The organism is Acinetobacter sp. Ag2, from assembly GCF_001005515.1.
Lineage (GTDB): Bacteria > Pseudomonadota > Gammaproteobacteria > Pseudomonadales > Moraxellaceae > Acinetobacter > Acinetobacter bereziniae.
The window spans coordinates 1-56,987 of record NZ_LBNA01000036.1; the positions used below are offsets into that span (position 1 = coordinate 1).

At 36.3% G+C, this 56,987-nt stretch carries 70 protein-coding genes (1 of these 70 running past the window's edge); 22 read left to right on the top strand and 48 right to left on the bottom strand.

Going from position 1 to position 56,987, the window contains the following annotated elements:
- Nucleotides 1-254: 254 nt before the first annotated feature.
- Nucleotides 255-719 (bottom strand): hypothetical protein, encoded by a 465-nt coding sequence (locus AAV97_RS04820; protein ID WP_046759959.1) that lies wholly within the window; start codon nt 717-719, stop codon nt 255-257.
- 400 nt (nt 720-1,119) lie between these two features.
- Here AAV97_RS04820 and AAV97_RS04825 point away from each other — a divergent pair, with 400 nt between their 5' ends.
- Nucleotides 1,120-1,563, top strand: a complete 444-nt coding sequence (locus tag AAV97_RS04825; RefSeq protein WP_004830862.1) for a BLUF domain-containing protein — start codon at nt 1,120-1,122, stop codon at nt 1,561-1,563.
- A 63-nt stretch (nt 1,564-1,626) separates the two neighbouring features.
- Here the strand turns inward: AAV97_RS04825 and AAV97_RS04830 are convergent, their stop codons facing one another.
- Nucleotides 1,627-1,908: a hypothetical protein gene (locus tag AAV97_RS04830; RefSeq protein WP_046759960.1), complete on the bottom strand. Its 282-nt coding sequence runs from the start codon at nt 1,906-1,908 to the stop codon at nt 1,627-1,629.
- Nucleotides 1,909-2,143: 235 nt separating this feature from the next.
- Between AAV97_RS04830 and AAV97_RS21180 the strand changes: the two genes are divergently transcribed.
- Nucleotides 2,144-2,290: a hypothetical protein gene (locus AAV97_RS21180; protein WP_004830864.1), complete on the top strand. Its 147-nt coding sequence runs from the start codon at nt 2,144-2,146 to the stop codon at nt 2,288-2,290.
- Nucleotides 2,291-2,413: 123 nt separating this feature from the next.
- On the opposite strand, the gene fumC is transcribed toward AAV97_RS21180, so the two are convergent.
- Together fumC and AAV97_RS04840 are read right to left on the bottom strand one after the other, a co-directional pair.
- The gene (gene fumC, locus AAV97_RS04835; RefSeq protein WP_046759961.1) at nt 2,414-3,808 is read right to left on the bottom strand and encodes a class II fumarate hydratase; all 1,395 of its coding nucleotides are present in this window, start codon (nt 3,806-3,808) and stop codon (nt 2,414-2,416) included.
- A 162-nt stretch (nt 3,809-3,970) separates the two neighbouring features.
- Complete coding sequence (locus AAV97_RS04840; protein ID WP_005028938.1) at nt 3,971-4,975, bottom strand: NAD-dependent epimerase/dehydratase family protein; 1,005 nt, start codon at nt 4,973-4,975, stop codon at nt 3,971-3,973.
- A 476-nt stretch (nt 4,976-5,451) separates the two neighbouring features.
- Between AAV97_RS04840 and AAV97_RS04845 the strand changes: the two genes are divergently transcribed.
- The 3 genes from AAV97_RS04845 to AAV97_RS04855 all read left to right on the top strand — a co-directional run bounded on the left by AAV97_RS04845 (nt 5,452) and on the right by AAV97_RS04855 (nt 8,098).
- Nucleotides 5,452-6,096, top strand: a complete 645-nt coding sequence (locus AAV97_RS04845; RefSeq protein WP_046759962.1) for an SOS response-associated peptidase — start codon at nt 5,452-5,454, stop codon at nt 6,094-6,096.
- A 92-nt stretch (nt 6,097-6,188) separates the two neighbouring features.
- Nucleotides 6,189-6,806: a LexA family protein gene (locus AAV97_RS04850; RefSeq protein WP_046759963.1), complete on the top strand. Its 618-nt coding sequence runs from the start codon at nt 6,189-6,191 to the stop codon at nt 6,804-6,806.
- The gene (locus tag AAV97_RS04855; protein ID WP_046759964.1) at nt 6,803-8,098 is read left to right on the top strand and encodes a Y-family DNA polymerase; all 1,296 of its coding nucleotides are present in this window, start codon (nt 6,803-6,805) and stop codon (nt 8,096-8,098) included. Before AAV97_RS04850 ends, AAV97_RS04855 begins: the two co-directional genes overlap by 4 nt.
- A 65-nt stretch (nt 8,099-8,163) precedes the next feature.
- Here AAV97_RS04855 and AAV97_RS04860 read toward each other — a convergent pair whose 3' ends face one another.
- A complete protein-coding gene (locus AAV97_RS04860; RefSeq protein WP_046759965.1) occupies nt 8,164-8,694 on the bottom strand; it encodes a hypothetical protein in 531 nt (176 codons plus the stop codon).
- A gap of 610 nt (nt 8,695-9,304) precedes the next feature.
- Here AAV97_RS04860 and AAV97_RS04865 point away from each other — a divergent pair.
- From AAV97_RS04865 to AAV97_RS04875, 3 genes are all read left to right on the top strand, one after another.
- Nucleotides 9,305-9,544: a DUF2171 domain-containing protein gene (locus tag AAV97_RS04865; protein WP_046759966.1), complete on the top strand. Its 240-nt coding sequence runs from the start codon at nt 9,305-9,307 to the stop codon at nt 9,542-9,544.
- Between the two features lie 480 nt (nt 9,545-10,024).
- Complete coding sequence (locus AAV97_RS04870; protein ID WP_046759967.1) at nt 10,025-10,468, top strand: BLUF domain-containing protein; 444 nt, start codon at nt 10,025-10,027, stop codon at nt 10,466-10,468.
- Between the two features lie 211 nt (nt 10,469-10,679).
- Nucleotides 10,680-11,090: a hypothetical protein gene (locus AAV97_RS04875; protein WP_046759968.1), complete on the top strand. Its 411-nt coding sequence runs from the start codon at nt 10,680-10,682 to the stop codon at nt 11,088-11,090.
- On the opposite strand, the gene AAV97_RS04880 is transcribed toward AAV97_RS04875, so the two are convergent.
- Nucleotides 11,087-11,431 carry a hypothetical protein gene (locus AAV97_RS04880; protein WP_155769246.1) on the bottom strand — a complete coding sequence of 115 codons (345 nt, stop codon included), beginning with the start codon at nt 11,429-11,431 and terminating at the stop codon, nt 11,087-11,089. The two genes, AAV97_RS04875 and AAV97_RS04880, sit on opposite strands and share 4 nt — an antisense overlap.
- A 351-nt stretch (nt 11,432-11,782) precedes the next feature.
- Between AAV97_RS04880 and AAV97_RS04885 the strand changes: the two genes are divergently transcribed.
- Nucleotides 11,783-12,262 (top strand): hypothetical protein, encoded by a 480-nt coding sequence (locus AAV97_RS04885; protein ID WP_005028955.1) that lies wholly within the window; start codon nt 11,783-11,785, stop codon nt 12,260-12,262.
- A gap of 130 nt (nt 12,263-12,392) precedes the next feature.
- Here the strand turns inward: AAV97_RS04885 and AAV97_RS04890 are convergent, their stop codons facing one another.
- The 34 genes from AAV97_RS04890 to AAV97_RS05065 all read right to left on the bottom strand — a co-directional run bounded on the left by AAV97_RS04890 (nt 12,393) and on the right by AAV97_RS05065 (nt 43,762).
- A complete protein-coding gene (locus tag AAV97_RS04890; protein WP_046759970.1) occupies nt 12,393-13,184 on the bottom strand; it encodes a TIGR02594 family protein in 792 nt (263 codons plus the stop codon).
- Entirely contained in the window at nt 13,181-13,552 is a 372-nt protein-coding gene (locus AAV97_RS04895) for a hypothetical protein (RefSeq protein WP_004831593.1), read from the bottom strand. The genes AAV97_RS04890 and AAV97_RS04895 overlap by 4 nt, the downstream gene beginning before the upstream one ends.
- A 44-nt stretch (nt 13,553-13,596) precedes the next feature.
- Nucleotides 13,597-14,136: a DUF4376 domain-containing protein gene (locus AAV97_RS04900; RefSeq protein WP_004831594.1), complete on the bottom strand. Its 540-nt coding sequence runs from the start codon at nt 14,134-14,136 to the stop codon at nt 13,597-13,599.
- Entirely contained in the window at nt 14,133-19,832 is a 5,700-nt protein-coding gene (locus AAV97_RS04905; protein WP_046759971.1) for a phage tail protein, read from the bottom strand. Before AAV97_RS04905 ends, AAV97_RS04900 begins: the two co-directional genes overlap by 4 nt.
- Before the next feature lie 53 nt (nt 19,833-19,885).
- Entirely contained in the window at nt 19,886-20,515 is a 630-nt protein-coding gene (locus AAV97_RS04910) for a tail assembly protein (RefSeq protein ID WP_004831596.1), read from the bottom strand.
- Nucleotides 20,508-21,251: a C40 family peptidase gene (locus tag AAV97_RS04915; RefSeq protein ID WP_046759972.1), complete on the bottom strand. Its 744-nt coding sequence runs from the start codon at nt 21,249-21,251 to the stop codon at nt 20,508-20,510. Before AAV97_RS04915 ends, AAV97_RS04910 begins: the two co-directional genes overlap by 8 nt.
- Nucleotides 21,252-21,253: 2 nt before the next feature.
- Nucleotides 21,254-22,012 carry a phage minor tail protein L gene (locus AAV97_RS04920; RefSeq protein ID WP_416202212.1) on the bottom strand — a complete coding sequence of 253 codons (759 nt, stop codon included), beginning with the start codon at nt 22,010-22,012 and terminating at the stop codon, nt 21,254-21,256.
- Entirely contained in the window at nt 21,999-22,331 is a 333-nt protein-coding gene (locus AAV97_RS04925; RefSeq protein WP_046759974.1) for a hypothetical protein, read from the bottom strand. The genes AAV97_RS04920 and AAV97_RS04925 overlap by 14 nt, the downstream gene beginning before the upstream one ends.
- A 57-nt stretch (nt 22,332-22,388) precedes the next feature.
- Nucleotides 22,389-22,733 carry a phage tail protein gene (locus AAV97_RS04930; RefSeq protein WP_046759975.1) on the bottom strand — a complete coding sequence of 115 codons (345 nt, stop codon included), beginning with the start codon at nt 22,731-22,733 and terminating at the stop codon, nt 22,389-22,391.
- 81 nt (nt 22,734-22,814) lie between these two features.
- Nucleotides 22,815-23,270: a hypothetical protein gene (locus AAV97_RS04935; protein ID WP_046759976.1), complete on the bottom strand. Its 456-nt coding sequence runs from the start codon at nt 23,268-23,270 to the stop codon at nt 22,815-22,817.
- 152 nt (nt 23,271-23,422) lie between these two features.
- Nucleotides 23,423-27,355 carry a tape measure protein gene (locus AAV97_RS04940; protein ID WP_046759977.1) on the bottom strand — a complete coding sequence of 1,311 codons (3,933 nt, stop codon included), beginning with the start codon at nt 27,353-27,355 and terminating at the stop codon, nt 23,423-23,425.
- Nucleotides 27,356-27,959: 604 nt separating this feature from the next.
- On the bottom strand, nt 27,960-28,439 hold the full coding sequence (locus AAV97_RS04950) for a hypothetical protein (protein WP_046759979.1): 480 nt from the start codon (nt 28,437-28,439) through the stop codon (nt 27,960-27,962).
- 2 nt (nt 28,440-28,441) lie between these two features.
- Complete coding sequence (locus AAV97_RS04955; protein ID WP_046759980.1) at nt 28,442-29,356, bottom strand: phage tail tube protein; 915 nt, start codon at nt 29,354-29,356, stop codon at nt 28,442-28,444.
- Between the two features lie 63 nt (nt 29,357-29,419).
- Nucleotides 29,420-29,833 (bottom strand): phage tail terminator-like protein, encoded by a 414-nt coding sequence (locus AAV97_RS04960; RefSeq protein WP_046759981.1) that lies wholly within the window; start codon nt 29,831-29,833, stop codon nt 29,420-29,422.
- A complete protein-coding gene (locus AAV97_RS04965) occupies nt 29,830-30,267 on the bottom strand; it encodes a hypothetical protein (protein ID WP_046759982.1) in 438 nt (145 codons plus the stop codon). Before AAV97_RS04965 ends, AAV97_RS04960 begins: the two co-directional genes overlap by 4 nt.
- Nucleotides 30,264-30,641 (bottom strand): hypothetical protein, encoded by a 378-nt coding sequence (locus AAV97_RS04970; protein ID WP_171249349.1) that lies wholly within the window; start codon nt 30,639-30,641, stop codon nt 30,264-30,266. The genes AAV97_RS04965 and AAV97_RS04970 overlap by 4 nt, the downstream gene beginning before the upstream one ends.
- Nucleotides 30,638-31,012: a hypothetical protein gene (locus AAV97_RS04975; protein ID WP_046759983.1), complete on the bottom strand. Its 375-nt coding sequence runs from the start codon at nt 31,010-31,012 to the stop codon at nt 30,638-30,640. Before AAV97_RS04975 ends, AAV97_RS04970 begins: the two co-directional genes overlap by 4 nt.
- A gap of 3 nt (nt 31,013-31,015) precedes the next feature.
- Nucleotides 31,016-31,630, bottom strand: a complete 615-nt coding sequence (locus AAV97_RS04980; protein ID WP_046759984.1) for a HeH/LEM domain-containing protein — start codon at nt 31,628-31,630, stop codon at nt 31,016-31,018.
- Between the two features lie 39 nt (nt 31,631-31,669).
- On the bottom strand, nt 31,670-32,617 hold the full coding sequence (locus AAV97_RS04985; protein WP_046759985.1) for a major capsid protein: 948 nt from the start codon (nt 32,615-32,617) through the stop codon (nt 31,670-31,672).
- Between the two features lie 9 nt (nt 32,618-32,626).
- Nucleotides 32,627-33,391, bottom strand: coding sequence for a DUF6651 domain-containing protein (locus AAV97_RS04990; protein ID WP_046759986.1), 765 nt, complete (start codon nt 33,389-33,391; stop codon nt 32,627-32,629).
- Nucleotides 33,392-33,499: 108 nt separating this feature from the next.
- Complete coding sequence (locus AAV97_RS04995) at nt 33,500-33,769, bottom strand: hypothetical protein (RefSeq protein WP_046759987.1); 270 nt, start codon at nt 33,767-33,769, stop codon at nt 33,500-33,502.
- The gene (locus AAV97_RS05000; RefSeq protein ID WP_046759988.1) at nt 33,766-34,839 is read right to left on the bottom strand and encodes a minor capsid protein; all 1,074 of its coding nucleotides are present in this window, start codon (nt 34,837-34,839) and stop codon (nt 33,766-33,768) included. The genes AAV97_RS04995 and AAV97_RS05000 overlap by 4 nt, the downstream gene beginning before the upstream one ends.
- Nucleotides 34,832-36,247 (bottom strand): DUF4055 domain-containing protein, encoded by a 1,416-nt coding sequence (locus AAV97_RS05005; RefSeq protein ID WP_046759989.1) that lies wholly within the window; start codon nt 36,245-36,247, stop codon nt 34,832-34,834. The genes AAV97_RS05000 and AAV97_RS05005 overlap by 8 nt, the downstream gene beginning before the upstream one ends.
- 3 nt (nt 36,248-36,250) lie before the next feature.
- Nucleotides 36,251-37,540 carry a terminase large subunit domain-containing protein gene (locus AAV97_RS05010; RefSeq protein WP_046759990.1) on the bottom strand — a complete coding sequence of 430 codons (1,290 nt, stop codon included), beginning with the start codon at nt 37,538-37,540 and terminating at the stop codon, nt 36,251-36,253.
- Nucleotides 37,479-38,021, bottom strand: a complete 543-nt coding sequence (locus AAV97_RS05015) for a DUF2280 domain-containing protein (protein ID WP_046759991.1) — start codon at nt 38,019-38,021, stop codon at nt 37,479-37,481. Before AAV97_RS05015 ends, AAV97_RS05010 begins: the two co-directional genes overlap by 62 nt.
- Nucleotides 38,022-38,079: 58 nt before the next feature.
- Nucleotides 38,080-38,721 (bottom strand): putative metallopeptidase, encoded by a 642-nt coding sequence (locus AAV97_RS05020; protein WP_046759992.1) that lies wholly within the window; start codon nt 38,719-38,721, stop codon nt 38,080-38,082.
- Nucleotides 38,690-39,124, bottom strand: coding sequence for a hypothetical protein (locus AAV97_RS05025; RefSeq protein WP_046759993.1), 435 nt, complete (start codon nt 39,122-39,124; stop codon nt 38,690-38,692). Before AAV97_RS05025 ends, AAV97_RS05020 begins: the two co-directional genes overlap by 32 nt.
- Nucleotides 39,125-39,203: 79 nt before the next feature.
- Nucleotides 39,204-40,733: a P-loop ATPase, Sll1717 family gene (locus AAV97_RS05030; RefSeq protein WP_046759994.1), complete on the bottom strand. Its 1,530-nt coding sequence runs from the start codon at nt 40,731-40,733 to the stop codon at nt 39,204-39,206.
- A 562-nt stretch (nt 40,734-41,295) separates the two neighbouring features.
- Nucleotides 41,296-41,526, bottom strand: coding sequence for a hypothetical protein (locus tag AAV97_RS05035; RefSeq protein WP_046759995.1), 231 nt, complete (start codon nt 41,524-41,526; stop codon nt 41,296-41,298).
- Between the two features lie 50 nt (nt 41,527-41,576).
- Complete coding sequence (locus tag AAV97_RS05040; RefSeq protein ID WP_155769245.1) at nt 41,577-41,930, bottom strand: hypothetical protein; 354 nt, start codon at nt 41,928-41,930, stop codon at nt 41,577-41,579.
- A 325-nt stretch (nt 41,931-42,255) separates the two neighbouring features.
- Nucleotides 42,256-42,453: a hypothetical protein gene (locus AAV97_RS21355; RefSeq protein WP_046759998.1), complete on the bottom strand. Its 198-nt coding sequence runs from the start codon at nt 42,451-42,453 to the stop codon at nt 42,256-42,258.
- 170 nt (nt 42,454-42,623) lie between these two features.
- Nucleotides 42,624-42,875, bottom strand: coding sequence for a hypothetical protein (locus AAV97_RS05055; RefSeq protein WP_046759999.1), 252 nt, complete (start codon nt 42,873-42,875; stop codon nt 42,624-42,626).
- 434 nt (nt 42,876-43,309) lie between these two features.
- A complete protein-coding gene (locus AAV97_RS05060; RefSeq protein ID WP_009586283.1) occupies nt 43,310-43,519 on the bottom strand; it encodes a cold-shock protein in 210 nt (69 codons plus the stop codon).
- Nucleotides 43,520-43,549: 30 nt separating this feature from the next.
- Nucleotides 43,550-43,762: a hypothetical protein gene (locus tag AAV97_RS05065; RefSeq protein WP_046760000.1), complete on the bottom strand. Its 213-nt coding sequence runs from the start codon at nt 43,760-43,762 to the stop codon at nt 43,550-43,552.
- A 383-nt stretch (nt 43,763-44,145) separates the two neighbouring features.
- Between AAV97_RS05065 and xseA the strand changes: the two genes are divergently transcribed.
- Nucleotides 44,146-45,408 carry an exodeoxyribonuclease VII large subunit gene (xseA, locus tag AAV97_RS05070; RefSeq protein WP_046760001.1) on the top strand — a complete coding sequence of 421 codons (1,263 nt, stop codon included), beginning with the start codon at nt 44,146-44,148 and terminating at the stop codon, nt 45,406-45,408.
- Entirely contained in the window at nt 45,401-45,595 is a 195-nt protein-coding gene (xseB, locus tag AAV97_RS05075) for an exodeoxyribonuclease VII small subunit (RefSeq protein WP_009586282.1), read from the top strand. Before xseA ends, xseB begins: the two co-directional genes overlap by 8 nt.
- Nucleotides 45,596-45,796: 201 nt before the next feature.
- Here xseB and AAV97_RS05080 read toward each other — a convergent pair whose 3' ends face one another.
- Nucleotides 45,797-46,378 carry a hypothetical protein gene (locus AAV97_RS05080; protein WP_046760002.1) on the bottom strand — a complete coding sequence of 194 codons (582 nt, stop codon included), beginning with the start codon at nt 46,376-46,378 and terminating at the stop codon, nt 45,797-45,799.
- A gap of 104 nt (nt 46,379-46,482) precedes the next feature.
- Here AAV97_RS05080 and AAV97_RS05085 point away from each other — a divergent pair, with 104 nt between their 5' ends.
- Nucleotides 46,483-47,193 (top strand): hypothetical protein, encoded by a 711-nt coding sequence (locus tag AAV97_RS05085; protein WP_046760003.1) that lies wholly within the window; start codon nt 46,483-46,485, stop codon nt 47,191-47,193.
- A gap of 12 nt (nt 47,194-47,205) precedes the next feature.
- Nucleotides 47,206-48,312: an ImmA/IrrE family metallo-endopeptidase gene (locus AAV97_RS05090; protein WP_046760004.1), complete on the top strand. Its 1,107-nt coding sequence runs from the start codon at nt 47,206-47,208 to the stop codon at nt 48,310-48,312.
- A gap of 70 nt (nt 48,313-48,382) precedes the next feature.
- Here AAV97_RS05090 and AAV97_RS05095 read toward each other — a convergent pair whose 3' ends face one another.
- The 7 genes from AAV97_RS05095 to AAV97_RS21360 form a co-directional block, all read right to left on the bottom strand.
- Nucleotides 48,383-48,880: a hypothetical protein gene (locus tag AAV97_RS05095; RefSeq protein ID WP_046760005.1), complete on the bottom strand. Its 498-nt coding sequence runs from the start codon at nt 48,878-48,880 to the stop codon at nt 48,383-48,385.
- A 2-nt stretch (nt 48,881-48,882) separates the two neighbouring features.
- Complete coding sequence (locus tag AAV97_RS05100; protein WP_046760006.1) at nt 48,883-49,296, bottom strand: DUF559 domain-containing protein; 414 nt, start codon at nt 49,294-49,296, stop codon at nt 48,883-48,885.
- Nucleotides 49,297-50,217, bottom strand: a complete 921-nt coding sequence (locus AAV97_RS05105; protein WP_046760007.1) for a helix-turn-helix domain-containing protein — start codon at nt 50,215-50,217, stop codon at nt 49,297-49,299.
- The gene (locus AAV97_RS05110; RefSeq protein ID WP_046760008.1) at nt 50,214-50,510 is read right to left on the bottom strand and encodes a hypothetical protein; all 297 of its coding nucleotides are present in this window, start codon (nt 50,508-50,510) and stop codon (nt 50,214-50,216) included. The genes AAV97_RS05105 and AAV97_RS05110 overlap by 4 nt, the downstream gene beginning before the upstream one ends.
- Nucleotides 50,507-50,752: a hypothetical protein gene (locus AAV97_RS05115; protein WP_046760009.1), complete on the bottom strand. Its 246-nt coding sequence runs from the start codon at nt 50,750-50,752 to the stop codon at nt 50,507-50,509. The genes AAV97_RS05110 and AAV97_RS05115 overlap by 4 nt, the downstream gene beginning before the upstream one ends.
- A gap of 67 nt (nt 50,753-50,819) precedes the next feature.
- A complete protein-coding gene (locus tag AAV97_RS05120; RefSeq protein ID WP_046760010.1) occupies nt 50,820-51,317 on the bottom strand; it encodes a phage regulatory CII family protein in 498 nt (165 codons plus the stop codon).
- Nucleotides 51,318-51,387: 70 nt separating this feature from the next.
- Complete coding sequence (locus tag AAV97_RS21360) at nt 51,388-51,576, bottom strand: hypothetical protein (RefSeq protein WP_046760011.1); 189 nt, start codon at nt 51,574-51,576, stop codon at nt 51,388-51,390.
- 103 nt (nt 51,577-51,679) lie between these two features.
- Here AAV97_RS21360 and AAV97_RS05130 point away from each other — a divergent pair, with 103 nt between their 5' ends.
- The 9 genes from AAV97_RS05130 to AAV97_RS05170 form a co-directional block, all read left to right on the top strand.
- Nucleotides 51,680-52,348, top strand: coding sequence for a LexA family protein (locus AAV97_RS05130; protein ID WP_046760012.1), 669 nt, complete (start codon nt 51,680-51,682; stop codon nt 52,346-52,348).
- 44 nt (nt 52,349-52,392) lie between these two features.
- A complete protein-coding gene (locus AAV97_RS05135) occupies nt 52,393-52,617 on the top strand; it encodes a hypothetical protein (RefSeq protein WP_046760013.1) in 225 nt (74 codons plus the stop codon).
- Nucleotides 52,618-52,938: 321 nt separating this feature from the next.
- Entirely contained in the window at nt 52,939-53,406 is a 468-nt protein-coding gene (locus AAV97_RS05140; RefSeq protein ID WP_046760014.1) for a hypothetical protein, read from the top strand.
- Complete coding sequence (locus AAV97_RS05145) at nt 53,406-53,708, top strand: hypothetical protein (protein WP_005029076.1); 303 nt, start codon at nt 53,406-53,408, stop codon at nt 53,706-53,708. Before AAV97_RS05140 ends, AAV97_RS05145 begins: the two co-directional genes overlap by 1 nt.
- 2 nt (nt 53,709-53,710) lie before the next feature.
- Nucleotides 53,711-54,493 (top strand): hypothetical protein, encoded by a 783-nt coding sequence (locus tag AAV97_RS05150; RefSeq protein WP_046760015.1) that lies wholly within the window; start codon nt 53,711-53,713, stop codon nt 54,491-54,493.
- Between the two features lie 12 nt (nt 54,494-54,505).
- Nucleotides 54,506-55,825, top strand: coding sequence for a hypothetical protein (locus AAV97_RS05155; RefSeq protein ID WP_046760016.1), 1,320 nt, complete (start codon nt 54,506-54,508; stop codon nt 55,823-55,825).
- The gene (locus AAV97_RS05160) at nt 55,825-56,064 is read left to right on the top strand and encodes a hypothetical protein (protein WP_046760017.1); all 240 of its coding nucleotides are present in this window, start codon (nt 55,825-55,827) and stop codon (nt 56,062-56,064) included. Before AAV97_RS05155 ends, AAV97_RS05160 begins: the two co-directional genes overlap by 1 nt.
- Nucleotides 56,065-56,067: 3 nt before the next feature.
- Entirely contained in the window at nt 56,068-56,670 is a 603-nt protein-coding gene (locus AAV97_RS05165; RefSeq protein ID WP_005029084.1) for an HNH endonuclease signature motif containing protein, read from the top strand.
- A gap of 78 nt (nt 56,671-56,748) precedes the next feature.
- Nucleotides 56,749-56,987 carry the 5' portion of an HTH domain-containing protein gene (locus tag AAV97_RS05170; RefSeq protein ID WP_046760018.1) on the top strand. It continues 49 nt past the right edge of the window, so the window shows 239 of its 288 coding nt (coding positions 1-239); its start codon is at nt 56,749-56,751; its stop codon lies off the right edge, out of view.

The following is a 56,987-nucleotide window of genomic DNA, read 5'->3' on the forward strand; positions in this document are numbered from 1 at the left end:
GATCAGATCTGAACTAATACAGATAAATCAGTCATTAAATGAGAATGAACAATGTGATTAGATCTATGATGAAAAAAAGCTGAATTAACCAATCGAGTATTCAGTCCATTCATCATCAGTACAAATTAAACCAAGCAGTTTTTGATTTGATCGTTTTAATATATCAAACTAATGCTTAAATCATAAAATCTCATGGATGCTAAATCGCTAAATAAATCGCTGTGATCAAATTACTCACATTAAATATCACAATCTTACAAACACTCCCTATAATTTATTGTAAATCTTTTTAAAAAATCACCATCGGCATTGTTGAGTTGATAAATAAAATTGCCACGTGTCGTTTTTTTAAAAACTTCTGACTCAAGTAAGTCATCTTTTTTACACATATTTTGCTTAATCAAACGCTGATATTTTTGTTCATCAAATTTTTTTGTTAAATCTTCTGTAGACTTAATATCTTTCATATCAGATTCAATCCACAATCCATCGCTAATCAACATAATTCGAGAAACAACAAAGTCACGTTCTGATTGATCCGTGGCAATGTTCTTAAAATTGTGATTAATTGCTTTGACCAACATGTTGTAAACATTGAGATCAATGATATTAAATTGCTCATCGACTGCCCCACTTTGCAAAAAAGGTTGGTCTAATGGGCTTTGAGCATTTAATTCAGCACTTATTGATAGGCTGAGTAAGAAAAATAAATAACGCATTGTTTGTTCTCATTATTTAAGTCGTTGTTTAAACCATTATTCTATTCATATAGAGTTCATCTATAGAATATTTATAACACATGCTAAAGACATGATGAATCTATTTGTATCAAACTGCCATCATGAATTTTGGCTCAGTCTTAGCCCACTATTCCAACTAATTTACTGCGTTTTTTTTATTAAAGAACATCTGTATAGTGTCCCTGACCATTGAAGAGAGTGGTCAACACGACAATAAAGAAAGTGGATACTGACCTGCAGGAAGCAGGTCTATTTTTTCCATTTACAAGAAAATTAACATTAATTTCATCTGAAAACTCCTTGATATTTACATAAAAATATATGATTAAGCGTGTTTTGTGTAACAATCAAAGCTCCCTCCTTAAAAAGAGAATCAAAGATGGAGTCTGTTCGACTTTTATATGTTAGTAAAATTGCTAGAGTAGATTCAGGTTTAAAGCAAAATTTAATCAATATCTTAGACGAAGCAATTGATTTTAATTATCGTAATGGAGTTACTGGTGTGCTCTATTATGGACATGGATATTTCGTCCAATGTTTAGAGGGAAATAAAAACATCATTGATGATTTATTTTATAATCGAATTGTCAAAGATGAACGGCATATCAATTGTGAAATCTTATATTATGCAGAAAATCAGACATGCTTATTTTCACAATGGACGATGAAATTTTCCCCAATCAATAAAAAGATTTCAGAATTTTTTATGCAGTATCATTTAGAAGCGTTCAATCCTTACTTACTCACTGACGAAACAACAGAAAAATTTATATCTATTTTGGCTTGTGAACCTGAATATCATGTCAACGAGTTTGTTGCATAAGCCTCCTTTGTAACAGAACCACCACATGATTTTTAATCATAGAGGTGGTTTTTCAGACTGAACTTAAATTGTTTTCTTTTGATCTATTCGAAGTTGCCGCTGTCTTTCCTCTTCATTAATTCGTTCAAGACGCTTTGCCCAATATTGGAAGGCATATTGATATTTGGCAAAAAAAGCAAAAAACATAAAGGTTAAAGCAGGTTTTAAAACAATTTGTTCTGCTTCACCCGTTACCCTGTCATAAATACTTTGACCTAGAGATAAAAAAGTTAGAACCATAAACATAAAAAAGCTTAATTTTAAAAAATTATCGAAACTTTTTCCTTTAAACATTTTATCAAACATAATTAAGAATACATCTCATTATCATATAAATTATAAGTATAAAATATTTAAGGACTTTTACAAGCTCTATAGATGTACGGCGTAGGATTTCTCAAAATTTTCTTTAAATTTAACTTGCTACGTAAAGTTTCATATACTTACGTGCCTCACGCTTCAACTACATTTTTTCACACAACAAATAGAATAATGCTTCATGATAAAAAATAAGCACTTAATTAATTTGAGGTTAATGAATATGTCAATCGATAACAATCATTCTCCAACTGAAGAAAGAATTGAGAAAGCACAAGAAAAGCGTCGTATTCCGAAATATATTTTATTTATAGTTGCATTATTTTTAATCGCAATTATTGTCTATATGCTCTCTACATGGCGAGGTTAAGCGGATAAGCATTGTTTTTAAATTTCTAAACGAGCAACTCAACATAGTCATACGCTATTCAACATTGATATTTATTGTATAAAAAAGGGCTAAAAATTTTTAGCCCTTTTTTAAATTTTTCAGCTACTTAACGTTTGGATGTACCATTTTTTCAGGTTGAACCACTTCGTCAAATTGTTCTGGAGTGACAAAGCCTAGCTCTACAGCGACTTCTTTTAAGGTTTTATCTTCTTTATAAGCAGTTTTCGCTACTTTTGCTGCATTTTCATAACCTATTACAGGATTCAGTGCAGTCACCAACATCAACGAGTTATGTAAAAAATAATCAATTTTTTCACGATTTGGTTCAATGCCTACTGCACAATGCTCATCAAAACTATTACAAGCATCACCAAGCAACTGCACAGATTGAACAAGATTATATGCAATAACAGGCATATACACATTTAACTCAAAATTACCTGCCGCACCTGCCAAATTGATCGTTGTATCATTCCCCATCACTTGTGCAACCACCATCGTCATTGCTTCACACTGCGTAGGATTCACTTTGCCTGGCATGATACTTGAGCCTGGTTCATTTTCAGGAATACGCAGCTCACCTAAACCACAACGAGGACCACTCGCCAACCAGCGGATATCATTGGCAATTTTATTAAGACTCGCAGCTAAAGTTTTTAAAGCGCCTGACGCGAATACAGCTGCATCACGCCCTGCAAGTGCTTCAAACTTATTGGGGTTGGTAATAAATGGAAGACCAGTTAATTTAGCTAATTCTTCAGCAGCTTTTTCGGCATAGTCAGGATGAGCATTTAAACCTGTTCCCACGGCAGTACCACCTAAAGGCAACTCATACAACCAAATCAAAGCTTGCTGTAAGCGCTTTAGTCCATGATCCAGTTGCGACACATAACCACTGAACTCCTGTCCAAGTGTCAGTGGTGTAGCATCTTGTAAGTGTGTACGACCAATCTTGACAATATCATTAAATTCTTCAGATTTACGATGTAATGTGTCACGTAAACGTTTGACTGCTGGAATGAGTAATTCATTGATTTGTAATGCAGCAGCCACGTGGATCGCTGTTGGAAATGAATCATTGGTAGATTGGGCACGATTGACATGATCGTTAGGATGAACAGGTTTTTGTGAACCTAAAGGATTACCGAGTTTTTGATTGGCAATATTGGCAATCACCTCATTACAGTTCATATTGCTTTGTGTACCAGAACCCGTTTGCCAAACCACTAAAGGAAATTGACTATCCCAATTTCCAGCAATCACTTCGTCAGCTGCTTCTACGATATATTGGGATAATTCTTGCGGAATTTGATTGAGGCTCGCATTGGTAATCGCTGCAGCTTTTTTAACAAGTCCCATTGCTTTAATCATAGGACGAGGCATATGTTCGGTGCCGATCTTAAAGTTTTCTACACTGCGTTGAGTTTGTGCTCCCCACATCGCCTCACTAGGAACTTCAACTTCACCCATTGTGTCGTGCTCAATACGTGTCTGCATTTTCAACCTCTTAATCGTCCGAATTTAATTTTCAAGTGACAGCTTATAATGTGATCATCTTTATGCAATGAATACAAGCCATTACCCCAGCGAAATCCTATGCTAAACAAATAGGCAATCAATGTAAATGATAATTATTTACAACTATGCATTTTCTACACATCAACAATTATTCAAGGTATTTTGGTAAAAACGCCATTCATCTTGAATCATTTGTTTAAGTGAGCGCTTTGCCTCCCACTTTAAAACATCTAACGCTTTATGGCTATTCGAAGCCACTTGATCAAGTTCATGTATTTGGTAAACCGCATCAATTTGATGAATTTGCTGTGCAGTTACATCCTCGATCGTATTGATTAAATCTTGAATCGAACTTACAGTCCCTGAAATATCAAAACTTTCACAGACATTGTTCTGCTCTTGTAGCCAATAGATACTGGACTGGATCGCATCACAAACATCAAGTACATGTACAAAACTACGCTCAGTGGTTTTATCTTGGGTATTGGCGTGACGGTGAACTTCAATCAAATCTCGCTGTTGTGCAGCGACCTGCAATGCTAATGGCACAATATTTTTCGGTAGTGGAGTAACAAACTCCCCCAATACACCATGTTCAAAAGCACCAACCACGTTGGATACCCTAAGCGTTGCAATTTTCCATTCCTGATCCGTTCTAAAGGTGTCCTTGATGATTTCTTCAATCATCTGTTGAGATTTAATATAAGGATTCGGATAAGAATAATTAAAAGCAATTTCTTCGTTTAAATCTAAACTCGATTGTGCATAAACCATAAGGCTAGAAAGATGAACCAGACTTCTGACCCCTGTGCGTTGCATTGCTCGCAATAAACTCATAATACAACTGACATTGTCATTATAATATTCAAGAGGTTTCAGATTAGATTCTTCAATGGATTTGAACCCTGCACAATGTACAACGGTATCTATTGAATATTGTTCAAATACTTTATTTAGTGCAGGAGTATTACGAATATCAATTTTGACAAATGGGATATACATTCCTGTAATAAATTCTAAACGCTCTAAACACTGCAGATTTGCATTGGCTAGATTATCAACAATGACGACCTCTTGCCTTTGAGCTAGCAAACTTAAAACTACATGCGAGCCTATAAAGCCTAAACCACCAGTCACTAAAATCATTGTATAGATACTCCTTTTAAAAATCAATTACTTGCATAATTTCGGTGTTTATTTGGTGCGTTCATTAATTCATCCACTAGCCAGAAAAACTAAAACCAACTTAAATATCCTTAACTTATTAACCTATATGATCATTAATTTAATCTTACCGCCTTACAAATATAGTGTGTGTTGCAGTTCAGTTATGGTTGGAAATATAAAATCCACATTTCATCCACTTTTATAAAAAATACCTTATTATTGGAAAAATAGCCCTAGATCAATACTTTTATTTTTGTAATAGTTCGCCCTTTAGATTAAATAAAAAAACAAATAAAAACAAAAGTTTATTAAATTTTAATAAGTTTAGTAAAACTTGATATCAAGTTTGACCAAAATAATATTTTGCAAATTAAACAAATCCCCAGTGAATTCTATAGATATAAGAGATATTGTATTTATACATAGCATTCCGTTTTTCATATCGAGAATAAAAAATGTGCTCTAACTATGAAATTCCTAAACGAAGTGCCCTCACCCGACTTGATGTCGAGGTTGGTCCGTTAGATTTGGAATTAAAACCGCATGTTTACCCGGGGCATCATGCACCAATTATCATGAAAGGTTTTGATTTGGATTTCGGTAAGTTTGGGCTTTTGCCTGCTTGGGCTAAAGATTTTAAATTCAGTTCTTATACTTATAACGCAAGAAGTGAAACTGTAGCCGAAAAGCCAAGTTTTCGACGCGCATGGAAGTACAGTAAATTTTGCTTGGTCCCTGTTCAAGAATTTTATGAGCCAAAATATATAGACGGAAAAGCTCATTGGTACACAATCAAACGTGAAGATGATCAACCTTTTACTGTCGCAGCAATCTATGACGATGCCATAATCAAAGACTCAAAAGTCAGATCGTTTTCGATGCTTACGATCAATGCAGATTATCACCCATTCATGAAGCAGTTTCACGCTCCGACAGATGAAAAGCGTTCAATCATTGTCATCCCAGAAAAATATCGCAGAGATTGGCTTAATGCAGATCATGAACATGCACACGAATATTTCTTTGAGCTTACAGACGAATATGTGACATTTTCACGTGACCATTCATCGGATGAGGCAAAACAAAGTGATCTATTTTAAATCGGCTATGATTATCCACAGCTTTTAAATTTGAAATTTTAAAACATACAAACTAAAATCTTGATTGTGTAACGTAATCAAGTGGTGTTTCTATGAATATTAAATTAGATGATAGCTCATCAAAAGCTAAGTTGTTAAAGCTAAATGAAGCAAGTCTAGCCCACTTGAAGAACTCTAAAGTTATTGATATCAGGGAACATTCTCTTAAACATAAATGTATATCTGAAATATCTAGAATTTCCTCGTTTCAAGCAATCACAAAGTATTCTATTCCACTTGTTTTGAACAAGATTGCTGCTGGTTTCCCCTCTCCTGCAGAAGATTACATCGATAAAACTGTCGATATGAATGACCTACTTATTTCCAATAAAGAAGCGACTTTCATTGTCCAGGTTGAATCTCTTTCAATGAAAGATGTGGGAATTGATATCAATGATTATTTGATAGTTGACAGAAGTATTCGCTCACAACATTATGATGTTGTCGTTGCATTCATTGATAATGAATTTACTGTTAAAAGAATGATGATTACCCAACGAATGTCTCATCAAGAATTGTTTGATATTTTTCAGAAGCAATATGATTTTAAAGATTTACCATCAGTTTGGTTAAAACCTGAAAACACTGAGTACCAACCTATTCTACCCCGCTCAGAACAAGAATTAGTAATTTGGGGCGTTGTCACAAAAGTTATTAAGAACTTCAAATGAAACATGAAGAAAAGATATTTGCACTTATTGATATCAATAATTGCTATGTATCGTGTGAACGTTTCTTTAACCCCAAGCTAAACAATGTCCCTGTCATAGTTTTATCAAATAATGATGGGTGTGCAGTTGCTCGAAGTAATGAAGCAAAAGCAATGGGAATTAAAATGGGTGTTCCATTATTCCAGATTAAAGATGTCGTTCAAAAAAATCATGTTCAAGTACTTTCAAGCAATTACGCAATATATGCTGAAATGTCGCGTCGATTTCACTCAATCTTAGCTGGTTATGTTGCTCCACACGAACAAGAAATCTATTCAATTGATGAATGTTTTCTCGATCTCACAAGCTTTAAGAATAACTATGATCTTGTGGAGTATTGCCAGGGAATGCGCTCTCGCATTCAGGAATGGATTGGCTTACCAGTCTCAATTGGAATTGGCCGCAGTAAAACCGAGGCTAAAATCGGCAACCATATGGCTAAGAAAGGTAAACGCTTTAATGGAGTGTGCGATCTAGCAACTATGAACCCAAGGCACCGTGACTATTTTTGGTCACTGGTTGATGTGGGCGAAGTTTGGGGCGTGGGCAGAAAGCAGAACAAGAAACTTAATGAAATGGGGATTAAAACTGTTTTAGATCTATCGAAAGCTAATCCACCCATAATGGGGAAAATGTTCACTGTCTGCATGCAAAGAACTGTACTTGAGCTTCAAGGCATCTCATGTATGCCAATTGATGACCAGCCAAAACCGAAACAGCAAATTGTGGCCAGTCGTTCTTTTGGTGTGAAAATCACTGAGCTGCAAGACTTAAAAGAAGCAATGTCGAAGTATGTGCAAGACGCTGTTGGGCGCTTGAGAAAAGAAAAACTTTTATGTGGTGTGATCACGGCTTTTGTTCAATCTAATCCTTTTGATGCTTCTGTGCCGTATTACAGCAAAGCTCAAACATACAAATTTGCAGAACCTACTGATTGTGTTTTAGATCTGGTTGAAGTCGCTTACTTGTTATTAGAGAAAATTTATAAGCCTGGCATCAAGTATAAGAAATGTGGTGTTTTTTATTCAGAGTTAATTCTGAAATCAAATCATATCCCCGACCTTCTTTCAGATCATCAAACTAGAATTACGAATGAAAGCTTAATGAAAGCTTATGAAGAAATACAAACAAAGTTTGGCAAAACCAAAATTTCAGTTGGTCCATGCTATTTTAAAGATAGAAAATGGTCTATGAGTCGAGATATGCTTTCAAAAAACTATTTTACAAAAAACGGATTAATTAAAGTTAAGTAGCATTAAAAAATTTATTTAAATTTATTAGCAAAAAATAGCCCTTATAGGGCTATTTTTGTTCATGGTTATCGAGTTACTCTATCCCAAGCATCTTTAACCGCATGTTTTGCTTCTTCCCATTTCAAACGAGACTCTCTTTTGGTTTTTTCCCATTGAAGTTTTAAATCCGCTTCGACTTCTTCAAACTTTGTTTCATAAGGGTAATTGCTTCTAGAGATGTACCCTAATTGATATGCATCACGATAATCACGATCGTAGTCAACATGATCATATAAGTTAATTGTATCTTTGTAGTAAGGTCGAGTGTTGTAAGTTTCGCGCCAATAAACGTCTTCATCTGTTGGATTTACAGCTTCAGAAATGCTTTTTCCAGCTAATCCTCCAACAACTGCGCCTACTACTCCACCGACTGCAGCACCTACCGGTCCACCAACAGCTCCAATAGCTGCTCCACTAACCGCACCACCAGTTGCTCCTACACCAGTACCAACCGGGTGTGCACCTGGTTCACCAGAAATAGGATCGGCATTTAATTGCTTACGTTGCTCTTTAGTCATATTCTGAACAACTTCATTATCAATATTAGAATTTGACATGTTTAATCCTCTATTTTGTTAAAGTTTTTAAATCCAACTAACTCATTCAACGAAGATAATCGTAGAGTAAATATTTATTATAAATATTAATATTTGTTATATTCTTAAGATAGGTTTGTTTAAAATAATAGTTCTATGAAAAATTAAAAATTATTAAAACCCTTATATCCATTGATTGACAACAATTATCTAAAAAATTCATAAATAATATAAAATTACAATACAACAAATTTAAACATCATTCTTCATCAATCAAATACAAATAACAATAAAACATGCACTTAAAGTGACAACTACTAACAATTAGATATAAATTACACAAAAATTGAGTAATAATTTAATTATCATTAAAACATTTAAATTAGATCTACCTCACAAATAAAGCAGAAAAATTATTTAAGAAAAAATATTTATCGAGAACAAATTCACATTAAAAACAATTTCAATATACAAATCCATATTAACACTTATTTAATTCTTACAAATTAAAAAATCTTTTAATCTTACATTCTTAACCTAATACAACTTAAACATTGAAAATAATTACATCATTCATTCTATTTGTCTCATAGACTGACATCTCAACTTAAACAATAAACAGGCAAACATTATGACTAACGTTAATGCAAATGATATTAAAGAACATGCTTCAGTGATTGCTTCATGTGGTACAGAGATCGGAAAAGTTGATCATCTTGAAGGACAAGATTCGATCAAATTGACTCGTAGTGATGATGAACATAATGAGCATCACTTAATTCCATTAAGTTGGGTAAGTGAAATTAAAGACGGTAATGTCATTTTGAATAAAAATTCGGAAGAAGCAAGAAATGAATGGCAAACATTATAGGTTTCAACTTAGGTAATTTGCTATTTCAGAAATGCCAATCATTTTGATTGGCATTTTTTTCATCTATTTATCAGTATGTTACTGATTTTCCATCAATTGGTTTTAATTGTAATTACTTTTTATGTTTTACAATCTGAGAATTCAAAGATTGACTGTAAAGATAACAATTTAGGGTATGATCATGACTTTCGTATTCGTATCATTCAAAGCACTCACTTCTGACAAAGGCATTATGTCCCAATTAGGATAGATGATTGTAGCAATACAATGATTAGCATATAACCCAACCATTTCGCTGCGTTTTTAATCAAATTTAAACGGGATATACTAAATTTGACCATTGGAGAGAGTGGTCAATTACAATAAAGAAATACAAGATTTGCCTATATCCTACAGGCTTTTTTTTTAATAATTTTAGTCATATACAAATTCTTAAATTGCCTGTATAAAGAAATTTCTTTATTTAAGCTGAGCTTCCTAATGGAATCTGTAAGACTGTTATATGTCAGTAAGTTAGTTAATCAAGATTCCAACCTAAAAAATATTTTAATGAGTATTCTTAACGAGGCAATTGATTTCAATTACAAACATGACATAAAAGGTGTTTTGTATTATGGTCATGGCTACTTTGTTCAATGCTTGGAAGGTAAAAAATCGGCTATTGATAACTTGTTCTACAATAAGATTTTGAAAGATAGTCGTCATTTGAATTGTGAAATTCTTTATTATATTAATTGTGATATTAACTTTTTTAGTCAGTGGACCATGAAGTTTTTACCTGTTAATAAGAAAATTACAGAATTTTTTATGACTAATCATTTAGATGAATTTAATCCATATCTCTTGACTGCTGAAACTACTGTAGATTTTGTTTCGTTGTTAGCTGGTGAACCTGAAATAGATGTAAATGAGTATTCAGAATAATTTTTGATCTGTATTAGCCCTCACCCTATAGCCTTTTTTTAATAAGCCCTCAATCAATACACTACATTCATTGTATTTTGCAACAGTATCAATGATCCATAGTGTGATTTCTTTGCCCTGCCCTGACTCAAGTTTTAAGAGTTTGGGGCAAGGTTCCATTAAATTAGATTTTTGTATATTCTAAATAGTTGAGTAATTACAAGGAAACAACATGAGTCTCTATGATCCATTTTCAAGAATGAATTTAAATGAGAATGAACATTTCATAGTGGTAAATTGCTTAATTCATATGCTTGATGAAAAATCCATACATATAGATGATTTTGAGAGATTTATAATGAATGATGGTATAGCTGGTGATATTGATTGGGGAATTGAAAAATGGAATATATATTCCGAACAAGATCATGGAATAAAAGACAGATTTGATGGTTATCTATTTTTTATAGGGGCTGATGAACATGGTGACATTAGAAAAGGTGAGTTACAAATAATATTAACTATTGAAGAAATCAAGCCCTATATTGAAGATATTGTGGGCTGGTATAAAAATATTCCGAACAGCAATGTGGATGCCTTTGTAAAAATAGCTCAAAAGAATGGTTTTTATGATCAATTTTAAGTAGATTTAAAAAAAATATCTAAGCCTAACGTTGATTCCCTAAAGGGATCAAAGAGAATTTTTTCATTGCACTCAACAGCTTTTTCTAAAAATTTTATTATTTTTGAAATTTCATTTACGGAAACTGGATAAATTTCGATTAGCCTCTTAAACTCATTGATTAATTGATTTAGCTGTCTGTCACTAAATAAATCGTAGTCTACATAAGAAAGTTCAGAAATAAGTGGGAGTGTTTCTTCATCAGAAATTGAAACTAAAATATCTGCAAAATTTTTTGGAATCTGATAGGCGGATAGAGACTGTTGACCGTCTTTAACTGGATTAATTGTCCAAATATGAATTAAATACATAGTTAGAATTTTGCCTATAGCTTTTAATTTTCATGCTTTTATATCAATATTTTATTTTGTATACAACATAATGATGATTATGCAAATTTACCCTCACTTAGAGGGCCACGCCTCACTCAATCTTTCTGCATCAGCTGCGTGTCCATCAGTTGATAGTGCTTTAGCTTAACTTCTCCCTTTCTTTAGGAATCATAAAAACGCGGGGAGGAAATTCCTTAAAATCATGATTTTTCAACTTATCAATACAATATTCCACATAGTAGCCTAGTCTCATTAGGAAGGTTAGAATACAAAAAAGGATTAAAAATTTCCTTAGAGCCTTATAAAAGTTTGAGTGAGTTCATGTTTGATATCAATGATGATTTAAGAAAAATTGAAAATACTAATTTTTTTTCTAAAATGGGAATTAACAATATCGATGATGATAGAGTTATTTTAATAGAAAATTTAGGTAAAGCTTTTTTAAGTCATTCAGACGAGGACTTTCAGGGAAAATATAACAAACTTAGATGGTTACCATCAAGTATTTCCCAAGAAGACCCATTTTACAAAAAACAAAAGAATACCTCAGAATTATTGAACTTGAGAAAATGTATTAATAAGAAAATTTTAAATGCAACAAGAGACATGAATAAGGAGTTGTTCATAATACCTCCACATGATTTTAGTCTTGCAGCTCGTGATTCAATTTGTTTCTGTTTCAGACAGTTAATGACTGAAAGATATTTACAATTAGGTCAAAAATGGGAGTTTATTGCTGAGTTATATTATTTAGGCCATTATCCTATTGGATATATTGACAATAAAATTGTAGCTATTTAAGCCTTATTCTTTATAAATCCATCACAAAGGCAAACTTGAATAAGCATAAAAACAATGAATTATATAATTTTAGAACTTTGGCCATGTGTGGTATGAGGTTTGGCCAAAGTAATATTTTGCAAATAATGCTTTAGGCTTCAGTCACTTTGGTAGAAGTTACCCCACTCAACACTGGCAACTTATACCGCGACTCGGCTGGTCTATTGGTTTTACCATACCAGCGGAATTCCTGAAAATCTGACTCATTATATAGTGCATAACAAACCATATTTGATTGATTGCCGCCAATACAAACCAGCTTACCAGTTTTGATATCTCGACCAGCAACAAAGCATACATGACCACCACCGCTACGAGTTTTAATCGCTACGCAACCATAAGCAGGTTTTAATAGTTTAGAGCCATAATTGACATAATCTAATGCACGGTACCAGTGCTTTGGATATGCAATACCTGCAGTCTTCAGACACCAAGCCACAAAAGTACCACACCAAGGTGTTTCATCTTCTTGCCACCAAGCACCAAGCGATTTTAGCCATTTTAGGATTGTTGGGTTATGAGCTGTTTTGCTTGTGTTTTCTTTTAAGCCTAAATGCTTCTTGGCTTCAATCATCCAAGCTAAATCATTTGTAATGGATACTGATCCCGAGATCAGTGTATTGACACCTGTTAAATTCAACTGTGGTTCATGCAACTCAGGCTGTTTTTTCAAACGTGCTAAAATCATAGCAACACCAACAAAAGCGCCGACGTATTCTTTCCAATTTTCAGGAATTGAGTTTTTAATTTCCTGAGGAATCAGATTCCAAATCATTAAAAAGTGCTCAGAGAACAAGCTTAAGGCAAAAAAAATGGCGCTTAATGCGCCGATCTGTACTGATTTAAGTTTGTATGACTGTTTCCAGTTATCGATTAATTTCATTTAAATATTGCTCCGAATGCTTCTTTAATTTCTGTGATAATTTCATTGAATGATTTGCCTTTAAGAAGCTGTACGGATTGATAAGCAATACCAATACATAGCATTCCAAAAATTGCAAAAATCAACATCACAAAACCTTGTGCCATATGTGTGTAATGAGTTAAGTCATAGTATTCAATGAAAGCTGAGCCACCATACAAACTGATAGCTACGCTAAAAGTGAACTTCATAATGACACCCATCGTGATTTTGATGCGACCTTGAGTATCTATATCTCCACTTAAAGTAAGTGCAAAAATAGCCCCAATAACGGCTGCAACAATTTTAAAAAGCCATGGTAGACCTTTGATAGAAATTGGATCGTTCAATGTAATTCCTCTAATTTTTGGCAATAAAAAAGCACCCGAAGGTGCTAAAACTGAATTGAATTTATTTGCTCAATATTTTCTGACTCATAAATAAGTTGTCGAGCTATTCGACTTCTTTCATGACAGTTTAAAATATGCTGAGCAAGGGCAAGTCTTAATCCTTTCAATTGTTCTGCATTGAGTAAAACAATTGAATTATCTTTTAAAGTCCACTCCACCTCTACGCCAAGATCACTTGCAGTGATAATTCGTGACTGCGAAATAATATCAGAATCAAAAATATGCCCTAAAAATGAGAAACCGCCATATTCGGCGGTTTCTCTTTCTTCTTTGATCTCAGACCATTTCTGATCCTTAATTAGATCTAATGAACGAGGATCAATCCACTGTTTTAAATCATAATCGAATACATGATAAATTGATGGCTGATCGGGGATAAATGCCCACCATCCACGATAATACATATTCGATTGTGGAGGATCAGAAACAGCCAAACAACCAAGTGGCTTATTTAATGCAATTGTTTCTTCATTCGCATAAATCAATTGTAGCAATTCGCCTCTTCTTGAGATAATTGCTGTCATTTTTTTAGCTCCAGGACTGATAATGTTGCTGTTAAGACAGATGCATTACCTGTATTCCAAGGTCGAATCATGAGTCCAGCATCTGCTATTGTGGTTGACCATCCCACCCTAATTGAATACTGAGCATTTCCAGTATATGCATCATCGATGATTGTAGGTAATTGAACAGCGCCATTAAATATTGCAACATCGTTAGTAATTTCACTTGAAGCCGCAACTCTTCCAATAAAAATTGGTGAGCCATTTCTGTATAAAACAACACCACAATACATAGTTTTTGGGGCATTGCTCACGGTAGATCCATTTGATCTCCAAGCTGATGCACACACGTTGTCAATATACACATAGCCACTGATTTGGCATTTCCCTCCACTTCTGTTCAGAGACAAAGATATAATGTCTCCAAAATAGTTTGATGTATCCAGGATTACTGCATCGCCTCCAGTAAATACCGTCGCACTTCTTTGAGAACTTCTTTGGATTGGGGAAACAAGTTTGATCCCCACTGGCACTGTTACTGCATTGTCTTTGATCTTAAGTGTACTTACAGCCAAATCATCGATATTTGCCTCTTTGACTTTGATTGTGCCTAAATTGGCACTGATCGCACTCAAACTTTCAGCATGAATCTTACTTGCAGAAATATAACCAATGTTAGCGTTATCAAGATAAAGTCCAGCTGGAACAACGGTCCCATTCGGTAATGTCACCGGTCCTGCTTGGTAATTAAAAGCATACTTTGCTTCATTACCTACCGATGCCGGTGCCGCTATTGCAAACTGATCAGCACGAATAATAAACAGACTCTTTCCTGAACCCTCGTTAATCAACCCAATACCAGCAACATAACCATTCACATCTGTTTTCACAGTGTATTGAGCTTTGATACCGTTAATAGACTGCAACGATTGTTGAACTAATGCAGTGTTCTCATAACTATTTGGTTGCCATTGTAGAGGAGGTTTTGAGACATCATCTTCATACAAACAAGCCCAATAAACCTTTGCAAAGGAATTATTTTGGTCAGGTTGCCAACCTGTGATGTAGAAGTTAATTGCACCACCAGTACCTGTATCAAACGATGTCTGGACAAACTTAACTACAATGACCTGTCTACCAAAAGAAGAATTGGTATTCCAAAGATTTTGATTACCATGCACATAAGCTGAAAATGAACTACCACTGCCACCTGTTGTAAACTCAGCTTCAAACACTAATGTGTATGTTTTACCATATACAAGAGATTTGGACATCGCCCTGCTCCAAAAGGGGTATGGGTTTTGTCCTGCAGGTTTATCAGCGGTAATCTTGGAATCTGTGAGCACATTAATTGATGCGTTGCCAACAGTTGTACCGACCTGTGTAATAGCTTGGGAGTTTGCTTCAACTTTTCCATTGATTTGAGTCACTGTGGCTTCCAGATTATTGGTTGCCGTAGCTGTCGCATTCAACTTGTTGTTGATAGAAACTGGAACCATACTGGCATCATAACCTTGAGGCTCAATATACTCATCTCCCTCCCATCGACCTTGAATCACAATCTTTGGTGTACCCGTATATTGATTACAAGTTAATTCATACCAAGTACCACCACGTAACAGCACATATTCCAGACTTGAGTGAGTCAGTTGCCCTAACCACATCGCTGGTGATTGGTTGCTCTGTGTCCAGAGATAACTGAAATTTACAACTTGTCTTTCAATATCTTGTGCGCCCCAACCAGATGCTCTTGCTTTCCAATGTAATGAAAGAGCAAAAGTACCACCGCCATGACTTGACCAAGGAGCAGCGAATTTTCCAAGTGGCATCTCGAATGCCAACTCCCCAATACCATTACCCATCAAAGGAATTAAGACCGGGTAATACAAGTTAGGATCAAGGCTTGAAAGGTCTAATGGGAATTTTCTCCCATTTAATGCCAAATCTGCTTTAGCCTCTACTTGTGTCAAAGCCTGCCCTTGAGAAGAAATTGTATTGCCTTGTTGCTCAACAGTGGTCTTCAATGAATTAAGAGCATTGGCATCTGCCTTGCCCTCGATTGCACTTTTAAGTCCTGTAACAGCAGAAGCATTCGCTTTGATCTCATCGTCATGCCTAGTTGTAGTCGCATCCAACTTGTTTACAGCTGTTGCTGAAGCGAAATCTTGTTCAGATAAGCTCCAATCAGATGGAATGTTGCCTTTCTCTATAACAGGTCTTCGAAAGTGATATGTACCACCCATGTGGCCTACTCCGAAATGGAAAGCAAACCCACCTTTAACGTATTTACGTGTATGGTAGTACCTTTGCCAAACGCCAACTTTTTGCACTTGACCTTTAGCCAATGTCAGATTCATGTACGTCATAGAATCTTTCCAATACAACTGCGGTGCGTATGGGAAACTTCCATCTTCATACATCATCTCTACAGAAAAAATACAGTCATCATCAGCATTCAACCTATTATCAACTTGAGAAGCCTGTGCCCATAAAAACCCTGTAACCCAATTATTGTTAGGTGATTGAGCTTTGATTGTAAATACTCTCAGATCAGCACTGTATCCAGTCTCGATATTTTCTGCATGAGCGACACCACCAGACCAGAACTCAGAATCTACCAACAAGTTCTTAGCACCTACAGAAATATTATCAAGATTAGCTTTTACACTAGTAATCGCCTGACCTTGTGATTTAACATTGCCATCGATGGTCTCTACTTTAGAGTCAAGTGCTGTTAATGCAGAAGCATCAGCCTTACCCTCAAGACTATTTTGCAAACCAGAAATAATACTGCTTTGAGAATTAACCTGATCACCAATAACCAATACATCATTTTTTAGATTCTGTACCACCGATGCATCAGCTTTACCTTCAATCACCGAGTCTAAAGAGATCAACTTAGAAGTGTTTGCTTCAGTCTCTGTAGCAATCGTGTTTACACGAGTTTGAACATTTGACAACGTTCCATCTATAGATGCTTTGTAGTTGTCCAATGTTTCAGTCTGTGACCTATCAGCATCTTTACTGCGTGTGACTTCCTGAGTTAAACCTTCGTTAAGCGCTTTGATCTCGTCTCTACGTTCTGCTGTTTCAGTTGCAAGCGCATTTGTTAATATCTGTGCTTGAGAATGAGCAGCCGTTGCAATTTTATTGACTTCTACAACTAGATCTCTTGCTTCAGAACCGATTTCAATACGACTGATCAAATCTTGATTTAGCTGACTATCTGTAATCTGACCATCAAGTAATTCAAGTACATCTTTGGCATCAGACGTAGTGGTACCGTTTGTCCAGTCAGACCAGTCTCCGATATTACCAATTCGATCAATCAAACGTGCTCGATAGAATTGAGTCAGATTGGGCTGTAATCCTTGGATGACTGCAGTTGTGGTTGGATAAGCAAAAGAACCTAAAGTCGCAATGTTGGATGTACTATCTGGTGAGACTTGGATCTCTACATAAGCCGTATCCAAAGCATTTGCTGGATAACTCCAATCTAGTTTCATACCAAATAAAATGCCAGTTGCCTGGATAAACGCCACTTTTGGTGGTTTGCCTTGCTTCCCTGTTAATTCAGTTAAAATTGAATAGGTGGGTAAAGATGAAATATCAAAAGCACTCATCGCAATAACTCGCGCTTCATATTTACCAGCGTAGATACCGGCTATCTCTGCCGAGTTATTTCCAGTTAAAGGTAGTTTTAGCCAGGTACCATTATCTTTACGCCATTCAACTTGATACTTGGTTGCACCTTTGGCTTGTGGCCAGCTGATGACCATAGTTTCAACAGACATTCCTTGCTGAACCATTTGTTCACTGGAAATGCTGACTGATTCAACAGGATCTTGAGTTGTAGGGTTAATAATTGAAATTGGGCGATCATCTATATACGCACCATGATCAATGGCATCAAACTTAGACTCATTGTGCTGAATTGCCGTAATGGTAAATTGGTGCTGTTCATCTTGAGAAATTGATACGACACGAAACTTCATTGTCGCTAGATCTTGTGCATCAATCACCCACACATTTTGTGGAGCAACAGAATCGAATGCTGATACAACAGTAACGACCCGAGCAGTAATACTCGATACAACTCTTGCCTGTGCCTTGCCATCCTCACCATTAACAATTAGACGGTCACCAACTCGGCATACAACATCATCACGATCTAAGGTGATTTGCTTTAAATCAGCACTGACTGATGAAATACGCCCACCATTTGCACGACCAGCCAACAACTCATCAGCGAGTTCAATCACTTTTCCAGGTAATGGAATATAGCCATCCAACCCCACTTTAAAGGTGACTGTTCGAGTTTCAAGTTGTTCAGTTTTTAAAGCCCATTGACCAGTACGTTGTGCTTGACCTTCTGATGTACAGCCCCATGCCTCTAGCTCTAATAAACGAACGGTTCTCGCCTCTGCAATTGACTTTTCATCACGTACAAAAACATATTCTGTCTTATAGCGATTTTGCGGATTATCCCAAGCAACCTTGACTGCATTATGCCGATCACGAGCACGTGTACCTGTGTAATTAATCCCCATAGCACCATCAATAATATTGGCGGATGTATAGGTGAACATCGTATCTTGTGGCAAATCAGCTTCACATACGATCGATGCACCATCCCAATAACTGATTGCACGAAATAAACCTGCAAGTTTGCTTAAAATATCGAAAGCAGATTCAGCACTTTGAATGTATACATTACAAGTGAAACGAGGCTCTTGCCCACCTTTGCCATCTGGTACCAACTGATCACAATATTGAGCCAAGCGATACAATGACCATTTATCAATCATTTGCTCGGTTAAACGGTTACCCAGTGCATATCGCTTATTGGTACATAAATCATAGTAAATCCAAGCAGGATTATTGCTGTATGTACGCTTAAATAGACCGTCCCAAATTCCGATGTAAGTTCGGCTTACAGGATCATAGTTGCTTGGTACCTTGATCTTTACACCCTTTAAATCAACAGCAATTTTGGCAATATTCGAGAACGTTTCAGCATCATATTGCACGCCAATCAAGGCAGTATTTGGGTAAGCAAGCTTAAGATCGACAACCTCAGTAATGGCTTGAATATACATCTTATCGCTGACATATTCTGAGCTTGAATTTGGTGTTTTCCGAGTAACACGAATCAGCCAATTGTTATTAGCTTCTGGAAGCCCAATTCGATGGGTACGTTCATAATTTGCTGAAGTTTTACCTGACATCTGAGTATCAAGCATTAACTCCCACGATCCGCCATCGGTTTGTACTTCAATGGTGTAATCAATCACAATACCCGAGACATCACCATTTTTAGGATCTTGTTGTTTTAAAGCACCAAATCTAACACGTACAATCACAGCATCAAGTGTAAGATTAGTCACACCTTTCACCCAAGGCGTATCACTTTTAAGTTCAACACCCACAGCAGTTTCAGATGCAATACTTTCAAAGCCTTCCATATAAGTTTGGTCATTGGTCCCTGATCGAAAATCTAGAGTGACATCTTGAAAGTTTCTTGCACCACTGTCGTTTTCAACAGGTGTGTCATCTAAATAGATAGACTTGTAGCCATTGGCTAAACCTTCAACTTCCCCTTCACTCATGCCATATTGTAAACGTGCATAAGTTTTAGATGCCGTTGTATCGTTAGCAACCTTAGGTTGTCTTTGGCTTTGACTACCACCTTTTGCACCTTTAACTGTTTCAAGCATACTTTTCACCACGCAATAAAAAAGCGCTTTACGCGCTTATATTCTTCTTAAAATTATTTCTTACCACCACTGCTGCCACCACCTGTATAACCAGCATCAGCAGAACTAAAGGTATCGACTGCAAACTGACCCGCATTTACAATGAATCCACCGACTTCGCGCTGACCATACAGAATTGGAACTGGATTACCTTGTGCAATTGTGGTCACAGCTCCACCAAAGCTTTTATTAGCCCTGTTTCCGTCTTGGTTTTGATCTTGTGCATCCGCTTTAGGAGTAAGCATTTGTGCAATTCCACCTACAACCATTCCTGCGCCTGCACCAATAACTGCAGTTCCCAATGCTGTTCCAGCACCAAAAGAAAATATGCCTGCAACAATCAACACAGCACCGAGCACAAGCTGTAAAACACCACCATTACCACCTGCTCCCATAACTTTCGGCACAATCTTGATAACTTTGGCACCAGTATCAAAATCGATCTGATCTTCACTGATGTTTTCATCATCTTGAAAAATGGCAAATGCCAAACCTTGTTCATGCGCATTCAGCATGAATTGTTCAAAGCCTGGTACTTGAACGGATAAGGCTTTGACTGCTTCACGGGTACTTTCAACAGCAAGCTTAAACTCCTTACCAAATTTCTTTCCCAGTACGCCATAGAGTCTGATCGTTTTAAGCATCTTTGTGCCTCACTATTTTCACAACACGTTCTTGCCATTGTTGCCCAAAGATTTCACGCACGGACTTTCGACCATAAGGATGATGTAGGATTAATGGTCCACCAAAGCAGCTCGTGCTTTCTTCTGATTTGAGTTGCCATTGATCGCCCAACCAGATCACAGCATGGTTCGGGTGTTCTGTACGTCCAACATTGCACACTAACATATCGCCATACTGCGGTTGGCTGACTTCATAAAATCCCGCTGCATCTAGGTTTTCTAGATAAAGCGATTTATGATCTCTATCATTCCACCAATTATCCAAACGCTCGAAATCAATGAGTTTGATATTTAACTCACGACAATAAAAATCACGAACAATTGAATAGCAGTCTTGGTACCCATGATGATAGTCACGACCAATGAGTGGTGCTTTATAACCACAGGGTTCATAGACTTGAAACTCAACTTCAGGATATGCACAAATCACCCATGGCTTTTCATGAAGTTCAATTTGTAATAAGTCTAAATCAGATGCGCGTGCTGTCGCATTTGGATGTGAATGTACATAGGCTTGAATCTCACCTTGATCTTCGGCATTCGCCAAGTCTTCATGGTGGATTTGAAATTGACCGTGTTCAGCGACATTACGGCATGGAATGTAGTCATTTGAAACAATAACCCCGCAAGATTCTGCGGGGTAACATTGTTTAGCATGAGATAGAATCGCTGTTTTGAGTTTTTTATTTAATTTCATCTTTACACCATTGAAGATGCAGGGAATCCACCAAAATGAAGCTCATTCTCACGACAACGGCAACCTGATGTTCGATAGTTACATCGATCTAAAACAGGATTGTCTGTCGATTCGTCTTTTTCGGTAAACATTGCTGCACCGATGTAGCCACATTCTTCACTTCGATATTCCCAGTTGCAGTAATTTGAAATTTGTCGTGTAGGAATCTTTAGCCCTTCAAAATCCACTGGATTAGAAAGTTCAAAGGTTACTTGCTGAGCATTTTCAGAAGTCTTTTGTTCAATGAACCAAACCTGCTCACGTTTCTCGCTTGAGTTCGCACTGGTATTCCCAGTACTAAAGTTTTCTGCATCCAGATATTTGGCTAAGGTGGTGATGACTTTGATCTTTGCACCTGCAAAGTCGCCAAACTGCAAACAATATGCAGTGACTGCACCTTGAATACCATTAATATTGTTAGCCATACTTAAAGTAGGCGCGGAAGCCTTACCATCACTTCGCATTTCTAAACCACTGACTTCCAGTGCCATGGGTTCAAATGTCTGACCATCAAAGATGATGTTACGATGCCAAACTTTTTTATCACCAGTATCAGTAACCATCGGACCATCAGAACCAATCGAGCTATAAATCTTTTCCCAATCTTGGAATGAAATATGTCCGTGGAAACGTAAAATGCCAGCACCTAAAGCGCTGGCATCTAATTCAAATAAGGTAATTAAACCATCTACATAAAGTTTCTGAAAATCACTGTTTAACATCGTCATTCACCACAATATCGAGGTTTAAACCCTCATCATCATAAATAGCCTGGATAGATTGGATTGAAATCCCTGAACGATTCTGCATAGAAACGATATAGGGAATCAGCCAACTGATAAATTGTGCTTCTTTTAATGAGATACGGCTTAAATCAGGCTCTTTATCCTTTTTTAAGCCGATTAATACATCATCTGTCGCCTTGTTATAATCAATCGATAGGTAATTTATTTTTGATCCAAACTCATAAGCAGATGCATCAATTTTAGCCATGAGTGCTGCAGTAAAACTTGCTTCGATTCGTGTAAATTGCTTTGACATTTTTAATGTTCCTTCAAGTAAAAAGCCCCAACGAGTGGGGCATGAAGTTAAGTGGATTTAGGGGTAAAAGACTTGGGTGAATGTGGTTGAGATTGTCCAGATCATTCCACCCACTTGACTAGGTGAATAGCTTGTATCTGTTTTAACTCTCACTTCGCCATCTAATGGAGAATTCCAGAGAAATGAATCAGCACCTTTATGTCGATCAAAAAAATCTTTGATTTGAAGAATCTCATCCTTTGATGATGTGCGTTTATATGCCCACTCACCCTTTCTATTGTTGATACCTACTGAGATATTTTGTTCGTAGCCATCACCAAATTTCGAATTCAGGATATTGAAGTTTTGTTTGCTTGAGTTCCCATCCAAATCACATGGGAATGTAAATTTTTCATAGCTCATAAATTGCGTCCAATAAAAAACCCACTCAGTTGAGTAGGTTTGATTAAGGTAAAGGTTCAATTTATACAGGATAAAATCCTATCAAGACTGTAAAACATATTTGGCGTTAAAGACTAAGCCAGGTAATACCATATCGGGCTTATCATTGAAGCAAACATATTTAACAACCATGCCCGATGGATTTACAACATTATATTGAGTACCTGATTTAGATACATACACCAATGAGCCATTATCAAGTTTTTGAAGACCTGTGTTTACCAAATGAGATGCTTGAGTAAAAGACTGTCTGACATTTCCTACAGCAACAAAATAATTACATCCCAACTTGAGAGAGGTTTCAGCTGCCTTTTTTACTGAGTATTCTCTCCTTAAATAAGGCGGTGTAGATTTATTAATTCTTGATGTAACTTCAAATACATTGTCATCAATGATCGTAGCTTTGACGCCCAAATTACCAGGTCCACTAGCTTCACGGTAAGAAGTAGCACACCCAGTAATTATTACAGCCAAAACAGCTAATAAAAATATACGCATATTATCAACTCTAATCTAAGGTTTTTAATTAGACAGTAATTAAATTTAAAAAACGATAAATTAATTACATATTTAAAATATTATGAGATTTATTATACATAATATTTCAAACTTAATTAATATTTATGTTTTTTTATAAGCCACCGAGGTGGCTATCTACCTTTCTTTATCCTATCCAAAGCACCACCTTGACGTTCAGCATCTCTCCAAGATTGAGCAATTAAGGATTTGGTTTTTGTTTCATTTAGCTTTTGCATCTCCCTTAAAACCACATGTAATTCATTCCCATCCCATTGAGATGTTGCTTCTACAGGCTGAGAAGTTTGATTAATAATGGTGACTTTTGGTTGGGCTGATATGCTATTGCTGCGCTGAATAGATTCAAACTGCTTTCTTTCAACATCAGCATTACTCATTCGAGAAACACCAATCAAGCCACCATCTCTAAACTTTTCAGTAGGTTGCTTGTTAGGTAGAGAGAACTGATACTTAGCTGCATTAAACTCGCTCTGAAAAGGCAATTCACCTGTCTTGTTCATGTAATTCAATGCAACTAAACCAAGCTTTGATACTGCTGCTTGGCGAATCATAAATTCACCATTTGATGCCATGATCGGAATATCATCACTTGTTCCAGTGCCTTTGCCTGTGATGTGTCCACCAGTAGCAAAACCTTGAGGTGTAATTGCTTGAATCATCGTCAAAAATGTTCCTTGATCCAAAGCAGCCTTAGCCCCTGCTGCTACTTTCTGCCACACAGTACCTGGTTCTTTAGCATAAGCATCTGAAACAGAGGACCATAAATTCATACCAGCTTGAGTGAGTGCAAATCCCTGTTGCATAGCAAACATTGTTTTGTAAGCTCCTGAGCTTTCTCCCAAAATCCCCCTAAACATATTTGCAAATGAACCAGTTAATTGCTGAGCTTGTGTTAACTGCAAATTCAAGGAATCCTTTTGATACTGATTTTCGATATCAATCATCCGCTGATTATGTGCAGCCCAAATTTGCTCACGAACTTCTGCCAATTTTTCGAGATCAGCACCTGGTTCTTGCTCTTGTCTCTCAACATCAGCAATTTGTATGTCAAAAAGATTCTGTGACACATCCATTCGATTAAAACGCTCTTGACCAACTTGGTATCGTGCAGAAGAACCATCCATTTGAGAACGGACCGAATCCCAACCCATGGACGCATCCTTTAGGCGACGATTCATGTCTACTTGATTCTGTAATTCAAGCATCTGTGTTTTAAAGGCTTTTTCAGCAGGATCCTCATTACTCTGAGCAATAAGCCTTTTTTCTATATCATATTTAGCCTTAGCTAATTGAAGCTCTGACATATAAAACGCTTTTGTTTGGAGTAATTGCTGCTGTTTCGTTAAACGAAACTGTTCAAGTTCATATTCACGCTGTTCGTCAATGGATTTAATGGATTCAGTCTTTTGCTTTTTATTCAAGTCAGCACTGGCTTCAACTCTAAGTTTTTTAACATAAGCATCATTCTTAATCTTTTCCTCGCCAACCCAACGCCAACCATCAACCTCCATTGTGAATTCAAATTGTCTAAGTTGTTTTGTTTTCTCAAAGCGAGTATTTTCTTCAGCAATCAGACTGTCTAAGCCATTCTTGCGTAAATCCTTTACACGCTTAATATGGTCAGCTTCGTCTTTCTCACCTAGCGAGTAATAGTTAGCTTTTAAAGTTTCGATCTCCTTTTCTGTTTTTGCTTCTGCCTTGTCTTGAGCTAAATAAGATCCATAATTGCCAGTACTAGCCCCACCTTTCACCTTGCTTTGCATACTTGGTGATTGATGAAGAAGTTTAAGCACAACACCGTCTTCAAAAGTGATTGTGCTGTAATAGCCGCCACCTTTTGAATCATAGGCAGTCTTTACATCTTTAACCGCAACTTTAGTTGTGATTGGAGTACCTACAGGCATTGCAAAATCAATACCTTTATGAAAACTTGAGGCCCCAGCAGTAGGAGCTTTTCTTTGACCATAATCAGAAGAAACACGGTAGCTTGAAAGAGATTTCCCACCAGCTTGAAGCCGAGCTATATGCTCAGGTGATACTTTTTGCCCATCACGAGAGCCACCATAGCGAACATCTAGATGTGCGCCTGTACCTATACCTGAATTACCTGATATTCCAATTAATCGCTGTTGCGTTTTAATCAGGTTTTCAGTTTCCTTGGTTTGCTGTCTTTTGGACTCAGTAATATCATCCTCAAGTTTTTTAAGAGCTTGTTGTTTATCAAAATACTTTTGAAATACAGCCCACTCTTCATTGGTTAAGCTACGAGTTTTAGGAATTTTGTTATTATCATAAAAATCAGATAGCGCCTTACCCTTTTCTAGCCCATGACTTTTTATATTGATCAATGAAAAATCAGTATCTAGATTCTTTTGAGCATATGACTTTTGAAGTTCATTCAATCTTTGCTGTGCAATACGCTTATCATTAATCGCCTTGGTTTCTGCCTCACTTGCTTTTGTAGATCGACCTGAAACTTCAATCATTTGCTCTGTAACATCCTTTTGAGTTAAAAGCTCATTTTTAAGTTTTGTGATTGAGCTCGCTTGAGCATCTACTTTCGCTTTACCTTCCGCTGTCACACCATTTAAGTTATTAATTCTAAATGCTAAATCATTCGCAGACATATCTCCTTGCTTATATTGCATTGCAAGTTTACTGATTATTTTAGCAACATTTTCTGAAGCATCTCCTGAGCGATAAAGCTGCAGTGTTAATGTGATTAACTTAGTTTCAGCATCCTGATATTGCTTGGTTAAATCCTCCAGACTTGCTGTTTCAGCTCTAAGTTGAGTACGTTTTTGAGCTTCATCAAGATCATTATATTTTTTGATTATTTCATCAATTGAAATACCTTGCTCATTCAGAGATTTGGTTGCAACTTCAGTATCTCTACTTAACAAAAGCATTGACGCTGCAGCTCCTGCAATACCTACAACCAAACCTACGCCTGAAGCTAAGGACAAGCCCCGGATAGCAGTTGTTAATGCTGTTGTAGCACCAGTCTGAGTAACAATAGCAGCAGTTGCCCAACCTGCTTTTATGCTAGTTTCGACAAATGCTGCTACTAAACGCCCACCATAAATTGATGCGGCAATCCCACCTAAAACAGCAAGTTTATCTACATGCTCACCGAGAAATCCAAGACCAGTAGCCAAGGTTCCAGTTAATTTAGTCGTTTCATTAAGTTTGCCGAGGAAAACTGTTGTTTCGTTTGTTAGCTTTTGAAGCCCATCCTTAAAGCTATTCTCCATGTTGTTAGCAAGTTTTTCATTCTGCTCTCGAGTTGCAACCAATGTTTTAATGAGATCTTCAAGGGAAGCTTTACCAGTTGCTCCAAGTTGACGAATTTCAGACTCAGTTTTTCCTGTGGTTTTTGCCATATCAGCAATAATATTGTCAGCACCAGTCACAATCGAAATCCATGCATCTGCATCAATTGTTCCTTTAGCCATTGATTTTGATAGTGCATCCATTGCAGATTGTGCCTGATCAGCGCGTGTTGCATTAGCTGTAAAGGCAAAGGATAAAGAATCCGATAAGTCTAAAGTTTGCTTGGTACTGTAGCCAAGTGACTTCATCCCACCCGCAAGTGATAGGTATACTTCTTGAGCTTCGTTTAATGCCCGGAATGTTGTATTTGCGGTTACCAACAATCTCTCTTGAACTAAGTTGTACTCTTGAGCGCTAGATGTCGTATTTCGTATACGTGCCGCCATCTGTGTGTAATTATCAGCCGCAGCAATACCTTTACTGATAGAAATATAACCAGCAACAAACTTAGCCATTTCTTTGATGGCTAAGCCATTTTGATTGACTTGCTTTTCCTGATCACTTAAAGCCTTAGTCGTATTATTCACAGTAGTATTGAAGTTTTGAGTAATGTTGCTTGTGACTTGAATGGTCTTGCCAAGCTTCGACGTTGAATCACTCGCCTTTTCACCACCAGTAAAGATTTTGACCAACTCTTTACTCAAATCTTCAGCATTCTTTTTAGCCTGCTCAGAGCTGATTTCAATTACTAAACGGCTTGTTTGTTCTGTCATTTCGCTTTCCTACGGGTGAAAAAAAGCCCGCAGGAAAGGCGGGCAAAAATTTAAATAATTTCTAGTTGATTGCTTCAATAAGCTTTGTTGCAGCTAAAAGAATTTGAGGTATTGCAAACAATGCGATTACAAACAAAATCCAGTAGCAAAATGTTTTTACAGATTTATATTGCTCGATAAGTTCTAGTGCTTTCACAATCCAGTCCCCGATGTTAAAATTCATATATGTTCTAATCCTCAAGTGCGTGTTGTGGGTTGGAAACAAAAACCCCAAGAGCTGTGAACTCTTGGGGTTTTGTTTTGGGCTATAGAAAACCATACGAATATAGTTCTCTCATACGTGTAGCTCTATCGAATGATCACTTCTTCTTGCTCGCCTCTTCCAAAAACAGATTGTCTAAAGCAAAGATACAATCATTAAAAATCCATCTCGGCACTGGTGATTCATACTGATCACAGTAATCATTCACAGCCCCAAGACTTAAAGCCATAGGAATGCATTGCTCATACTGTCTAGAACGAGCAATCACGTAATAGGCTGAAAGAATGGAGTGAGCTGTGTATGAATATTCAGGCGGTAGATAGTAATCAGGCAATGGCTGACCTAGCTTTTGATAGACTTCTCTTGCTTTTTCGATGTCCCATTTCGCTGTTTGGTACTTGTAGAGCTGGATGACTTTCCCAATGTTTCAGCCTTTTCTTCGTTGGATTCAACTTGAATTTTTTGGGCTTCTGCAAGGATCCACACAATAAGCTCGATTGACTCATTTGTACTGGTGCAAAGAAGTTCAGCATTTTGCTTGGAATATTCAAAAATATTCCCTTCTTCATCTTCTAAGCCTTGCCAGTTCAAGACTAAATGTGAAACCGCCTTACTAAATGATTGGGCAATTTCACGAGAGCTTTCGTCTGTAATGTCTCGGACACCTTGAATCTCTTGCTCAATACGAGTGCCACGCAACTCCATGCAATGCTTGAATGAGGGCTTATCTATTCCTGCAATCAGGAATTTAGAACCATCTTTGTAATCAATCAGCTTGCTTGGAATTTTGGTTTGTTCTTGTTCTTCAATTTTAATTTTCATGCTTATGGACCTGCCATGATAGGAATACGTTTAAGAGTAGGTGCAGCATCTGCCACAGTGAATGAAAATTGAGTGTTAAGAATGTCGCCTGCTCCACCACTTGGTAGAGGTGCTGAAACCAACACATTTGGAAGTGACAATGTGTATTTATTCCCATCTTTATCTTTCAGGCTATATTCAAGGCTAATCGGCTCATTCAAGAACTGTTTTTCATATAACTCAGCGGTGTTTTTAGACCATGCAACTGTAAAATTACCGCTGCCTTTCATGATGGTTTCCAAAATCCCAGAAATATTGTTTTCATAATCCAAGCACTTTTGAATCTGCATTGTATTATCAATGGTCAATTCAATCTGAGTGACGCACATCCCTGCTTTCTTTTCACCTTCAATCAAGATGTCGCCGGTTGAAAGACTTGTAAATGGAATTGCATCTCCTGCAGGTGTTACGGTACCAGTAGGTGCAACCTCATATGCAGTACGTTTCATTGCCATAATTGAGAATTTAGAAGTCACAATGCCACTATCAGGGATGCTTAAGGTCCATTGATTGATATGGCAGCCTGTGAAAACTTGAAAGTTATCGATATCAGTAAAACCGCGAATAATCGAAAGTGTTTTTCGACTAGTACCACCAAACGTCAAAACATTACTATTCCAAGCATTGAAGGCAACAAGCTCTAAGACACCATCTTGAATGCCATAAGCCCATTCAGATTCAATATCACCTTGTACTTCAACACCAGTCACTAAAGTACCAGCTGCAATTCGTGAATCTTTAATTGTTTGTGATTCTGTGGTTTGTGCCGATGCATCCAAACCATTGGTGGTGAATGCAAATGTATTCCAAGTTGTTGCAATTACACCGGGTGATGCTTCAAAACCGACTCGGGTTAGCTGTTTAGCTCCAGAACTCATGAAGTTCTCCTTAATTTGGGCATAAAAAAACCTCCTATAAGGAGGTGGATTGGAAATAGTTAATTAATTTACAGTGTATGGCGTATGCACATTCACTTGATAAAAGTCCGGATTATTGGGTACTTCAATCACACTTGATGCTTGAAGCTCTAAACCACCAATTCTATAAAACTGTACGTGTTCCGCTAGTTTTTCAGCAACAATAAGAGCTGAGTCTGTTCCTGTATTGCGTGGAGCGAATAACTGAATGAACAGCATTCCTGTAGTCCGTGTGCACGGCTTATCGGCTAATCCTACAATACGCTTGTCACCACCACCAAAACTCACTTGAGCCCATATTTCGTTGTGTGGTGGTGTGAAAGGCTTACCGCCTTCAAGTGGTTGGTTTTGAAATTGAAAGTGTTCATTTTTTAAAGCCTTACTTGTAAAGGTTTCAATCAGCTTGCGAATCTCACGTTTCGCATCAATATCTCTCATTTATACTTACTCGCAATATACTGAAATGCCAATGTGTAAACACCATTAGGTGCTTGCCGTGAAAAGCCACCTGCAGATTTTTTAATGTACCCTTTACCTTTTACCCAACTTCCTTTTTTAACAGGATCAGGATAACCACCGTACTCGATCACATCACCGTAAGGAGTATTATTTTGGATATATGCTTTGTCACCAAATTTAAATGAAGCAATTGTCCCAACAGCTGCTTGTACTGGATCGCCATTGCCCTGCTTGGTTGAGTAATCTTCTGTATTGATCGATACAATGTGCGAGAATCTATAAGAGCCTTTATGAACTGGTGAGCGCACTGCAACTTGCTGTAAAGTATCTGCAATAATGTTCTTACAATGTTGATCTGCATCTTCTTTAATTGTGTCAATAAAGTCGGTTGGATTGATGGACCATCTGCTCATTCACTCACCTTTCTTAACTGAACTTTCCAAATACTTCCAGTCGGATCAGTACCAATATCAACAATACGAAAAATACCTTTTTCAGTTTTCCATTCGTCATCAATTTGCGGTACGGCAGTAACTTCATTTTGCAGCACAGTTGCTTTGCAGTCTTCGACTTGATAATTCTCAGGCTTAACCATGTCTTTGGCATATGAACCAAACAACACACCACGACCTGTGTAAACTACAGTTTCAGACTCAGGATAAGTTTCAGTTTCAAAATCCATTTCACCTGAATTAATAATTTTAGTGCAAGTGAATGGATACACCGCATCAGTAAGCTTTGTGTTGAATGCTTTGGCTAACTTGGATTGAACCTTGTTTTTAATCATCCCCGATATACTCCAAATGCAAAGCCTTTAGGTGTTAAATCAAGTGATGCAATATAAGCTTTAGCTACTTGCTCATTCTTAGAAATAGCCACACTACCTGCAGCAAAGGTTTCATCAACCTTAACCCCATCAGCATCAACCATTTCCCTTGTAGTTTGACGCTCTACGCCTGAGTAAATATCACCAGCTAAAATGCCCTTGATAATTTCACATGCTGCATCTTGCAATAAAGGATCAATTGGATCAGGAACAAAACCTATTTCATTCTTCATCCAAGTGTTTGCTAATTTAATGAGGCGAGCTTTATCACCAGCTGGTGCAAAATCCGCCCCTAGTATTTGCTCAGCCTGTTCTTGGGTAATAAAGCTCATGGGTTATTCCTTTGGTAGCAAAGCCAGCAAATCATCTTTTTTGGCATCAGATGGGAATTCAATTCCTTTCAATTTCAGAACATCTTTTAGTTCATCCACTTTAAGTTTTGAATAATCCACTGATTGAAGTTCAGCGATACGGGCTTGCATTGCTGCGGCATCGTTTTTAAAAGCAATAAATTCACCCTTTGCGGTGGCTAATTGCTCTTTGGTATTCGTTAGATCCAGTGCAACTGCATCAAATTGCTCAGTTGGTACCAAACCGGTCAAATCAACAGGTTCACCAAGCACAAGCCCAGCCTTTAACGCTTCCAATTGCTGTTTTAGCTCATCATTTTCAGCAACAACTTTTTCACATTCAGCTTTTGCCTCATCAACGACGGCTTGAAGTTCAGGTGTGATACCGACTTTGACATCAATAGTTAATGGCTTGGCTAGTGATAGTTCTCGAACATTTACAGGTATTTCAAGCGCTTCATAATCAGCTTTAATTTGCGGATAGTCACCATAAATCACAACTGATTCAGCATTTTTATTAGGCTTGTCATAGTAACTAGGGTTTTGAAAAGATCCTTGCTCATCAATTCCTGAGCTCTTTTTCGCATAGATTATTTTCAATTCTTTCTCCCAAAAAGAAAGAGGGCGAAATGCCCTCTTTTATGGTGTACCTGATAGATCAAGCAATGTACCTGCAGTCATCTTGTTGCTTGTTGCATGCTTCTTCCAGTTTGCATCCGCACCTAATTGTGCAAGTGTTGGGTTGGCACCTTTTGAGGTATCCCAAGAGTAACCGAGCAAGTCAAGGTTGAATGCACCTTCAGCACGCATACCTATTGCTAAGTTTTCTTCATCGTTAATATCGTATGCACGAAAGCCAGGTGCTTGCGATTCAGTGACTGTCACAGCACCAGCCTGCAAACCAAAAGCATCATCGTCTTCAATCAAATCAGTGACAAGAACTGGCTTACCTAATGTGCCCGGTAATCCCCCATAGATAACGATTTCTGATTCACCGTAAATTTGATTTGTTAATGCTTCATCTACAATGTCGAAATATGTATCTGAGTTCATCACCCAAAGTGAGATACGGCCAAACTTATCACCGAACTTACGCATGCCTTTAGTTAAAGCTTTGCGCCCATCTGTAGCGATGCTGCCTTTGGCAATCATTTCTGGATTGCTTGTAATGGCTGCTTTAAGTGCGGCAAGGCTATATTGCAAACGACCATGTACCAATGCATCTGCTAAATCGTAGCCAATAATTTCAGCAAACTCTTCTGGCGAACGTGCACGGCGTTTAAAAGCTTCTTCAGTAGAAGAATAAGGACCGTATTTAAATGGTACTTTTACACCAACAGATTCCCCTGCACCAATTTTTTTATTAGTCACTTTAGCAGTTGAGTTCACATCACGGTGTTCAATGCTACCACCAACACGATAGAAAGATTGTTTATTGAAATCACCTTGAATGATCTCATTTACATAGCGAATCGCCCCGTTAGATGCTTGGTTAAAGACGTTTAAATTGTCTTGGAGGCGCTCTAAATATGCTGTTTGCGCCAATTGATTATAGATAATCATGTCGCTATTTACGGTTGTAGTCATTACGACTCCTTATTTATCAAGTTTTAAATATGATTCTTGACCATGTGTACGGATGTATTCAGCTTTTGCCTTTGCATCCATTTGGCTGCGTTTTAAACCAGTATTTGCTCCACCATTGTTTTGGAAGCCTCCACCAGAACCTTGACCACCTTTTAAAATTTGGTCTTTGTATTGGTATCCACCAATCAAAGATTCCAAGGCTTCATCAAAATCAGCAACTTCACCAGGACGAGAACGTGAAAAGATTTTTTGACCATCTGCACCGTAAGCTACAACCTTGCCATCTTCGATTTTGAAATTTTTTCCGAATTGGGCTTGGATCATGTCAACAGGTACAGAAACTTTGTCGTGAATAAACTTAGAACGAGCAAAACCGCCTCCAATAAGTTCGTTATGCAATTGAGATTGATAAGAATCGCGCTCTTGAACGATCGGAGCATATTTTTCTTCAACAGCTTTAATTGCTTCAGATTTGATTTTCTCGACTTCACCGGCATCCACCAGTTTTTTATCATCGAAATTTTTTAATGTATCTAAAGCTTTTTTGGCAGCCTCAGGATCTTCAATACCCTCAAAAGCTTTCAAAGAGTTTTCTGCTTTTTCATAACGCTCACGATTTGTCTTTGCCTCCCCATTTAATCGTGTGATTGTCGCTACTGTTTGAGGTGCGTCATGTGCGACTTCTTTACCATCATCGTGAATGTAAATCGGTAGACCGTTTTCATTCACTTCTGCATATGTTTTATTTTCAATGGTTACTGTCTTAAGTTTCATAAGTCATCCGACCCTATTTCTAAATGAGCATCCGCTCGTTGCGCCTTGTTCATCCGAACGTTAGGCAATAAAAAAGCACCTCGAAAGGTGCTAAATAATTTGTATGCTTTAAGCTTTAGCTTTTAGATGTTCGCCAGTGCATGTTTGGAATGCTATAAACCACATCTTCAACCAATGATTTGCCGTATCGCGCATTACAATGGCATCAGCTCGACCATTATTAAATTTAGGTCTTAACTCATATTGCATAGCGAAAATATTGAGCTTAAGAACCTTGTGATGATCTTTTAAATTGGTTTTTTCGAGTTTTTCTAAAATCTCACGCTCAAATAACCATACAGTGCGTTTTAGTCCTGTTTTCTTTGGTTCTTTTTTCACAGCCCTAGCTCCTTAAACGTGTCTTCATCCATTTTCTTAAGTTCTGCAATTGTAAAAGGCTTACCGCTGAGAGGATCAATGAATTTATCCAATGGATACTTACCTGACTTATAAAGCTCAAAGCGAGTCTTACCTAACCAATTACGCTGAAAGGTTTCGTCCTGTGCCGAAAACCATTGTTTGTAAGTCTTATTCGCATCAACTTGACCAATATCCCAGTCTTTACCCTTTTCCTTATCAACAACATAAGGACGTACGCCATCAATATCACCATCAGCATTGCAAGCAACTTGAATGGTTCGACATCGACGATGGTAAGGTGGTCTTTCATGATTCTCATCAATCTTTTGTACACGGCCATCCCGCACGGCACAGAGCTTAGAGGTACGGCTATCAAGTGTCGCTATATCCTTGGTGTATTTAGCCCCAAGATCTTTCCATGTATTTAAATAAGTTTCATTACTGATGTGCGCCCTTGCTGTGCGAACTTCTGCATCGATAGAATTACGCGTTTGTTCTAATAAGCCATCTTTATATTCAAGCTTTTTAGTGCCTTTGATCCGATGAATAATCTGCTGATTAGATTGCCCATTAGAAACGCCATCACGAATAATGTATTCAGCTTTCTTGCGCATAGACTCAGCCACATCAGGAAAAATGAGGTCAATGAGTTGACCACCAGCAAAGGGCTGCTTACTGACTTTCTTAAGTAGCTTTTCACCATCAACCTTAGGCGTTTTCTTACTGGCCATTCGGTAGATGTAGCCAGCTTCATGAACCGCCAATGCAACTGCAGAAGCTGTAAAGACCTCGGGCAATGTCACGGCGATCGATTGTTGCCACTCTTTAAATAGATCCCGAATCTCTCTGAGTGCGGGAGTTGTATAAGCAGCTGAAGCAAGTGCCTTTAACTCAGCATCGATCAAGTCATCCAATAATTCTCTAAGCCTAGCCAGTTGCTCATAAGAAATCTTATTAAAGCTTTGGATAATTTCAATGATAGCTGAACTTGATAAACGCTGTAAAAAGCTATTGTGCTTAGTCAATGCATCAATGATTGGATCATTCATCAAATTCACCTGCTTTCTCTTGATCTAGTTTCAACCGCATTTCTTCAAAAGAAAGCTCGCTAAAAGTACCCGTTTGTTCATATTTGTACCAAACTGACCAAGGTAGATGTTCTGAAATAGCAGCATCGTATAGACGTTTAGCACGTTCTTCACTGAATTTAGGTTTATTAAAATCCTGAGAAATTGAGTAACTCAGTTCATTAGGACCAAACTCATGATCATCCATGGCAAACTTGGCACACCAACGTAAAGCCAGAGTAAGTGCTTCACTAATATTTGAGACTGCAAGTGAAACTACCGAATGCTGAATCGAATCCTCATTGTCTGCTTGAGTCGCTGTCTTATTGGCAGATCCAACCTCAATTAAACGTGCACCAAGCTCTTTCATTACAGTCATTTTTTCATTCATGAGCTGCTTTGCTAAATTGTTTTCTTTTGCTTGCACAATCTCAACTTTAGTTGGAAATCCAGAGCGTGCACCAATTGCCAACTTATCTCGCTTGATTATTTCATACTGCTCTGTACTCACATCAGGCAATGAAACTGTAGGTTGACCAATAATAAAACCTGATTCTTCAACATCAGCAGAATTACGATAGTGGGCAAGATTTAGATCAGCTAGATCCAGTAACGGTGCATTATTGATTTCGTCCGTGTTATCTACTGCACCGCAGAAAGTAAATGGAATATATTCCCAAGTTGCACCACTGTAGTCAGTTGGGATGATCTTCTCTTGCGCTACCCAGTTCTTGTCCTTATCCAATATATAAACCTGAACCGTATAAACAAAGCCATTCTCTGACTGTTCTAAACGCAAAACACGATACTGGTCTTGTGTTTTCTTGCTAAAACCATCGGGCTCACGCTCTGAAATAGATTCACGGATTTTAACAAAGCTTAATTTGCGCTGATTGCCGACTACGATATGATCCCAATCCTCAATCACAGAAGCTTCTAAAATATGAATCATTGGATAAGCACCTTTGAGCTTATCCTCTGCTTTATTTTTACTTGCTGCTACTGTTGGGTAATCTACATACACACCACAACGATACTGTTTTAAGATCGATCTTAACATTCGTTGTGAACACTGGAAGATTGATCGTCCTGACCCATCAGCATTACGCTCTAAATACTCCAACTCATCAGGTCGAGTAAAATCAGGTAGCTTATTGAAAGCTGTGCCGACATAACTACCCAATGTGCGACCTGTAACACCATAAAATACGGCGCGCCCTAGATAGTCTTGATATCTTTCAGCATCACCTTTGCCGAATGTTTCAGGAACCGGCAAATAGGTTTTTCCTGCATCCTTAATCGTTTTCTGACCTTTGCACACATCGTCTACTTTCTTCCAGAGCGCGATGTTTAAATCATAGTCTGCGTGTTTAGTTGTAATTCCAGTCATTTTCTATCGTCGTCCAAAAATAGGGAAATCCAATCGTGTCACTGGCTTAATGATTGGGAAACGCTTAGCCAATGGATAACCACCCGCATCGCCTACATGGTCTAATCCTGCAGTTTTATCAGGCATCCCGAACTTGTCATAAATTTGCTGTTCTAGAGTTTCAGTGAAACGAGGGCATTTATTTGTATTAACTTTCAACGTACGCTCACCATCGCCATTTAGAATCAATGCATTCACTGCATTAATACGATCTTTAATTGCGGGGTTAGTTCCATCAACCTCAACCCTAAAACCTTTGTCACGCAAAATTTGGTGATCTGATTCACTGCTATTTTTTGAAGATGTAGCTTGACCAGCTGCATCAGGAATTACTGTCATTTCATGAAATGGAAAACGCTCAATGAGTAATGTTGCCATGGTTGGTGTATCTCTCACCCCAACTATTTCATCCAAGGCAAGAGGCTTACCATCACGTATGACATAAACAACTGCAGCCATTTTTAAAACGTTAAAGTCCATACCAATGATCAAATGCTCTCTAGGTTGAATCTCTTCATCTGTATGATTGAGCTTTCGATCAAAATCAGGATAAACCGCACCACTGGTCAAGTTCACAAACTGACCTTTTAAATACGCTGAGATTAACTGTGGCGGGTATGATTCAAACAAAGATGAAATATAATCATCTGGTAAATTGTTTTCATTGTCATAAGTTGAAGCTTGTATCATTCCATATAGCTTTCGTTTTGCTGCCGTTGAGTTTGCCTCTTTTACGAATTGCTCATAAGTAAATTTGAAACCCTCAGGTGTGGTCGCAACATCGATTCCATTCATTAGACCAGGATGTTTCACACGCATACGCGCAATAATTTTACGCCATGCCTGTTGAGCCTTGTCCTTATTCATGACATCGAGTTCATCAATTAGAGAGTGACCAACCTTAAAACCTACGATCGTTTGCGGTTTCTCCATTGATCTACAAATAACAGTACTGCGGTACTGTCGACCGTAGTACAGATCAACCTCTTTATTCGATTCGTATATCTTTGTCTTCAATCCCCAGTCAAATGCAACTTCATCTATGGTTGGAAAAAAGATATCTCGGATCTGCGGATATGTTGGAGCAAAATAACCTAAAGGTACTTTTGGAAATTCCCAAGACTTATCACAGAGGCTTGAACACCCTACCCAAGTCTTGCCACTACCAAACCCTGCAATAAAGGCACGAAATTTATTCGGAAGTTGTAGAAACCTCGCCTGAGGCACGTTCAGCGTCGGGTTGATATTCGGCATCTTGTTTACTCGCATCTACAACTTGAATGGTGACTTTCACTGGCGTCGGATCATCTGCACCATCTCCATCACCTGTTTTGATTCGTTCAATTTCAAGTTGCTTTAATTGAATATCCAGGAGCTGAATCTCATAACCATGCATCTCATCTTTGAATTGTTTGATCAGCTTGGTTTTTAGAATTCTATTAACCTTTGGATCGTTATATATATTCTGTAATTCCTTGAGACGTACTGCTTTATTTGCTAAAGGGATATCGAAAACATTCGTCCTAAAATCATTTCTAGTTTGATGAAATAGATTCTTTAGTTTTTTGCTTAGATTTTTTCCCGCAAGTTTTGTTGGGTCATAAGCAGCGCACTGCCTTCTATCTATTTCTATCCCGTATTCTTGTTTGACAGCATCTGCAACCTGTTGGGGTGTATCAAAGCAAGCAAGAGACTGAACTATAAAGATTTTTACAGGCTCCCTTAATGTTGCCATAAATACACCTTTGTCAAACTACGTCAAACAAGATAGCCAAAAAAAAGAGCCTCAAGGCTCAGTTAATTAGACACGTTCCGCAGCATTTTGTTATTTCCAAGTCTGAAACAAACGGCGGATTTTGTGCGACTGCGACCATACGCTTAACGTCCTCACTTGCTCCCCAGCGTTTGACCACTCCGATAAATTCTTCAACATCATGACCTGCTAAATAGTGCTTAGGTAAGCCTGTATGATCGCTGTAAAGGATTTCCCCATCCTCATCACGCTCTACACCAATGTGATACAGCTCATGTTCAATCAAAGCACAAAATTCACGATCGTTCGCACGTTCACAAAAGCTTGCATCAACTGTAATTAGATAAACAGGAACAAACCCAAACCAGTCACGCATTTGTTGCTCTTGCCGAGCTTTACGCCATCCACCTTGGTTAAACATCACCTTTTCACATTGACCTAATACCATTCTCTTTTTAGCAACGGCGGCAGATGACGCCCAAGCGAATGCTAAGAATGTTTCATCGTCGTGTAATAGCTCTGCTATGTGGTCATGGTCAGGATTATGTAATACACCACCAAGAGTTAAAAAGCTTTTCACCACCCATTCTTTCAAATCTACTGCGGGCGCCAAGCGAATCGCTTCCTCTTCCTCAGCTTGATCAATAAAATCAGTCGGTGGAAATGGTCTGATCTGTTCCATTAAAAATTAGCCTCTTCAAATTCTTAAGCCACTGACTAGACATATTAGCTTCGATCTGTAATGGTCCATCTTCCTGAATTTTATATCTAGGTGCTGACTCTATTCTGATCACGGTGTAACCCCTATCAGCAGCAACATCGTAACGATCCACACTCCAAGCTTTATCTTTAAGCTTACCTTTGCGACCACCCGACCAAGGTCCACCAGAAATTTCAACTAAAATTCTATGTTCAATAAGATGAAAATCGAATCGCCAATGTTTAGTTGATTCAAATTGGAATAATTTTTCATATTTAATTTGGAGCACATTTAGCGATTGCTCAAAGTCTTCAAATGCTTCTAAATATTTTTGTGTTGCTTTGGGTAATGGTTTTACTTTTGGTTTTGTTTTAAGTGGCTTCAATTTTAATAAGAGTGGCGTATTGGTTTATTTTCATTAAATAATTTCCAATAAAAAACCTCCCGGAGGAGGTAGTATTTTTTTAATTTCTAAAAAATAATGGGTGGATTCTGAAGTTCTTATTGAAATCTGTTATATCTAATTCCATTTTTTGATGATTGGAATAAATAACTATATCTTCAATTTTGTTACGACCTATAACTCCACAAACAAACCATACATTTAAAATATCATTGAAATCAAAATTCATACACTTATTAATTATCTCATCCTCAAGATTATCTGACTTAAGTAATATTTCACAAATCATATCCTTCTTATTTGAAAGTGTATCTTTATTTACTTCATTTGTATCAAATACAGATAGTACATCAAGATATGTTCTTAAATTTGGATATAAACTATACCATTCAGAGCACAACGCTGATTTTCGAGTTGAGTAAAAGTCTTCTTCTGCCTCAAGCACTACACCATAGCTCAGTTTTCCAACATCTCCAGATACTTTTGAAAGGCACATATTAACGAATTCAATAGCATCACGAGGTCTTAGCATAGTACGCTCTAAAATGTATTCTTTAGCTTGTTTGCCTAATACCTTAAAATTAAACAAATCATCAAACTTAACACCTCCATTAGTGTATTGACGTTCAATAATGAAACTTATTCTTTTATCAAGAAGATTTAATATTTCATCTCGTCTCCATTCAACATGAGAAATTAAAGAAACATCTTTTTCTTCTTGTCTTAGTTTATTTTTATAAACACCTTTTAAAATATCTGTTCTTATTGATATTAATACTTTTGTATTCCTTATATCAATTAGCTCTCGAAATGCATCTAACAAAGCATTAATGAAATCATACCTAATTGAATTTTCATTGAGCCATGATCGATCTAAATCATCTATACTTATGATGTATTTTTTTCCTTTATCTTTATAACCGTCGATTAAAGCTCTGATCACTTGCTTTTGCTTTGTTAGTAACTCCGTGTTCACATAGCGACTAGTCTGAGATTGTATTTTTTCAGTTGACTCAGTATTTTCCTTGCCTCCAATGCCCGCCTTAAGTTTTTGAAAATCACTTCCAATGGTTGCAGATAGTTCTCGTTGCATTTTATTAGTGATTTCGGAAATAATATTATCGTTAAAAAAATTATCACAAAATGTATCAACATATTCAGCAGCTAATTTATTTTTTTCGACAACGAGGGCTTGTAATGACTTGAGTAAATTATCACGTGGTAGACATAACTCAATTACTTTTATTAACAAAACATGTAACCACAAAGATTTATAAAATATTCTAATATCAATATCATTTTCAATAAGTGAATTAATGAAAACATTATTCTTAATATGTTCAAAAATCATTGATTCTGCTTCAATGGTTATTGATCTCATATTCTTTAAGCTGTTAATTTTTTTTAATAATGCTGTTTTCCCAGATCCTGTCCTTCCCACTATAACTCGCTTTGTAAAAGAAAATTCACTTTCATTAAAACTTGTTAGGTCATTAAAAACTTGGGTTTCAAAAAAATATTCTTCCAGAAAAAAATCACTTTCAGCATCAATTGTTCCTATCCCACCTTTTAATACAAAATGATTAGACATAACTACCTTGATTTATATAAATTTTAAGCATGATTTTATTTTATAAATTGTAAATTTGGAAGAGATCTTTACTAAATAATCTTCTAGTTTTCAACTATAAGCTGAAATATAATTAAATGAATTTGCAAAGATAGAAATAGCTTACTTATTTGTACATAAGTAATTGACCTATTACTTTTGATAATGACTGAATCTGCTTCTTTATATAATTTTGATTTTTGCTATTAATCATTATTAAAACAGTTACCACAGAAGCCCTATGCTGTGGTCCATAGCTACTCCCTACTATGATTGCCACCTAATAGGCACGGTACTAATCAATTTTCGGTTTCGATATATATTTATGATGTGGGGCATCACTCCCAATTCTGATTATCACTTTCCTGCATATCCTATTCATGCTCGATGAACTGCATGGGTTGTACTCTCTATCGTAGAGTCTAAACGTTGCTAATCAAAGTTGATAATCCTCAGACTTTTACTTCTTCATGTTAATTCCCTCTATGAGTCTCTTGTGCACGTCACAAGCACCTTTATAAAATTTAAACGTAAAAAAAGACGCCTAAGCGCCCTTTGTATCTTTAACTTTCTGCCTTGCTAAACCTTCTGCTGACTTCAAAGCATCCTCAAACTTTACAGTGCTGGAAAACCAAAACCTTAAATATTGATCTTCTAAAACAATTGATTGCCTAAAGTAATAAGGTCCTTTGTCACTGTTTGGGTCAACTTTGAACTTATAGCCGTCATTCTGAACGATTTGCCCTTGAAGCTCACCACCGATACAAATATTCATGTGTATTCCTATTTATCGGTGGGAGTGTAGCACCCTAATAGCGAATCTAGTTAGTCCCTTAGTAATCCATTTTTTTCTAAACCATCTATAATTTGCTGAGTTTGGTTGTTAAATTCTGGGTAACTCAACATAAGTTTTGCTAAATTTTCTCTTTTGATTTCTGATGGGTTATCATGAAAATATTTTAATTCTTTCTTATACATTTCTTCTCTTTCATGCAAAGCCTTTTCTTTTTTATTTTTTATAGCTTGTTCGGCAATATTCATACCATTTTGAAATCCATTCATTGATGACTCATATGCATCAGGACTAATGATATTGTAGTTTGTTGGTTGAATAGAATAAGCTATGCTTATGTTTATAAAAAATAAAGGAATAATGTATAAAAAGTTAAAGGTTTTCATAAAAATAATTCATCTTAGTTCTTGCACTTACTATATGGTCCAATCTCTCCAGTTTCAATGTTTTCTGAGAACTGAATCTTTTGACCTAATTCATTAAAATCTTCTTTGCATACCCAATTTTCACTTTTTGAGCAACCACTCAGAAAGATTATTAAAATAAATAGTATTTTATTCATATTATAAAACTCAAAAAACCCCGCAATGTGAGGTTTATCTAGTGGATTACCATAACTTCGTCCACTATAGCAGAAATATGCCATATGCCTTGCGCAAGGTCAATACTTCAAGATAATTCAATAAAGATTAATTTCGCGTCTATTGATTTCTAAATACTCTTTCTCATCTGTCTCGCTCTACGAACTAGACCTAATATCTCTTTACGATCTATTATTTCATTATCGCTATAAGGTAAGTTTCTCATCAGTTCATTGATTGGTAGATTACTATTCTCGATGAGATAACAGTCTTGCTCAGTAGTCCAGTTTGATTTTGGAAATTCATGTTTTTTACGTTGTCTTTTCATATATGTATTTTAATCAAATTTTGAAAATTTAAAAAGTTCATTTTTTATTTGCTTTATTTTCAAAAAACAATCAAATAATTAAAGATGAATCATTGAAATTAAATAAAAAAATACCTGTTGATTGGAGAAAACAGGCATATAAAATTATTAAGGTTTTGTAGCAAACTAATTTAGTTCCAAAAAACTGAAATTACAAAGTTGTTCTCTACTGTGTTTACTTTAACTTTATATCCAGCATCTTTGAATTCTTCACTCAACTTTTCAACTTCTTTAAAATTTATCAACTTCGAAATACGTTCACTTGCATATAACTCACCTTCATCAGCTCGAACTTTAATTTGATTTTTAAAATATTTTTTAAATTGTTCAATTGAACTTAGGTCAATTAAATTTGAACTATTTGCTATATCAGCTGATAACATTGAAAAACCCTCAATAAAATTAGTAATACAGTTTAAAATTTCAATCACAGTCAGTGATGTATTTCTTAAACTGTATATAACAATTATCTATATTTTAATTACTTTGAGGCAATGACGACATACGGTCAGATGACCATCTGTACAGTAGTGCGTGTCAAATACCTGATGTGAACCTAAGAAGCATTTAAAATATTGAACCATATTATTTACTCCTTCTAAAGCATATGTTTTTCTAAGCTAATAATTAAAATTGAGATTAGAAATAATTAAAAGTTATACAACTCGAGACATAACGACTATGCACAAAGAACATGCATATATTAAAATGCAATATGTCATCTATTTTAATAACACTATTATTCTTATTTATCTGTTGGTATTTTATTTAAAAAAAAAGCCTATTCAATACAAATAGGCTCTTGGAAACTTTCAAATTAGACCAAGGTTATACCACTTGCTTGTGGTCCTTTTTTTCCCTCAGTAATCGTAAATTGTACACGTTGACCTTCTAATAAAACTCGAAAGCCGTCAGCTTGGATTTCACTAAAATGAGCGAATACATCTGAACCATTATCTACAGCAATAAAACCAAAACCTTTAGTTTCATTAAACCATTTAACAGTACCAGTTGATAAATTTGACATATTTTTCTCGTATAATTAAGTAAAAGTTTTTTAGTTCAGCATTTTGTATTCTTGATCAGTTAACACTGCAACAAATGCACCCTCAACAACAACCCACCGATTTTCAGGAATCCTTAACTTCTTTCTTTCATTGAGTATCAGAAATAATTGATTTGGATTTTCTAAATCTAATGAAAAATCTAGCCCTAATGTTATTGCAGCTTTCAAAAAATCATTAGTATTTCTAATAAAGAACGATTTCATTAAAGGTCCTTAAAAAAATACCCACATAGAGGTGGTTCAGTGGGTATATAAATCATGAAACAAAGCAAATGAAAGATATACTAAGTCCAATACGTTGAAAATATTACATATTATTTTTATGTGATCAATGATAGCAATATGTTCAATAATTTTATTTTTCCTTTAAAATCAATAACCTTACCCATAATTAGATACAAAGTGTAATATTAATATACATACACACAACAATTTTTTGTGATGAAAAACAATAAATTTTCAATAATTTAGATTGAATATACTTTATTAAATATGATCTTTTGTTGTCTTGTATTTCATACAATTTGATTGCCTTACTAAGCACTGTTCTATACTATTTTTATGAATTATGAGTTTCTCTGTCTTTTATGTCTGATTTACAACTTTCTTTGAGTGAATACTTATCTACAGTTCAAGAGGTTATACGTGTAGCTTTTGAAGAATCTGTTTGGGTTAAAGCTGAAATTAGAAACCTAAGTATCAAAGGTGGTCATTACTATTTAGAATTAGCTGAAAAAGAAGAAGATACAGATAAAATTATTGCAAGTTGTAAGGCAACAATTTGGAAATTCAGTGCTGCAAAAATGGTTCTGAAATTCGAACGTGAAAGCGGTATAGAATTATCTCGAGATTTAAATGTTTTAATCAAAGTTAAGGCTGTGTTTAGCCCTCAATATGGGTTTTCAGTTAATATTGAAGCGATTGATTCTAGTTATACACTAGGTGATATTGCACGGCGGTATCAACAAATTTTAGAAAGGCTGACAGCCGAAGGTCTAGTTAATAAAAACAAATCACTCCCTACCCCTTTTGATATTCAAAATGTCCTGGTAATCGCTCCTGAAAATGCTGCCGGTTTAGGTGATTTCAAGAAAGATGCTGATGCACTTCAAAAAGCCGGTGTTTGCAATTTTGTATACCACTCTGCCACATTTCAAGGAAACACCGCAGCATTAAGTATTGCTGAATCACTGTCGAATGCTTTACGGCAATGGGCTAAAGAATTTAGTTCTGCCCCGGATCTAATTGTAATTATTCGAGGTGGTGGTGCAGTTAATGATCTTGCATATCTGAATGACTATGATTTAGCGGCCCTACTCTGTAAACGTTCAGTCCCTATCTGGGTCGGTATTGGCCATGAAAAAGATCGGACCATTTTAGATGAAGTAGCTCATCGTTCCTTCGATACTCCAAGCAAAGTCATTGGAGGAATTCGAAATTTAATCGTGGATCAAGTACAAGACGTAATAGATTCCCTAAATAAGATTAAACTTTTATCACAACATCAGATATCAGCTTACCAAAGCCAAAATGATCAATACATGAAAGTAATTAAAACACTCTCTCATGGTCAGATTAATGAGACAAAAAAGAGCTTAGATTTGATAAAAGGCACAATTCAATATTTAGCCCAACAACAACTTAAATTAGCTTCCACGCAAATTGATGGTTTGCTTCGAGAAACCCTACTGCAGAATCCAAAAAATGTTATGGCTAAAGGCTATGGTATTGTCAGAAGCAATGGACAAGCAATTCGATCTATTCAACAAATTTCAAACGATAGCATCCAAGTTGAATTACAAGACGGTTCTATTGATGCAAAAGTAATAAAGGTGCATAGTAATGACTAAAAAAGAATTAACCTTCAAAGAAGGCTATGAAGTTCTCAAGAAAAATGCAGAACTATTAGAATCTCAAGAAGAACCTGATATCGATAATTTAATGAAAATTGTTGAAGAGTCTATGTCAGCTTACAAAGCCTGTAAATCACGAGTAGATGCGGTTCAACAGGCTTTAAATGAAACATTTAAAGAGTAAATTATAAAATTCATATGAGTAATCATCTTGAAATTTTCTCATATGAATTTCATTCTTATAATCTATTTATCCACTTTAATCTTTGCTAGTCAATTTACTCATTTTTCCATTATTCGTGAAAAACCAGGAGTACAAATTGAAACATATGGAATGAGTTAAAGCGGTATGCTTCTAATTGGCAATTTGAATTTGAAAAATAATCTAGGATATACTCTTTTTTAATGTCTCACTCAATGACTTATCAAAGAAGAATACTAATAGAGTTATAGCTACATACAACGCGTAAAAAGCCAATAACATCCAAAAAATATGACCTAAAAATAAACCAATCGAACAAACATAAATTATACCTAACAGTAAAACAGAAGTAATAAAAAACATTAATGAGCAAGCACCGGATGCAATTGAATTTAAAGCATTTACAAAATAAATGACAACACTATTTCTAGAAAGTTTTTTATATTTTAAGCGATGTACCATTATGAAATACAATAGATAGACTGATCCAAGGAATACAATAGTTAATAAGTTGCTTGGTATATATGCTCCTATAAAATCAAGAACATTATTTACATATATATATGCAGAATTCTCTTTTCCATATGTCTCTTCAAGAAATTTGATATCTTTACTAGAAAGCGAACTTATTTTTTTATCACTATTAAGAAAATTTTTAATTTTATCCCCAAAAAATGCCACACATAGTAAAAATAATGCTAATAAAAATGAATAAGTCAAAAACCATATGCCTGCTTCTTCTAATTTAAGTCTGGTAAATTTCATTGTAAGGTGTCTAATAAAAAAAGATGAAAAATCATCATACAATGTCTTTTTTTAAACATCAAATGATGTTATAAAAAAGCTATTACCTACTTAGGATATATCTTATGAACTTAAATCTTCTCGATGAAGAATCAATCCAACCCTCAGAACCTACGCCCTGCGATTTTTTCAAAGGTGACAATGCTATAAAAAAAGCAAAACAATTAGGATTGCCAGATCTTGAACTGGTCAAAGATGCGATCATGATCGGAGACGCGGAATTTAAGACTAATACTTATTATAATCGTGCACGATTTATCGCACGATGGGGAAAGATTGGAGAACAGATAGCTTTAATGCTTAGGCAATCTGATCCTGCTTGGGTATTTCATAATGACAGCCAACCGAGAATTGAAAATACAGCAAAAAAAATACAAATTATCTTTATGAGCGGTAATATAGCTTTGGGCATAGCTGATCAAATAGTATCTGCACACTGTGAAAAAGGATTGATGACCTTAAATAATATTAAGGAGAATCAATTTGCTTATGATGATGAGTCAAAATTACGCACATGGATTTTATATTTCCCTTCTTCATCACATCCAGCTTATCAAAATGTTGATATCCCAACTATTCCCTTTGAATTTGCATACCCAACTAGTTTTGTAAAAAACTTAAAAGCTGAAAAAATCTCCATTTTACCAAGTAATCATACTTGCAGAATTGTATTTGAAATAGATAATACTCTTCCAGTAAAAAATGATCCTAAGCCATTATTGGAACCATCTGATGAAATTAAACCAGATGATTTTGATATTAAGCTTGTAGTCTAATCTGAGGTTAATGTGTTTAATAAAGATCGTTTACGTATTGCTAAAGAATTACGTGGCTTAAGCAATGCTGATTTCGCAGACAAACTGAGTTGCTCTATCTCTAAGGTAAAGCAACTTTTGGACGTAGACAAAGAAATCAATGAGAATGATCAAAATGAAATATGTCGTGTACTAAACTTACCTATGTCTTTTTTCATTGGTAATGAGTCCCAACCTCATGAAACAGACCAGATCTTCTATCGATCTGTTGCTCGTATTAAAGCCCAGCATAGAAAAGCTAATGAGGCATATACTCTTTTAGCAATTAACATTAATAAATACTTGAATAAAAAAGTAAAGCTACCTGCATTTCATCGTCCAGATTTAGATATTACTGAGTTTTTGGGCGAATCCAAGTACGCTGAACATATAGCTTCAGAACTACGGGGGTTATGGGCTCTAGGTAACCAACCTATTAATAATATTGTTTCATTGTGTGAGTTAAAAGGAATTCGTGTATTTAGACTTCCTAATGAAATCAGAGAAATTGATGCTTTGTCTTTTTTTGATGAAGAAAGCGGTAACCCTTTTATATTTTTAAATACGTTTAAATCTGCAGAAAGAGCTCGGTTCGATTGTGCACATGAACTTGGTCATATCGTAATGCATACACATAACAAGAAAATTCGAGTTGAGAAAGATAATCGTGTTCTTGAAACCGAGGCTGATCAATTCTCTTCTGAGTTTTTAATGCCTACTGATTCATTTTTTGCTACTGCACCACGCTATCTTTCACTAGAAAATATGGTTGAGTATAAAAAGGTTTGGCGAACATCTTTAAAAGCAATTAACTACAAAGCACACAAACTGGGGTTAATTAGTGATTGGGTTAATCGAAGCAATTCAATCAAGATCAATTCATTAGGTTATAACCTAAATGAACCAGAAGAAACTCACCGTGATGAAAGTCTAATGTTACCTAAAATTATTTCTGTATTAGCATCGCAACCTTCTTTTGATAAAAATCAAATGCTTGATGAAATTGGAATTTCTGAAGATGATTTCAATCAATTAACATTTGATTCCTTAGCTAAAGTTGAACCATTAAAGAAAAAGCACAAACTCTATATTGTCGAGTAAGTTAATGGCGTATTGGTTATTAAAATCCGCACGTCACTACTAAATCTAACTATTTTTGATTTATCAACCATTAATAGCTTATAAACCCATATCTACTATGCAAAGCAGCCAAACCACATTTCACGTCGGAACGTACATCATTTTGAGTACGTTCTGATGTCACCATCTCTGACCAGGAACAACCATAAAAGTATCGACTAATCACTGCATCCATCCAATCATCCAATATTTCAGATTGTCCTTGTAGATCTAAAATTAAACGTTGTACAGCTCTCGCCTCGTTATCATTTATTTCACATGTTAGACGAGTCTTTCTTGGCTTTGCTTGTCCAATATCTTCCATAAGATAACCAGTAATAATTTTTAATCTTTGTTCAGGGCTCAATTTTTTATATTTCTTCTCTTTTACAGCATTATCCATAGCTATAGCGATTGGATTTACACTTTTTCCTATAGGTCCTGTATTGGTATATAACCAGGCACCAAATTGATATAACCAGCCTTCTAAGTCAAAACGCGACCAATCAACTGTTTGTAAAATATGTTGTGTTGCGACTGCCGTGCCCATCTTTATAAATCCCCTACCATCATCTCTATCTGTTGAACCGCTAAACCTGATTTGACTTGCTCTGTACTAAACCGTAATACCTGATATCCCATAACCACTGCAGCGTTGTACTTCTCCATATCACCGATATATCCCTTTCCTCGAGTGTGACGTCCGTTACTCCAAACACCGCCTTCAACCTCAACCAATATCTTCTTGCCTACAATGAGAAAATCTGCACGCCACTTACGTTTGGGATGGAATTTATATTCCTGTTCAAAGTTAATTTTTAAAACTCTTAACTGGTTGGCCAATATTGATTCACCGATACTTTCACCTCGATGAGTTTTAACTCGAGTACTGCTTTTGTGCTTTGATTTCTTCCTGGTTTTCGTACCATAAAGCTTTTGATATTCAGCAATTGAGATGCTTTCCACTTAAGCCACACCTCTGCTCTTTGATTTAAATCCAACCATTTTCAGCTGTGATTTCCAGTTTTGGAGTTCATTGGGATCCGATAGTTTTGCAGCAATCCTGCTTGCCAGTTTTTCAAAAGATTCACCTGGCATACTGAATTGATTTATGACGTCTGGAAGTTGAGCCAATTTGTTGGCAAAAACATAAATCTGCTGAGGTGACGAGAAAAATACAGAATCAGATTCGCCAGTGGATTTTCCATTTTGCGCTTTGTCGTATTTGTGACGGTTTCTCAAAAGTGTGTCAGCGAAGTGGTAAATCAAAAGATCATCACAAAGATCCTTGTCGGCATTGAAAAGTTCGAATGCTCGTTTTTCACGTTCAAACCAACTTGCTTCGATAATCGACTTTGGCACTACCGTGGGATCGGCTTGATCTAATTCCCAACAAAGTTTTTTCAAACAAAGCCAGTCTTTTTTATTTTTAGATTCTAATGAGAGATTCCTTGGGAGATTCTGTGTCCCAAAATTGGTACTGGTCTCGGTACCAAAATCGGTACTGGTTCCAGTTCCATTATTGGTACTAGTACCGATTTTGGAACCAGTACCTAAATTAACACCAGTGTCGTTTTTGGTACTAGTCCCCTTTTTGGTATAGGTATCTGAACTATCTTCACGTCCAAATACACCAATTAATTGATAGACTTTTACGCCATTCCCTTTAATTTCACCTGTGAATTTAATCAAACTTTTGAGTTCAAGTTCGTCTAAAACTTTGATAATCGTTTTGCGATTTAACGTTGTATCTTTCTCTAATCGTTTTAAACTTGGGAAGCACTTATGATCATCCCCAGCTCGATCTGCAAGAGCTAAAAGCACAAGCCTTTCACTTGCACATGAGACTGTAGCTTTCCAAGCCCATACGGTCGCATCTAAGCTCATAATTCACCGACCTTTGGCTTTACATATCCACCAAATGAAATGACCTGTTCAGCTTTGATCAAACTCGTAATAACCTGGTGTGCTAACCAAATCGTAATCTTGAATCGATAAGCCATCTTTTGAGCCAATTCTTCCTTGGTTACAGCTGCATTTTCTTCGTTGTAACCACGCATTCTTAAATTGTCTTTTTTGATGTCGTGAATGTGGTTTAGCAAAAGTAGAGTTGGTTCATAAAAAGATTGGATTTCCTGAGTCTGTTTATGTTCAGGTTTAGTTTGAAAATGACTATTCATGAAACCTCCGCAATCGATTGCTCAATTTCATCTAAACGGCGTTTATGAAAAAGCTCAGGCAAAGTGGCAGATCGTATCTCATTTTCTTTAGCCAATTGCCCATTTTCCAATAGATATAGATCGTTCGGTTGATAAGCTTTTATAGTCTGTAAACTATTAATTTTGATGTGATTCATAAATACAACCACATCACCTTTCATGAATTTGCTTATATAATTTTCATGTGATAGATTCGATGTCATTCGATACTCCTTGAAACCAATGAGTTATTGAAACCGTGATGAACTACGGGAAGCCTGACCTCGAACATCAGGCTTTTTCAATTTCAAAACCTGCTGTAAATTTTTTCATTTGCTTAAGTGCCGCTTGGTCTACAGCTGTCGCCAATTCAATTAAATTCTGTGTGAGTTGGTGTATCTCTTCATATTCTTGAGGTGTTACAACACCATCTTCATAGGCGTCATAAACAACTTTGTTAGCCTTACCAGACTTAATATTGTGTTGCATCATTGCTTCAAAGATAGAAAGCTCATGATGTTTACTTCGATCGCACTCAACAGGCAGCAATGCATAACCAAGCTCATGTGCCCAAATTTTTAATAAAGCTGGGTTTTGCGTGTAATACAGAATTGCTTCTAATTTTTTAATGCTTGGTAAGTGATTCGGCATATTGATATTTGCATAATTGCAAACTGTGTTATGTGAATCCCCTATTACTTGGGCAATGTCTTTAGGAGTAAAACCAGGTGTTTTACTTATCATTTGCCATATTGCGTTTTGAGCTTCTCGGCTTAAATTGATTTCCATATGTGAATCCTTTTAATCATTCACGTTTAATTTTTATAAATAAAAATAGACACTTTGTTCATGTTGTTTCCTAAGCGACTAAGGCTTGTTGGTCAGCTTTAAGCTTCCCATTTGTTTTAATTTGAAAAACAGCTTGTGTAGTGAGAGGAATTCCAAATTTCTCCCACTTCCAAAGTGTGACAGTTGAATATCCAATTTTTTGGGATAGTTCTTTTCGATTTTTACAATCGTGGTAATTCATTAAATCGTTAATTTTCACGGATACACCAAGTTAACTATGGTTAATAAACCAAATTTAACACTTGTTAACCATGGTTTCAATAGTTCGTATTAACATTAGTTAATATTTTGGGGATTTTTTTATGTCTTTACATGCTCGTATTAAACAAAAGCTTGAAGAAAAAAATTTAAGAGCTGCTGATCTGGCAAGAGCTACAAAGAAGTCTCCTGTTTCTGCTAAAAAGTGGCTTGATGGTGTAAGTGTTCCCACTGCTGAAAATTTAAAAGTTATTGCAAAGTTTTTAGGCGTGACTGATGACTGGTTGTTATTTGGACGAGATAATAAACAAGTTAATTCTATTGAACATGAAAGCAATGTCTCATTTATTAGCACGCCTTTGAGAGAAATACCGTTATTGGATTATGTCCAAGCAGGGCTCTTTCATGATGTGGGTTATGACGGAATAAATCCCATTGGCTCTTCATGGACCACATATATTGGCGCAAAACCTGAATGTGTATTTTCCTTGAAAGTTGAAGGCTTGAGTATGTCACCTACTTTTATGCCAGGTGATGAATTGGTTGTTGATGGGTCATTAGAAGCTAAGCCTGGCTCACTTGTTATTGCTCAAGAAATTCAACATGGTGTAGCAAAAACAACTTTTAAAAAGTATAGAGTAATTGGGGTTAATGAATTTGGTGTTGATATTATTGAATTAGTGCCTTTAAACCCAGATTTTCCAACACTAAATTCATTGCAAATAAATATTTCAATTATTGGTGTTGTTGTTCGACATAACAGAGAAGTATAAAACTGCGAACCCGACGCAGTCCTTTGAATCGGGTGGAGAAAATAATGGTAGATAAAACAGAAATTAGTAAGCCTATTGAAATAAAAGACAATTCTGTAGAGAGGGTTGCTTTTGACCTTATGCAAAAAATTGTAGATGCTGAGATATCTCATGGAAAAGGTGATTATCTTAAACCGACTCCGCGAGAATATTTCTTAAAACTTTACAACCAATCTCACAAGGTTGTCAGTCGTACTGGTATTGATATTGATCTCCTTCTAAAAGATTAATCCTGATTACTGAACAAACTTTCTTCTAACTTCTTAATATTATGAATTACCATATCAACATCAGTAATTCCTGAATTTATATATTCGATTACCAACTTAAGTTTTTCATTGTGATCAAGCATGATTAAACTCCATCTAACCCGACCCTATGTCGGGTTTTTTTTGTCTATTAAATCATAAACTATAATTAATAAAAAGATTAACCACAATTAACTTCTTTCTTGACTATTAAATTAACCATAGTTAACATAGATCTCATCAAAAACAAAAAAGCGCACCGACCGTCAAATCAAATGCGCTTTTCCAAACAACAGGTGAATTATGAACACAAAACCAAATTCAATCAATCCCATTGTTACACATCGTGTACAGCCTATGGGATTTTTCAAAGTCGCTGCAATAAGTGGTTTAGTCACTGTTGGTGTTGTTGGTCTTGCTTATGACCAAAAAACGACTGAATACAAGCTACCAGTTGCCATTCCAAATGTTACACCCTCTACTTACACCGTTGATGCTTTAAAGCTCACTTCTGGAACTTCGGGCAAAGCGGTTATCAAACTTGATAGCTTTCTAGTTTTAGTCAGCTTTGATTTTGAATCTCATCCAGATAGTTACGGCGTACCAGGTTCTGAATTTACAGCCGTTGATATTACAAATTTGGCGGTTGAACAAATTACAGATGTGAACGGTAAAGATTGGAATGATTTCACCGATTACAACGATCACAGAAATATCAATCAGATGATAGTTGGTTATATCGAACGTAATCGATTAGTGGAGGCAAACTAATGACCTCTATTCCTCAAAAGAAAACTGAATTTATCAGCAATGAAAACGGCGAATTCCGCATGCGTATCTATTCATACGAATACATCCAAAAAGATGGCGAAATTTATCGAGTAAGTAAATCTGGCTATTTGTTTCTTATCGAATTTGCTGAGCACTTAGAAAAGCCTTGGATTCGACTCAGTTTTGAGCGTGAACGTAAATTCCAAAAGCGTAAAGCATTGGCTATTGGACTTCAAAATTCAAATATCCCCTCTTATGAACGTCGTGCGTTTAAAAAACGTATGGGCTGGGTTGGAGCATAATCATGACAAATTCGAATAATACAAATATGGACCTTTGGAATTCTTTATGCATAACAGATCCAAAGAAAGTTAAGCCGATTACAGGTAAATCTTATAAAGGCTCATCACCTCAACCCTATTGGTTAGTTCAACGTGCTACAGAAACTTTTGGTCCTTGTGGTCAAGGTTGGGGAATTGAAATAGTTCAACAAGGATTTCAGCAATGTAATGCCGAAACAATGATGCATTATGCGACAGTCCGTGTTTGGTATATGCAAGACGGTAAAAAGTGTTCAGTGGAACACATGGGCGGAACAATGGCTATGTATAAAACCAGTACAGGTAAAATGATTTACGACGAGGATGCCCCTAAAAAATCAGTCACAGATGCAATGGTTAAGGCACTTAGTTTTATTGGTTTTGCTGGCGATATTTTCTCAGGCATTTGGGATGACTGGAAATATCAGGAAATGGCTGCAGCTCATTACAATGAACAAAAACAACAGCCCTCTCAAAATCAAAATAATCAACAAAACTCTAGGCAGGCTCAACAACCTAATAGCAATCAAAACAACCAAACTAATGGTCAGCAACAAAAACCATTGGCTCAGCGTTTTAACGATGCACTTTTAGCTATAAAAGATGCGAAGAAGCCTCAGACGTTAGACAAAGCAATTAACACATTCAAAGGTACTCAATATGAGATTGGTATTTCGAATGCCTGTCGTGCACGAGCTGATCAAATGGGATGGAATACAACACCACCGATTAACCAAGTTCAACAACAAAATCAAATGCAGCACTGAGGAAAATAAAAAATGAATATTTTGAATGGAAATGAAGCATTTGCGGCTTTAATGGCTGGTAAAAATATTATGTGTCGCGCTGCAGGTGGGTTGATTGAATTTGATGATCTCGATCAATTCCCTGCAACCGTGTTCGCAATGCCTGATTATGAATTCTGCGTAAAGATTGATGAAATCACTATCAATGGATATACGTTTTTAAAACCTTATTCATTGGAAGAACTTTCAGCAGGTCAAGACATTTTTTTACTTGGTAATACTGGGACCATTGTCAAAGGTCAATTTATTCCTGAATATGAAGAACTGGTATTAGCAGTAAAAAATGGTTCAGTTCAACGCAACTTTGAAAGTGCTCAAAATCAAGCGAAAGCTATGCAAAGCTTACTTGGTGTAAATAATGATTTGGTCTTAAAAGTTGTAGATTTTCATGAGTTCATGAAACCTGCAGCAAAATCCAAAAAAACTACACGTAAAAAATCCAATGATCCTCAGACTGAAAATTCAACGTCTGAGGTAAATGCTCATAAAAATGATCAGGAAAACATTACTGAACCAGCGCCTAAAACACGCCCTGCTTTTACAGTAGATGAATTTGCTGAAATTGAAATAGATCCAACTTCAATAATTGAAAAATTTGCTGCGCAGATTGCAAGCTGTAAGACTACAGAAGCTGTACTTTCATTACGCCCGGTGTTTTTTGCTAACGGAAATTTACAGCGTGAGCACACTCAACATTTATGTAAATTAACTGAAGATAAGTTACTCGAGTTAGATCCTGAACAATATTCGCCAAAAGTAATCAATGCTGATCATCAAATTTATATCGATGGTATTAATGCTTGTATTTCTGAGGAAGAAATTAACACCACCCTTTATGATTTGAATGATCAAGGTTTTAGCGAAGAACAAATTTCAGAAATTAATCTAACAAAAGTCTGCAAACTTGCTGAATTTCAGACAAAATTTCTTGAAAATATTCATGATAATCAATACAACCAGTTACTTACAGAACTACTGGAACGTGCTCAAAAATCAAATTCACCGGCTGAAGCGAATGCTTTGTATAAATATACAACTCAATGGAATGAGGAACAGCGTAAACCATTAGTTTTAGCAATTCATAAAAGATTAGCTGAACTGAGCCCACCTGAAAAATCTCAATCATCTTTGATGGTTCGTATTCAAGAAGCAAAGACATTGATTGATCTTGCAAAGCTTGAAGAGGAAATAACTCAGTGCGACCCGGCTATTCATGAACGTTTATTAAGTTATGTAAATCAGAGACGTACTGATTTAACAATGGCGACTGACACTCCTTGGGAGACAAAATAATGAATACACCATTAGATTTAAATTCTGTTTTATTTGCACAGCTTGAACGATTAAGCGCAACAGATCTCAAAGGTGAAGAGCTTCAAGCAGAACTTCAAAAGGCAGACGCTATTGAAAAAATAAGTGAACAGGTTATTAAAAATAACAACATGCGTTTAAGTGCTGCAAAATTAGTTGCTGAATACAGAGGCTTAAAAAATGCCGATTCAGTTGAAATTCCGCAAAATTTAATTGGGTGATTTATGCCAAAGGGATCAGCAATAAAATATAGCCCAGAGCAATTAGATTTTATTAAATCAAACTGCTCATTGGGACGAAAAGAATTAACGGAAATAGTAAACACTAAATTTAATGAACAATTTAGTGTTGATCAGATTAAGTCATTATGCACTCGTAATAAATGGAATACTGGTCGAACAGGTTGTTTTCAGAAAGGATCTGTTCCATGGAATACTGGCACCAAAGGGCTTACTTCAGCGAATAAGACTAGCTTCAAGAAAGGACGTCCTACATGGAATGCTAAACCTCTAGGTTATGAGCGGATATGCTCAAAAGATGGATATGTTTTAGTAAAAATAGGCGAACCAGGTAAATTTGGATTAAAGCATAGAATTGTTTGGGAAAAAGTTAATGGACCAATTCCGGAAGGACAAGTAATTGCATTTAAAAACCAGGATAAAACAGATTGTCGAATAGAGAATTTGATTCTAATGAGCAAAGCTGAAATGGTTCGGTATAGCCAAAGTTTTCACAAACTTGCCACACCTCAAAACAATGAATCTTGTTTGTTAATGGCAAAGATTAAAAATGTTAAACATCAATTATATAAAAAGGTGAATGCATGAAAGTTCTTCTAAAAATTCACCCTCTAATAGGTACGACATATTTAATTTGGGATGAGCTGAATAAATGGAGGAAGATTGATGGGTGTTCTTAAATATATTATCACTGTCGAAAGCGATAGTCCTCCACAAGTAATGCTCGGTCAAAATATTGGTGGTGGAATTGTTAAAGAATTGAAAGAAGTGGAAGTTGAATTAGTTTCTGCAGCACAGCTCGCCGAAAAATATAGTCTATCCACCACGACAATTAGAGACCGTCTCGCATCAATAGATCAAGGTACACCTGGCAAGGCATTATACAACCCTCGCTTAGCCCATGA

Coding starts and splice junctions, on each gene's coding strand:
- AAV97_RS04920 (WP_416202212.1), bottom strand. CDS start 22,012: ATGTTAAACAGTGATTTTCAGAAACTTTATGTAGATGGTTTAATTACC.
- AAV97_RS05135 (WP_046760013.1), top strand. CDS start 52,393: ATGGTAGATAAAACAGAAATTAGTAAGCCTATTGAAATAAAAGACAAT.
- AAV97_RS05055 (WP_046759999.1), bottom strand. CDS start 42,875: ATGTTATCAGCTGATATAGCAAATAGTTCAAATTTAATTGACCTAAGT.
- AAV97_RS04825 (WP_004830862.1), top strand. CDS start 1,120: ATGGAGTCTGTTCGACTTTTATATGTTAGTAAAATTGCTAGAGTAGAT.
- AAV97_RS04890 (WP_046759970.1), bottom strand. CDS start 13,184: ATGAAATTAATCGATAACTGGAAACAGTCATACAAACTTAAATCAGTA.
- AAV97_RS04875 (WP_046759968.1), top strand. CDS start 10,680: ATGAGTCTCTATGATCCATTTTCAAGAATGAATTTAAATGAGAATGAA.
- AAV97_RS04860 (WP_046759965.1), bottom strand. CDS start 8,694: ATGTCAAATTCTAATATTGATAATGAAGTTGTTCAGAATATGACTAAA.
- fumC (WP_046759961.1), bottom strand. CDS start 3,808: ATGCAGACACGTATTGAGCACGACACAATGGGTGAAGTTGAAGTTCCT.
- AAV97_RS04845 (WP_046759962.1), top strand. CDS start 5,452: ATGTGCTCTAACTATGAAATTCCTAAACGAAGTGCCCTCACCCGACTT.
- AAV97_RS04960 (WP_046759981.1), bottom strand. CDS start 29,833: ATGAGAGATATTGATGCGAAACGTGAGATTCGCAAGCTGATTGAAACC.
- AAV97_RS04855 (WP_046759964.1), top strand. CDS start 6,803: ATGAAACATGAAGAAAAGATATTTGCACTTATTGATATCAATAATTGC.
- AAV97_RS05060 (WP_009586283.1), bottom strand. CDS start 43,519: ATGTCAAATTTATCAACTGGTACTGTTAAATGGTTTAATGAAACTAAA.
- AAV97_RS05110 (WP_046760008.1), bottom strand. CDS start 50,510: ATGAATAGTCATTTTCAAACTAAACCTGAACATAAACAGACTCAGGAA.
- AAV97_RS05065 (WP_046760000.1), bottom strand. CDS start 43,762: ATGAAATCGTTCTTTATTAGAAATACTAATGATTTTTTGAAAGCTGCA.
- xseA (WP_046760001.1), top strand. CDS start 44,146: ATGTCTGATTTACAACTTTCTTTGAGTGAATACTTATCTACAGTTCAA.
- AAV97_RS05145 (WP_005029076.1), top strand. CDS start 53,406: ATGACCTCTATTCCTCAAAAGAAAACTGAATTTATCAGCAATGAAAAC.
- AAV97_RS04935 (WP_046759976.1), bottom strand. CDS start 23,270: ATGCGTATATTTTTATTAGCTGTTTTGGCTGTAATAATTACTGGGTGT.
- AAV97_RS05010 (WP_046759990.1), bottom strand. CDS start 37,540: ATGCCGAATATCAACCCGACGCTGAACGTGCCTCAGGCGAGGTTTCTA.
- AAV97_RS04910 (WP_004831596.1), bottom strand. CDS start 20,515: ATGCTTAAAACGATCAGACTCTATGGCGTACTGGGAAAGAAATTTGGT.
- AAV97_RS05005 (WP_046759989.1), bottom strand. CDS start 36,247: ATGACTGGAATTACAACTAAACACGCAGACTATGATTTAAACATCGCG.
- AAV97_RS04955 (WP_046759980.1), bottom strand. CDS start 29,356: ATGAGTTCTGGAGCTAAACAGCTAACCCGAGTCGGTTTTGAAGCATCA.
- AAV97_RS04970 (WP_171249349.1), bottom strand. CDS start 30,641: ATGATTAAAAACAAGGTTCAATCCAAGTTAGCCAAAGCATTCAACACA.
- AAV97_RS04950 (WP_046759979.1), bottom strand. CDS start 28,439: ATGAAAATTAAAATTGAAGAACAAGAACAAACCAAAATTCCAAGCAAG.
- AAV97_RS04925 (WP_046759974.1), bottom strand. CDS start 22,331: ATGTCAAAGCAATTTACACGAATCGAAGCAAGTTTTACTGCAGCACTC.
- AAV97_RS05085 (WP_046760003.1), top strand. CDS start 46,483: ATGAACTTAAATCTTCTCGATGAAGAATCAATCCAACCCTCAGAACCT.
- AAV97_RS05150 (WP_046760015.1), top strand. CDS start 53,711: ATGACAAATTCGAATAATACAAATATGGACCTTTGGAATTCTTTATGC.
- AAV97_RS05000 (WP_046759988.1), bottom strand. CDS start 34,839: ATGAATGATCCAATCATTGATGCATTGACTAAGCACAATAGCTTTTTA.
- AAV97_RS04840 (WP_005028938.1), bottom strand. CDS start 4,975: ATGATTTTAGTGACTGGTGGTTTAGGCTTTATAGGCTCGCATGTAGTT.
- AAV97_RS04915 (WP_046759972.1), bottom strand. CDS start 21,251: ATGAAATTAAATAAAAAACTCAAAACAGCGATTCTATCTCATGCTAAA.
- AAV97_RS05015 (WP_046759991.1), bottom strand. CDS start 38,021: ATGGCAACATTAAGGGAGCCTGTAAAAATCTTTATAGTTCAGTCTCTT.
- AAV97_RS05040 (WP_155769245.1), bottom strand. CDS start 41,930: ATGAAAACCTTTAACTTTTTATACATTATTCCTTTATTTTTTATAAAC.
- AAV97_RS04930 (WP_046759975.1), bottom strand. CDS start 22,733: ATGAGCTATGAAAAATTTACATTCCCATGTGATTTGGATGGGAACTCA.
- AAV97_RS04990 (WP_046759986.1), bottom strand. CDS start 33,391: ATGAAACTTAAGACAGTAACCATTGAAAATAAAACATATGCAGAAGTG.
- AAV97_RS04830 (WP_046759960.1), bottom strand. CDS start 1,908: ATGTTTGATAAAATGTTTAAAGGAAAAAGTTTCGATAATTTTTTAAAA.
- AAV97_RS04900 (WP_004831594.1), bottom strand. CDS start 14,136: ATGACAGCAATTATCTCAAGAAGAGGCGAATTGCTACAATTGATTTAT.
- AAV97_RS04975 (WP_046759983.1), bottom strand. CDS start 31,012: ATGAGCTTTATTACCCAAGAACAGGCTGAGCAAATACTAGGGGCGGAT.
- AAV97_RS05020 (WP_046759992.1), bottom strand. CDS start 38,721: ATGGAACAGATCAGACCATTTCCACCGACTGATTTTATTGATCAAGCT.
- AAV97_RS04865 (WP_046759966.1), top strand. CDS start 9,305: ATGACTAACGTTAATGCAAATGATATTAAAGAACATGCTTCAGTGATT.
- xseB (WP_009586282.1), top strand. CDS start 45,401: ATGACTAAAAAAGAATTAACCTTCAAAGAAGGCTATGAAGTTCTCAAG.
- AAV97_RS04905 (WP_046759971.1), bottom strand. CDS start 19,832: ATGCTTGAAACAGTTAAAGGTGCAAAAGGTGGTAGTCAAAGCCAAAGA.
- AAV97_RS05105 (WP_046760007.1), bottom strand. CDS start 50,217: ATGAGCTTAGATGCGACCGTATGGGCTTGGAAAGCTACAGTCTCATGT.
- AAV97_RS05115 (WP_046760009.1), bottom strand. CDS start 50,752: ATGACATCGAATCTATCACATGAAAATTATATAAGCAAATTCATGAAA.
- AAV97_RS04940 (WP_046759977.1), bottom strand. CDS start 27,355: ATGACAGAACAAACAAGCCGTTTAGTAATTGAAATCAGCTCTGAGCAG.
- AAV97_RS05095 (WP_046760005.1), bottom strand. CDS start 48,880: ATGGGCACGGCAGTCGCAACACAACATATTTTACAAACAGTTGATTGG.
- AAV97_RS04985 (WP_046759985.1), bottom strand. CDS start 32,617: ATGACTACAACCGTAAATAGCGACATGATTATCTATAATCAATTGGCG.
- AAV97_RS05155 (WP_046760016.1), top strand. CDS start 54,506: ATGAATATTTTGAATGGAAATGAAGCATTTGCGGCTTTAATGGCTGGT.
- AAV97_RS04870 (WP_046759967.1), top strand. CDS start 10,025: ATGGAATCTGTAAGACTGTTATATGTCAGTAAGTTAGTTAATCAAGAT.
- AAV97_RS05030 (WP_046759994.1), bottom strand. CDS start 40,733: ATGTCTAATCATTTTGTATTAAAAGGTGGGATAGGAACAATTGATGCT.
- AAV97_RS05035 (WP_046759995.1), bottom strand. CDS start 41,526: ATGAATATTTGTATCGGTGGTGAGCTTCAAGGGCAAATCGTTCAGAAT.
- AAV97_RS05165 (WP_005029084.1), top strand. CDS start 56,068: ATGCCAAAGGGATCAGCAATAAAATATAGCCCAGAGCAATTAGATTTT.
- AAV97_RS21355 (WP_046759998.1), bottom strand. CDS start 42,453: ATGAAAAGACAACGTAAAAAACATGAATTTCCAAAATCAAACTGGACT.
- AAV97_RS05120 (WP_046760010.1), bottom strand. CDS start 51,317: ATGGAAATCAATTTAAGCCGAGAAGCTCAAAACGCAATATGGCAAATG.
- AAV97_RS05130 (WP_046760012.1), top strand. CDS start 51,680: ATGTCTTTACATGCTCGTATTAAACAAAAGCTTGAAGAAAAAAATTTA.
- AAV97_RS05080 (WP_046760002.1), bottom strand. CDS start 46,378: ATGAAATTTACCAGACTTAAATTAGAAGAAGCAGGCATATGGTTTTTG.
- AAV97_RS05140 (WP_046760014.1), top strand. CDS start 52,939: ATGAACACAAAACCAAATTCAATCAATCCCATTGTTACACATCGTGTA.
- AAV97_RS04965 (WP_046759982.1), bottom strand. CDS start 30,267: ATGAGCAGATGGTCCATCAATCCAACCGACTTTATTGACACAATTAAA.
- AAV97_RS04850 (WP_046759963.1), top strand. CDS start 6,189: ATGAATATTAAATTAGATGATAGCTCATCAAAAGCTAAGTTGTTAAAG.
- AAV97_RS04820 (WP_046759959.1), bottom strand. CDS start 719: ATGCGTTATTTATTTTTCTTACTCAGCCTATCAATAAGTGCTGAATTA.
- AAV97_RS21180 (WP_004830864.1), top strand. CDS start 2,144: ATGTCAATCGATAACAATCATTCTCCAACTGAAGAAAGAATTGAGAAA.
- AAV97_RS04885 (WP_005028955.1), top strand. CDS start 11,783: ATGTTTGATATCAATGATGATTTAAGAAAAATTGAAAATACTAATTTT.
- AAV97_RS05160 (WP_046760017.1), top strand. CDS start 55,825: ATGAATACACCATTAGATTTAAATTCTGTTTTATTTGCACAGCTTGAA.